We start from the raw sequence: 57,315 nt of genomic DNA, 5'->3' as shown, positions 1-57,315 counted from the left end.
GCGCACCGGCACCGCTTCGCGGTCGAGGTCCGCGACCGCGAGGAACTGATCCGGGCGCTCGAGCGGTACGCCGCCGGGGCGGTGCCCGAGGGCGCGGAGACCGGAACCGCCCGGCGCGACGCCCCGGCCCTGCGCGGTGACGAGGATCCCGCGCTGCTGCGCAAGGCCTGGTGCGAGGGAGCCGAGGTTCCCTGGCACCACCGGTGGCCGTCGGTCCCGGGCCGCGTCCCGCTGCCCACGGCCCCCTTCGCCCGTACCCGCCACTGGTTCCGCGCCCCGGACGTCCGCGAGGAGACCACCACCGCCGCGACCGCCGGGCCCACCGCGACCACCGGACCTGCGTCCGCCGTGAACGCCGGGTCCCCCGCGACCCCCGGGACCGCCAGGCCCACCGGCACCCCCGTGACCGCCGTGTCCACCGCGACCACCGCCCCCACCGCGCCCGCCCGGCCGGCTGCCGCGCCGGACACCGCCCGCCCTGCGGCGACCGCCGCGACGGCCCCAGCCGTCCCGACCGCCCCGACCGTCCCGGCCGCCGATGCCGGCGCCCGCGTCGTGCGGGACCGGTCGTCCGCCGGGGCCGGACCGGCCGTACGCGGCGCAACCCCGCGCGGCGCGACCGGCGCCGCGGCCGAGGCGGGCGTCGGCGCGTCGGCCGCGACCTTGCGCCCGGCCTCGGCCGTGCGCCCACCGGCCGCTCCGGCCGCTCCCGCGACCCCCGCGGCCGGCCGGCCGGGCCGTTCCGCTTCCCCTTCCGGCTCCGACAAGGAGGCCTTCATGACAGCCCGCAGCGAGCCGCGTCCCACCCGTGGCGGACCGAGGATCCGGCTGATGGCGCCGGTCAGCGTCCGGCCGGGCACGGCCGCCGGGACCATCGCGGCGTCCGTTCCCCCGCCGCCCGCTCCGGTGCGGGCGACGCCCCCTTCGGCACCGGCGGCCTCGCCTGCCCCGGTCCCGGCCGACGAAGCGGCCCCGCCGGCCGGCGCGTCCGACGCCGCCGTCATCGCTCTGCTGCGCGGTGAGCTGTCCCAGATCCTGGGGATGCCGCCCGAGGACATCGAGGACGACGCCCCCTTCGGCGAGCTGGGGCTCGACTCCATCTACCGCATGGATCTCGTCCGCACCCTGAACGAGACGTTCGGTCTGGAGCTGAAGGCCGCCGAACTCTACAACTACGACACGGTCAGCAAGCTCACCGAGTTCGTCTCCCCCCTGGTGGGCGCCCCCGCTCCGGACGCCCCGGAGCCCGCGGCCGACGAGCCCGACCCCGCCGGGACGGCGCAGGAATCCCCCGGGCGGCTGGAGGACGTCCTCGTCGCTCTCGTCGAGGGGGAGCTCGGCCGCACCGTCGACCCCGCGCTGACCTTCACCGACAACGGCTTCAGCTCCTTCGACATGCTGCGGGTGATCGCGGCGCTGGAGCGCGGCTTCGGCGCGCTGCGCAAGACCCTGCTCTTCGACCACCCCACGGTCGGCGCGCTCGCCGCCCATCTCGCCGAGACGCACGGCCCGCAGGCGGCCCGCCGTCTGACCGCCGCGCCGCAGGAGCGTCCCGGCCGGCGGCCCGTGACCGTGCGGGAGCCGTCGTCGGACGGCGCACTGGTCGTGGAGAAGACGGCGCTCCCGCAGCAGCCGGAGATCGCCGCGACGGTGGCGGACCTTGAGGCCGCCCACGGCCGCGAAGGGGGTCTGCCGGGCCGCGACATCGCCCCGCTGATCTTCCTGGGCGCCGCGCGCACCTCGTACTTCAACTTCTCGGTCCGTGACGACGCGATGCTCACCTGGAGCTACGTCGGCCCGAGCGACGACATGCCCGCCCTGGCCGCGGAGTTCGTCCGCTACGGCCAGGAGCACGGTCTGGCCCCGAACATCGTCTCGCTGATCCGCCTGGAGGAGGTGGACGGGGTCCGGTTCACGGCGACGCCCTTCGGGGCGCTGCAACGCCTGGAGGGCATCGCGGACTTCAGCCTGGAGGGCGGCCCGATGCAGCGGCTGCGCTACATGGTCCGCAAGTTCGAGAAGGCGGGCGCGTGCCGGACCACGGAGTACACCGTCGGCTCCGACCACCGGACCGACCAGGAGATCACCACCCTGATCGACCGGTGGGCCGCGGCCAAGGAGATGGTGAACCCGTATGTGTCCACGGTCCGGGACGAGATATCGCGCGGCATTCTCGCCGAGCGTCACCGGATGTTCCTGACCTATCTGGACGAGCGGATGGTCAGCGCGGTCATCGTCACCAAGATCCCCTCCGAGGAGGGGTACCTGCTCGACCTCGAGTTCTATCCGGAGGACGCCCCGCTGGGGAGCCTCGACTACACCGTGGTGAAGATCATCGAGCAGACGGCGGCGGAGGGGTGCACCGTCTTCAGTTTCGGCGGCAGCTTCGGTGCCAAGGTCTGCGAGTCGCCCAACGCCGCGCCGGAGGCCGAGGCGGCGCTCACCGATCTGCGCTCGCGCGGCATCTTCACGGGTGACGGCAATCTGCGGTTCAAGAACAAGTTCCGTACGACGAACCTGCCGCTGTATCTGTGCCAGCCCGCGGACGCGGAGCGTACCGACGTCTCGCGTCTGATCCTGATGATCGCCAATCCGGAGGTGGCCGGCGACCGCGCGCCCCGCGACGTCCCGGCGGCACCGGCACAACCGGCCCCGGCCGCGGCCGCCCCGGCACAACCGTCACCGGCCGCGGCCGCCCAGGCGGCACCGTCACCGGCCCCGGCTCCGCTGCCTTCTTCCGCCGCCCCGGCCCCCCAGCCGGCCCTTGGCGCCCCGGCATCCCGGCCGCCCCTGACGACCACGGCCACCCCGGCGTCCCCGACCGCCCCGGCATCCCCGGCGTCCCCGGCCGCCCCGCCCGTCGGGGCCGGCGCCCGGGATCGTGAGCGGCAGCTGTCCGCGAACGGCTGGAACCCGCTCCACCTGCCCTCCGCAGCGGTCGAGTTCGACCTGATCACCGACTCCTGGGCAGAGCTGGACCACCCGTTCGTGCGAGCCCGGACGGCCGAGCTGCACGCCCGGACCGCCGGCCTGTCCGTGGGCCACACCCTCGAGGACCTGGACCTGCTGCCGTTCTCCTGTGTGCTCGCCACCGGCTCGGGACGGGCCGCCGAGGCCGCGCTGTGCCGGGCCTGGCCCCGCCAGGGCGTCGTGGTGCACAACTCCCTCTTCCCCACCTGGTACTTCAGCCACCTCGACCACGGGTTCACGCCCGTTCAGGCCCGGCGGGCGGCCGGCGCGGACGACGGCGTCTTCCGCGGCGACCTGGACCTGGACCACCTGGACGGCCTGCTCACCGAGCACGCGGGGCAGCTCGCGTTCCTCTGCGTGGAGGTCGCCAACAACGCCCAGGGAGGGGCGGCGCTCAGCCTGGACAACCTCGGCGGCATCCGCCGCGTCGCCGACGCCCACGGCGTGCCGCTCGTGCTGGACGCCACCCGGGTCCTGGACAACGCGGCGCTGATCGCCGCGCACGAGAGCGGCCAGCGGGGACGCGACGCGCTGGACGTGGCGCGCGAGATGCTCTCCCTCGCCGACAGCGTCACCATCAGCCTCTCGAAGAACTTCGGCGTGGACGGCGGTGGCGTCGTCGCCACCGACGACCCGGCCGTCGCCCACCATCTGCGCGAGCGTCTGGCTCTGCGCGGCCCCGAGACCGGCCGCGCCACCCGCGCCCTGGCGGCCACCGCCCTGAGCGACCTGGCCTGGGCGGCGGCGGCGACCGGTGAACGGGTGCGGCAGGTGGCCGCGTTGCGGCAGGCCCTGGCCGCGGCCGGCGCCCCCGTCGTCGACGGCGCGAGCACGCACTGCGTGCTGCTCGACACCGCCCGCGTGTCCGCGCTGCGGGGCCACGAGCACCCGGTGCCCGCGTTCCTGGCCTGGCTGTACCTGCACACCGGCATCCGCGCCGCCGCCCACCTGGACGGTGGTTCCGGCACCTCGGCGCTGGTGCGTCTGGCGCTGCCCGTCGGACTCGGCCGCCAGGAGGCCGACGAGATCACCGCGCGGCTCACCTCGCTGTTCGCCGCACCCGGGGCGATCCCCGAGCTGCTGCGCGCCCCCGGTGACGGGCCCGCCGCCCTGGCGTCGTACCACCCGGTGGACCAGGTGCCCGACGACATCCGGGAGGCGATGGCCGAGGGCCACACCGCCGAGAACGACAACTGGGCCGTGCTGCGCGAGCACCACCCGCAGGTGGAACGGCTGGTGCTGCGGATGCCCCAGGGCGAGGGCGGCGGCGACGTGGAGGTCTTCACCACCGGTGAGGGGCCCGTGCTGCTGATGATGCTGCCGTTCAACATCGGTGCCGGACTGTTCGGGCCGCAGTTCGCGGCGCTCGGTGACCGCTACCGGGTGATCGTGGTGCACCACCCCGGCGTCGGCGCCACCACCGCCTGCGAGGACCTCACCTACGAGGGCATCGCCGACCTGAACCTGCGGGTGCTGCGCCGGCTCGGCGTCGACGGCCCGGTGCATGTGGCGGGCGCGTCCTTCGGCGGCATCACCGCCCAGACGTTCGCGCTGCGCCACCCGCAGTCCACCACCTCGCTGACCCTGATCGGCAGCTCGTACAAGCTCGGCAACCGGGCCGGTGAGGTCAACCGGCTGGCGCTGGTGGCCGGTGAGGACTTCGACCGGGTCCAGGCGCACAGCGGTTCGCAGCGGCTGGACCGTGAACGCGACGGCTACGAGCGGCTGCTGCTGCGCTGCGAGTCCATGGACCCGCAGACCGGCCTGCGCTATCTGGACGTGTTCGCCGCGGCACCCGATCTGCTGGGCAGGCTCGGCGACATCGCGGTCCCGACGCTGATCGTCCAGGGCCGTCACGACACGGTCATCCCGCAGAAGACCGCCCACCTGCTGCACGGAGCCATCCCCGACGCCCGCTACCACGAGGTGGCCGACGCCGGCCACTTCCCGAGCCTGTCGAGCGCCGAGGAGTTCAACACCGTTCTGTCCGCCTTCCTCGAGGAGTTCCCGGCATGACCCTCACCTCGCCCCTCGGCGTCGGACCCGAGATCACCCGGACGGTCACGGTACGGCCCGGCATGTGCGGCCCCGGGTCCCTGTTCGTCGGCCAGCTCGGCGACTGGACCTGGGAGACCGTCAGCGCTCTGTGCGACACGGACGTGTTCTCGGCGCGCGACGCCTCCGGCAACCCCACCTATCTGGCCTTCTACTACTTCCGGGTGCGCGGCGGGCGCTCGCTGCACCCGGGCGCCCTCACCTTCGGCGACCGTCTCACGGTGACCTCGGGCTGCTACGACCACGGCACCGAGTCGGTCCTCACCCTGCACCGGATCGACCGCGCCGGCGCTCCTGACGCCGAACGCCCGCTGGACCTGGGCGAGTTCTACGAGCGGCCGCGTGAGGGGTCGCTGTACGTGGAGAACTTCAACCGCTGGGTGACCCGTTCCGCGCCGGGCAGCAACGAGGGGCTGGTGAAGTCCTCACCGCCGGGCTTCCGCAACGACCGGCTGCCCCGGCTGCCCGCCGCCCACTCGCCGCGCGCGGTGTACAAGGCGGCTCGCGAGAAGCACACGTTCCGCGACCCGGCCGACCCCGCTTTCCGCGCGCTGCCCGACACGGTCGAGGTCGAGCACCCGGTGGACATCATCCGCGACGTCAACGGCGTGGGACTGCTCTACTTCGCCTCGTACTTCTCCATGGTCGACAAGGCCGCCCTGGCGCTGTGGCGCGGGCAGGGCCGCTCCGACCGGTCCTTCCTGCGCCGCACGGTCGTCGACCAGCAGATGTGTTACCTCGGCAACGCCGACCTCGACTCGGTCCTGGTCCTCGGCGCCCGGACCCGCGTCAGCACCACAGCCCCCGGCGAGGAACTCGTCGACGTCGTCATCCGCGACCGCGACAGCGGCCGCGTCATCGCCGTCAGCACCCTGCACGTCCTGCACGACGCGCACGATTCGGAGGAAGCAGCATGACCCAGGCACCGACGGACATCCGGCAGGAGACGGCCCGTCTCGTCCGCGAGGTCGTCACCGAGATCCTGCCCGGAGTGGACCCCGCCCTCATCGGCGGCCACCGGCATCTGAAGGACCTGGGCGCGGACTCGGTGGACCGGGTGGAGATCATCGCCGCGCTGATGGACCGCACCGGAGTGGACGCCCCGATGTCCGCGTTCAGCGACCTGCCCGACATCGACAGCCTCATCGACTTCCTGAGCGGAGCGCAGCGATGAGCGCGGACACGGCGGCCTACGGCATCGAGGCGCTGAACGTGTGGTGCGGTCTGGCCCGGCTGACCGCCGCCGACCTCTTCGCGGGCCGCGGACTCGACATGGACCGGCTCGACAACCTGATGATGTCGGAGCGTTCCATCGGCCTGCCGATCGAGGACCCCGTCACCAACGCCGTGAACGCGGCCCGGCCCCTCGTCGAGGCCCTGCCGCAGGAGGAGCGCGACCGGATCGAACTGGTGGTGACGTCCACGGAGTCGGGGGTCGACTACAGCAAGTCCCTGACGTCGTACGTCCACAAGTACCTGGGCCTGAACCGGCACTGCCGGCTCATCGAGGTCAAGCAGGCCTGCTTCGGCGCGACCGCGGCGGTGCAGACGGCCCTGGGCTATCTCGCCTCCGGGGTCTCGCCCGGGGCGAAGGCGCTGGTCATCGCAACGGACGTGGCGGTCGTCGACGAGAAGGCCGAGTACTCCGAGCCCGCTGCCGGACACGGCGCGGCGGCGATGCTGCTGAGCGACAGGCCCCGGGTGATGACCGTCGACCTCGGCGCGTTCGGCAACTACAGCTACGAGACGCTGGACTCGGCCCGGCCCTCGCCGCGCTTCGACATCGCGGACGTCGACCGCTCGCTGTTCGCCTACCTCGACTGCCTGAAGAACGCGTACGCCGACTACACCTCCCGGGTGTCCGGCGTCGACTTCACGCGTGACTTCGACCATCTCGTCATGCACACCCCGTTCGCGGGCCTGGTGCGGGCCGGGCACCGCAAGATGATGCGCGAACAGGGCGTGGCCGGCGCCCTGATCGACGAGGACTTCGCGCGCCGCGTCGCGCCGTCGCTGATCTATCCGGGCGCGGTGGGCAATCTGTGCTCGGGGTCGGTGTACCTGGCGCTGGCCAGCCTGCTGGACTCGGGCGTGGTCACCTCGCCGCGCCGGGTGGGGCTGTTCTCGTACGGCTCCGGCTGCTCGTCGGAGTTCTTCAGCGGCGTCGTCGACGAGCGGTCGGCCGCGGCCGTCGCCGAGCTCGGCATCGGCAAGCATCTCGAGGCGCGGGTCCGCCTCACCTTCGAGGAGTACCTGTCGGTCCTCGAGCACAACCTGGAGTGTCTGGTGCCGGTGGAGAACCGGACCGTGGACCCGGCCCCCTGGGAGGACCTGCTCGCCCGGGTGGGCGACCGCCCGCAGATCCTCACCTTCACCGGCGTCAAGGACTACCACCGGCAGTACGCGTGGCGCTGACCGGTGTCCCGGCCGCCGACGGCCGGCACGGCAGCGACCCGCACCAGCGACAAGGAGACGACGTGTCCCGCTCTTGGACGGATGTACGGCCCGGCGGCGGGGAGGCGGCGGGCCTGCGCCTGTTCTGCTTCGCCCACGCGGGCGGCGGCAGTGCCTTCTTCCACCCGTGGCGCAAAGCGCTGGGGCCCGGTGTCGACGTGCACCCGGTCGTCCTGCCCGGGCGTGAGCGCCGGGCCGGTGAGGCCGCGCACACCCGCATGGGCCCCCTCGTCGACCAGCTCGCCGGCGAGCTGTCCGGCCGGCTCGACCTTCCCTACGCGCTGTTCGGCCACAGCCTCGGCTCGATCGTCGCCTATGAAACCGCTCGAGCCCTGCTCGAGCGTGGCTTGCCCGCGCCGCGCGCGCTGCTGGTGTCCGGGCGGCGCGGGCCGTTCGTCCCGAGCAGCCGGCGGCCGGTGCATCTGCTGCCGGAGGAGGAGTTCCTCGCCGAGATGTCCCAGCTGGGCGGTACCCCGCCCGAGGTGCTGCGCCAGCGTGAGCTGCTGCGGCACTTCCTTCCGCCGCTGCGCGCGGACCACGAGGTCAACGAGACGTACCTGCCGCCCCGGCTGCCCGGACCGGCCCTGACCTGCCCGGTGTTCGCGTTCACCGGCGACGCCGACCCGCTCGCCGATCCGCACGCGGTGGCCGGCTGGCGCGAGGTGACCAGCGGGGACTTCCGGCTGCGGGTCTTCGCCGGTGACCACTTCTACCTCAAGGGCGCGCCCGAGGAGGTGATGGCGGCGCTGCGGTCCGCGCTGGGCGGTCTGGACACGGGCTCGAGTGACCCTCGAAGGCACCTTCGTACAGTCGGTGCGTGACGGGCGTGTGCCGATGGACGGGGAGGCCGGATGAATCCGCTGGGTGTCACCGTATCGACCGGATTCGACGCCCGCTTGCGGGACTTCCTGCGCGACCAGTGCGCGCACACGACGACCGTGGTCGTCGGGCGCAACCAGAGCGCGTACAGCTGCGGCGGGCAGGACCGCAACGTGTACTTCCTGGAGAGCGGGCAGATCAAGACCGTCATGTTCTCCCGGTCCGGCAAGGAATGCCTGCTGCGCATCCACACGCCGGGCGACATCTTCGGTGAGCTGTGCTCGCTCGGCGGTGTGCGCAGGGAGTCGGCGATCGCGATGCGCGACAGCGTCGTGCACCGCATGTCGTACGAGCGTTTCCTGTCCGCGATCACCGCGGCCGGGTTCGTCGACGACTTCATCACCCACCTCACGCGCCGTCTCGCCGAGCAGCAGCAGTCCATCACCCATCTGGTGACCGTCGACAGCGAGCAGCGGCTCGGCGAGATCCTGCTGGATCTGGCCCGCAAGCTCGGCCGGGGCGACGAGCGGCGGCCGTGCATCACGGAGCGGCTCACCCACGAGGAGCTGGCCGGCATGGTCGGCACCACCCGCTCCCGCGTGGGGCACTTCCTCAAGGGTTTCCGCGACCGGGGGCTGATCGAGGTCACCTCCGCGTCGCGCCTGGTCGTCGACCAGGAACGGCTCGCCGCCTATCTGGAGAGCCGCTGCGTGTGACCGTGCTCCGACACAACTGTGCGAGGTGACCCCCATGTGGGACGAGAAGTTCGAGAAGCTGCTGCGGGACCGGCTGCCGGGCCTTGACGCCGCCGCCCCGCTCACCGAGGACCTGCCGCTGGCGGCCTTCGGGCTGGACTCCATGGCGACCGTGGGCCTGATCATGGCTCTCGAGGAGGACTACGGCCTGTCCCTGCCCGACGAGGCGGTGGTCCCGGCCAACTTCACCACTCCGGGCACGGTGTGGAAGCTGGTCGGCTCGCTCACCCCGAGCGGGAGCGAGACGCCCGGCGCCGCGGGCCTCGGCCGATGAGCGACGTCAAGCTGCTGCACCACTGGTTCCTCGACGGGCTCGCCCGCAACCCGGACGGGACCGCGCTGCGCATCGGCGAGCGGAGCTGGAGCTATGCCGAGGCGGACCGGGTCGCACGGTCCTGGGCGGCGGCGCTGCACGGCGGGGCACGCGCGCCGCGCCGGGTGGGGGTGCTCGCCACCAAGAGCGAGGAGAGCCTGCTGGGGTTCCTCGCCGCGCTGTACGCGGGATGCACGGCCGTACCGCTGAACCCGGAGTACCCGGTGGAGCGCAACCGGGAGATCGCCGCGGCGGCCGGGCTGGACGCGCTGATCGTCGACCCGGCGGGCGCGGCCCAGCTCGACACGGTGGCCGCGGCCGCGCCGCCCCTCGTCGTCCTGGCGCCGCGCCGTGCGGCGTGGACCGGGCCGGTGCCGGCCACCGCGGTGCGGGTGCCCGACCCGGCCGGTGACCGGCCGCCCGCGCGGGGCGCCGACTCGCTGGCGTACATCCTGTTCACGTCGGGCTCCACGGGGCGCCCGAAGGGCGTGCCGATCCGGCACGGGAACGTCTCGGCGTTCCTCGACGCCACCCTGCCGCGCTACGACTTCGGGCCCGGGGACGTCTTCGGCCAGGTCTACGAACTCACCTTCGATCTGTCCATGTTCGAGGTGTGGTGCGCGTGGGCGAGCGGTGCCTGCCTGACCGTACTGAACCGGCTCCAGGCGCTGAATCCGGCCCGCTACCTGCCCGCCCACGGCATCACCGTGTGGACGTCGACGCCGAGCCTGGTGGCGGCGCTGCGCACCCGTGGGCTGCTGGGCGCCGGCAGCCTGCCCGGTCTGCGCCACACCGTGTTCTGCGGTGAGCCGCTGCCGCAGGAGAGTGCCGCGTACTGGAGCGCGGCGGCGCCCGGCTCGGTCATCGACAACCTGTACGGCCCCACCGAGCTGACCATCGCCTGCACCGCGTACCGCTGGGCCCCGGGTCAGCTGTCCGGCACGGTGCCCATCGGCGAGCTGAACGCGGGGCTGCGCTGTGTCCTGGTCGACGACGGCCGGGTGGGCACGGACGTCGGTGAACTGTGCGTCAGCGGGCCGCAGATGTTCGACGGCTACCTCGACCCGCTCAACGACGAGGGCCGCTTCCTCACCGTGGACGGGGTGCGCTGGTACCGGACCGGGGACCGGGTGCGCCGTACGCCGCAGGACGGCTTCGTCCACCTCGGACGCGACGACGGACAGGTCAAGATCCACGGCTACCGGGTGGAGCTGCACGAGGTGGAGGAGGCACTGCGTGCCTGTGCGCCGGGCAGCGAGGCCGTGGTCCTCGCGGTGCCCGGCGCGACGGGCCCGGTGCTGGCCGCGTTCGTCGTCGGCGACGACGCCTCCGCCCGGCTGACGGACACGGCCAGGGACCTGGCCCGGCGCCTGCCCGCCTACATGCTCCCCGCCCACCTGTGGGCCCTGACGGACCCCCCGCTGAATCCCAACGGCAAAACCGACCGCCTCCGCCTGCGCGAGGAGGCCCGACACCGGCTGTCCGGCACCCTTTCCACGACGTCGTGACGCCGGCCCGCGCTCGGCGGCGACGACACGGCCGAGAACGGCAGCGCCCCGCACCCCGACCAGGGTGCGGGGCACGTCTTTCGCAACCGGCCGCTTTCCGCAGCCGGTTGGCCCCCTGACCTGGTCACCCTCCGCCGACCCCACCACGCGGCGGTACCGCCGGGCTGCACGCCCCCATCGGCTGCGATGTCCCGGACGGATCAGCCGAGATAGGGCCGCTCACGGTGTTCCAGGAAGTGGCGAATCCGGAGCCGCTGCGTGTGGTGCATCGGCAGTCGGCCGATCTCCTCCGGCTGGACGAACCGCAGCTCCGTGGACTCGTCCGAGATCGGTCATCCGCACGATAGATCGAGTTGTAGAGCGTGGTGGCATGGGTGCGCACCTCGATGCCCGGTACGCACGCCCTCATCCTGCATGCGAAGGAGTACGCCGTCCTATGCGAAGACCGGGCCACCCCTCGGGCTGGACAGCGTTCCGGGTGGTCGTGTCCCCCGAGCGAGGTAACCAGCCTGCGGCGAGGAAGAGTTGTTCGTCCGAGAAGCCCACCTGACCCGTCAGCTGTTGTCGGCCGGGGCCGTTCGGCGGGACAGTTCGGCGGTGAGGGACGGGACCGCGTCGACCAGGGCCCTGGTCCAGGGGTGGCGGGGTGTGCTGAGGACCTCGGTGGTCGGGCCCTGTTCTCGTACGGCGCCCTGGTCGAGGACGAGGACGCGGTCGGCCATGCGGGCGATGACTCCCAGGTCGTGGCTGATGAGCAGCAGCGACAGGTCCAGGCGCGTGCGCAGGGTGTCGAGCAGGTCGAGGATCTCGGCCTGGACGCACACGTCGAGGCTGGAGGTGACCTCGTCGCACAGGAGCAGCCGCGGCTTCGCCGCCAGTGCGCGTGCGATCGCCACCCGCTGGCGCTGGCCGCCGGACAGGGTGCGCGGCAGCCGGTCGGCCCACTCGGGGTCGAGGCCCACGAGCGACAGCAGCCGCCCGGTCTCGGCGGCCGCGGCGCGGCGGTCGAAGCCGCGCAGCACCTGGAGCGGGCGGGCCACGGCCGCCCCGACCGTGCGCCGCGGGTTGAGCGATCCGCCCGCGTCCTGCGCGATCAGCTGCACCAGCCGGCGCTGGTCGAGCGTGCGGCTGCGCAGCGGCCCGGGCACGCTCGCCCCGGCCAGTTCGATGACCCCCGCGTCGGGGCGGTGGTGCCCGGTGACGCAGCGGGCCAGTGTCGTCTTGCCGGAACCCGAACCGCCGAGCAGTGCCACGCACTCCCCCGGCTGGACGGTGAAGGACACGTCATGGGCCGTCGTCACCCGCCCGCTGCCCCGGCCGTGTCCGGCGCGCAGCCCGGTCACCCGCAGCACGGGCGCGGCGCCCGGCACGGCGGTGTTCCGCGGCGTACCGGTGGTTCCGGCGGTGGGGGCGGCTCGCATCTGACCGATGTCGGGAACCGCGCGCAGCAGCGCACGGGTGTACGGCTGCCGGGGCCGGCCGAGGACGGCGGTCACCGGGCCCTCCTCCACCACCCGTCCCGCCCGCAGGACCGCGAGCCGGTCGGTGAGGCGGGCCGCGGCGGGCAGATCGTGGGTGATGAACAGCAGGGTCAGGTCGCGTTCGGCGGCCAGCCGGGCCACCTCGTCGAGCACCAGCCGCTGGGTGAGCACGTCGAGCCCGGTCGTCGGCTCGTCCAGGACGAGGGCTGCGGGTTCGGCCGCGAGCACCCGGCCGAGGGCGAGCCGCTGCTGCTGCCCGCCGGACAGCTCGTGCGGGAAGCGGCGCAGGAAGTCCCTGTCGTCGGGCAGGCCCACGCTCCGCAGGACGGCGGCGCTCTGCTCGGGGCCGCGCCGTGCGGCCAGTTCGGAGACCAGTGCGCCGACCCGCAGGGTGGGGGTGAGTGCCCCGGCCGGGTCCTGCGGCAGATACGCCAGGGTGTGCCGCCGCAGCCGGCGCAGGTCCCGGCCGCCCAGGGCGAGGGGGTCCTGGCCGGCCACCCGGATCCGGCCGCCGCGTGCCTGCAGTCCGGGACGCAGGGCGCCGAGCAGGGCGAGGGCCAGGGTGGTCTTGCCGGACCCGGACTCCCCTACGACGCCGACGCGTTCACCCCGGCGTACGGTCAGGGAGAGGTCGTCCAGCACGGGCCGCCCGTGCGGGTCGGTCACGGTCAGACCGGTGACGCAGATCAGCTCCGGGCCCACCGGCGGTACGGTTCCGGCCGGTTGGCGCTGGGTGTCGTGGGCGGTGCTCATGGCGCGAACCTCGTGATCGCCCGGTCCAGGGCCAGGTTGACGGAGACGGTGAGCACGGCGAGACCGAGGGCCGGTGCCGCCACCCCCCAGGGCGCCAGGGTGACGCCCTCCATGTTCTCGCTGATCATGGCGCCCCAGTTGGGGCTGTCGGGGCCGAAGCCGAGGAAGCCGGCGGACGCGGTGAGCGTGATGGCGATGGCGAGCCGGGTGCCGGCGTCGGCGAGGACGGGGCGCATGATGTTGGGCAGGATCTCGCGGGCCATCACCGCCACGGGCCCGTCGCCGAGGGCGACGGCCTGGTCGACGTATCCGGCGTGCGCCACCTGTGCGGTCGCGGCGCGGGCGACCCGGGAGACGAAGGGCACCCCGGTGACGGCGACGGCGGTGACGAGGGTGAGCGTGCCGTAGCCCCAGCCGTGCAGCAGCACCAGCAGGACGAGGACCGGGGGCAGGGCGAGCAGCAGGGTGTCGAGGCGGGAGACCAGCGCGTCCAGGCGGCCACCGAGATAACCGGCGAGCACTCCGGTCACGGTGCCGAGCACGGTGGTGACGAGGGTGGCGAGCAGCGGCAGCAGTACCAGCGGGCGGCCTCCGGCCAGGAACCGGGACCACACGTCGCGGCCCTCGGTGTCCGAGCCGAGCGGCAGACCGCCGGCGGCCGGGGCGTAGGGGGCGGCGTTGATGAGGGCCGGGTCGTGCGGGGCGAGGTGGGGGCCGGCCAGGGCCAGCACCACGACGGCGGCCACGGGCAGCAGCCACAGCAGCGCGCCCCGGCGCCGGGGCGGTGCGTCCGCGCGGGTCGCGGCCGCGGGCGGTGTCGCGGTGGTCATGTCACCGTCCTTGTGCGGGGTGGACGTACGGGGCCCGTTCAACGCGGCGTCCTCAGGCGCGGTGGATGCAGGAGGCCCGCTCATCGCGCCGTCCTCGGGCCGGGTGGACGCAGGAGGCCCGCTCATCGTGCCGTCCTCAGGCGGGGGTCGAGGGCCATGGCGAGCAGGTCGGCCAGGAGCAGGCCGCCGGCGACGGCCGCCGCCATCAGCAGTCCGATGCCCTCCAGGACGGCCGCGTCGTGGTGGTGCACCGCGCCGACCAGTTCGTGGGACAGGCCGGGGTAGTTGAAGACCTGTTCGACGACGGCCGTGCCGCCGACGAGGGCTCCGGTCAGCCAGCCGAAGACCTGGGCGCAGGGGGCGGCCGCGCTCGGCAGCAGGTGCCGCAGTACGACGCGCGCCGGGGAGAGCCCTGCGAGACGGGCCGCCTCCACATGGGGCGCGGCCGCGGCGTCGACCACGGCGGCGCGCACCATCCGGCTGGCCCAGGACGCGGAGAACAGCGTCAGGGCGGTCACCGGAAGGACCAGCACCTCGGGGTGGGCGAGCAGCGGTTCACCGAACGGCACCAGGGACACGGCCGGCAGCCAACCGAGCCAGGCCGCGAAGACCAGGCTCAGCAGGCCGGCCGTGACGAACTGGGGCACCGACACGAGTGCCACGGCCGTACCGGAGAGCAGTTTGTCGAGGAGGCCGCCGGGGCGCAGCCCGGCCGCGAGGCCGACCGTCAGCGCCAGGACGACCGTCAGGACGGCGCACACCGCGGTGAGCAGCAGGGTGTCGGCGAGCGGCCCGGAGATGATCGCGGTGACGGGGCGGCGGTCGATGACGCTGTGTCCCAGGTCGCCGCTGAGGGCCCCGCCGACCCAGGCGGCGTAGCGCACCACCAGCGGGCGGTCGAGGCCGAGTTCCGCGTGCAGCCGGGCGATGTCGGCGGGGGTCGCCGCGCCGCCGAGCGCCGCCTCGGCGGCGTCCCCGGGCAGCACCTCGGCGGCGGCGAACAGCACGAAGGAGGCGGCCAGGAGGGTGGCCAGGGCGCCGCAGAGCCGGCGCAGCGCCAGGGCCGTGAGCCGGGCGGCCGTTCTCACGCGACCCTGGCCCGGGTGAATACCGGGATGGACTGGCTGGACCACACCCCCGTCAGCCCGGTCACGGAGGCGTCCAGCTGCTCCCGGAAGCCCCACAGCAGGTCGCCGCCGTTGTCGAACAGGTCGCGCTGGACGGCGGCGAACGCGGCCTGGCGGGCGCCGTCGTCGACGACGGCCTGCGCCTGTGCGAGGCGCTTCCAGTGCGGCTCGCCGAGTCCGGTGACGTTGAAGAAGGCGCCCTTGACGGTCGTGGCGGACAGGTGCACGGCCGCGGGGCGGTTGGTGTAGTAGAACGTCTGGAAGGGGATACGGCCGAGGCTCTTGAGGTCGGCGTAGTAGGTGTCCGCGGGCACCTGCTCCACCTTCAGTTCCACGCCGGCCTCCTTCAGCTGCTGGCCCAGGAGGCGGGCGGCCGCGACGAAGCCGGGGACGGTGTCGGCCGCGTGCAGCGTCAGCGAGTCCACGCCGGCGCGGGCGAACAGCCGCCTGGCCTCGGCGGTGTCGCGGCGGCGGCCCGCGGCGGCGACCGCGTAGCCGGGCAGCCCCTTGCCGACCACGTCGTCGCCCCGGCTGCCGAGGCCGAGCAGCACCCGGTTCACGAGCGCGTCGCGGTCGGCGGCGAGGCGTACCGCGCGCCGCACGTCGGGGTTGTCGAAGGGGGCGAGGTTCTGGTTCATCGCGAAGGACAGCGCGTTGGAGTTGGCGGTGCCGCCGCGTCTGACGCGGATCGCGTGGTTGCCGCGCTCGGCGGTGGCGCCCGTCGCGGAGATGCCGAAGGCGTAGTCGATCTGGCCGCTCTTGAGGGCATTGAGCCGGGCGGCGGGGTCGGCGATGAGGACCAGCTCGATGCGTTCGAAGCCGGCGGCGCCGCCCCAGTAGGACGTGTTGCGGGTGAGGCGGAGGTTCTTGCCGTCGTTGCCCTCGAGGCGGTAGGGGCCGGAGCCGATGCCGCGGGCGAAGTCCTTGTCGCCGGTGCCTTCGGGGAACACGGGCGAGAACACCGCGAGGACGGACTCCCGGAAGTCGCCGCGGGGCCGGCGCAGTCCCACTTCAAGGGTGTGGGCGTCGACCACCTTGAGCCGGTCGGGGTCCAGGTCGGCGAAGTTGGTGGCGCGGGTAGACGACGGGCCGGCGAGGGTACGCAGCGAGTAGGCGACGTCGGCGGCCCGGACCGGGGAGCCGTCGTGGAAGACGGCACGGTCGTGGATGCGCACGGTCCATTCGGTCGCGTCGGCGTTGGGCTGCACCGACTGGGCGAGTCCCAGCTCGTAGCCGCCGTCCTTGAGGTACATCAGCTGGTCGTACAGGTGGTACAGCGCGATGTAGCTGGCGCCGAAGCCGGTGTGGCGCGGGTCGAGGGTGGTGCTGCCCGTGGCGTCCGACGCGCCGACCCGCAGCAGCCGGCCCGCGGCGGCGGACGTTCCCGGACCATCGTTGGTCTCGGGGCCGCAGCCGGACAGGGCCGTGGCGCCCGCGGTCGCCGTCGCCGCGGCGGCGCCCCACTGCAAAAAGCGGCGCCGGTCGACGCCGTTGACCCGTGACATGGCAGAAGGCTCCTCACCGTTCGTGGATACCGACACGGCACCGCGCCGCCGGGGCGACGCGGTGGCTCTTCGGCAGACTGCGCCCCGCCGCGACCGGTGTCCGCTCAAACTTGCGCGCCCGGGCCGGGCGGAGGCGCCGCGGCGGCGGTCAGGCCCACCAGTCGCGGGTGCCGCCCTCGTCGGCTCCGCACTGACGCCAGATCAGGCCGTCGCGCAGGACGTACACACCGAAGGTGACGACGGTCTCGCCGCGGACCTTCATCGTGCCGCGCATCATGACGGTGTCGTCGGTCTGGATGAACTCGTTCATCTCCACGTGCTCCAGGTCCAGCTCCCAGTACCGGCGCAGCAGTTCACGGATCTGGTCGTGGCCGCGCACGGGGCCGGTGAAGCGGATCCACTCGGCGTCGGGGTGGTACAGGGCGACGAGCCCGTCGAGGTCGCGTTCGGTGGTGCAGCGGATCATCTCGGCGAACAGCGGGTGGATGGGCGGTGCGGTCTCCGTGCTCATGACGGGGCTCCTGTGGCATCGAGGTGGGCGGGGGCGGGCGCGGTCTCCGCCGTCGTGAACCAGGTCCTGACGACGCGTTTGACGACCTTGCCCAGGTCGTTGCGCGGCAGCTCGTCGACCACCAGGTACCGCTGGGGAATCTCGTGGGTGTCGAGCTCGCCCCGGGCGTGGGCGACGAGCGCGTCGCGCAGCGCGCCGGGGTCCCGGGAAGCACCCGCGACCGGCACCACCGCCGCGGCCGGCCCGTCGTCGGTCGCCACGACGGCGGCGTCGGTGATCGATGCGTGGCCGAGCAGGACCGTCTCCACGCGCAGCGAGGACACGAGACCGTGCGGTGTGGTGACGGCGTCGGACTCGCGGTCGAAGAGGTACAGCTCGCCCTCCTCGTCGACGTGCCCCAGGTCGCCGGTGTCGCACCAGCCGCCCTCGGGCGCACCGGCCGCCTCCGGGCCCCGGTCGACCCGGTTGCGCGGTGGCGCGCCCTCGGCGCGCAGCCAGATCCGGCCGACCTGCCCGGTCGGCAGTGCCGTGCCGTGCTCGTCGGTGATCAGCACGTGGGTGCCGGGTGCGGGCCGGCCGACCGACATCGGGCGCGCCGGGTCCAGCGTGCCGATGGTCACGGCGGGTTTGGCCTGGCTGGCCGAGTAGGCGCCGAGGACCCGCGCCCGGGGCATCGCCTTCAGCAGGGCGGTGGCGAGCGGCGGGTGCAGGAACGACGACGCGGTGGCGATCGTGGTGACGGAGCTGAGGTCGTGACGGTGCAGAGCGCCGTCGCGGATCATCTGCACGGCGAGGTGCGGGGTCATCATGACGGTGCTGGCCGCGTGCTGTTCGATGAGCGCGCACAGCCGGTCCGCGTCCCCGGGCGGGGCGAGGACCAGGGTCGTCGGGGTGGCGTTGAGCACCATGGAGACGGTGGTGGCGCTGGCGGTGATGCCGAGTTTCACGGACGCCACCATGGGGGTGGGTTCGTCGTGCGCCATCACCGAGGGCGGGCCGCCCGCCGTGGCGAGGTTCTGGTGCGGTACGACGACGCCGCGGGCCGGCCCCGTGGTGCCGGAGGAGTACACGATCTCGGCGTCGTCGTCGGGGCGGTGGACGAGGTCCACGCGTCCCTGCCCGGGGGCGGACAGGTCGTCCAGGGGGCGGCTCCAGCCGACGGCCGGGACGTCGGGCGGGGCGGTGCGCCCGTGGACGATGCCGGCGAGGCCGCACTGCAGCGCGCGGCGCTGGAGCTCCTCGGCCGGGATGAGCACGGGCAGGTGCAGGGCGGTGGCGCCGGCTTTCAGCACGCCGAGGTAGGCGACGGCGTAGTCGGCCCAGTCCATGTCGCCGAAGAAGATGCCGATGCGGGTGCCGCGGCGGGTACCGGCGGCGAGCAGCCCGCGCGCGAGGTCCTCCGAGCGCCGGTCCCACTCTCCGTACAGGAGGTCGGGCCGGCCGTCGATGACGAGCGCGGTGCGGTCCGGGTGCAGCTCGGCGTGGGAGCGGAGCTGGTCGGTGAGGTAGGAGAACGTCCGCTGTGTCATGGCCGGTTCAGCCCAAGACCTGGAAGGCGACGCCGTCCCGGCCGCCGAACCGCGGGGCGGTGGCGGCGAGCAGGTGGCCGAGGATGAACCGGGCGCGTTCGGCGGGCGGTTCGTCGCTCAGTGAGCGCAGATAGCGGTCGTGGGCGGCCAGGGAGCGCACGGCCCGCTCGCGGGCGTCGTCGTCGACGGCCACGGCGTGCGTGGGGTGCGGGGACCCGGCGACCGCCACGCGGGCCGCCCGCCACGGCTCGAGACCTTCTTCGAGCAGCTCGGGGAAGATCCAGCGGTTGGCGGCGTCGGCGACGGCGTCCAGGACCGCCCGGCCCACGGCCCGGTGGTCGGGGGTGTTCCACGCGCCGGACGCCCAGGTGTCGTGGTGGTTGAAGGTGACGACGAGGTCGGGGCGGTGGCGGCGGATGGAGCGTGCCAGGTCGCGGCGCAGGGCGGGCCCGTAGGTGATCGTCCCGTCGGTGTGCCCGTCGAGGAAGTCGACCTCGTGGACGCCGAGTTCGGCCGCGGCCTTGCGCTGCTCGCTCTCGCGCACCGGGCCGCACTCGGCCGGGTCCAGGTCGGATATGCCCGCCTCGCCACGGGTGACCAGCGCGTAGGCCACCTCGCGCCCCTGGGCGGTCCACTGGGCCACGGCGGGGCCGGCGCCGAACTCGATGTCGTCGGGGTGGGCGACGATCGCGAGCACGCGGCGGAAGTCGTCGGGCAGGTCGGGCAGAGTGTCGGCCATGGGGTTACCTTCCCGGTGGGCGAAGGGGATGGGTCAGGCGGCGTCGGCCTGCTGGGGAATCCGGATGACCAGGGCGGCGACCAGCATCGCGGCGACGGCCACGCCCGCGCTGGAGAGGAAGGCGACGGTGTAGCCGTGCGTGCCGGTGAGGCCGCCGGCGGCCTGGGTGACCGTGGTCAGGACGGCGAGCCCGAGGGAACCGCCCACCAGGATCGCGGTGTTGAACAGCCCGGACACCGCGCCCGCGTCGGCGGGGTCGACGCCCGTGGTGGCCACCGTGCCCGCCGGCATCATCGTCAGTCCGAGTCCGACGCCGGAGATGACCGTCGGACCGAGGACGGTGCCGAGGAAGGTGCCCGAGGAGGCGGCGAAACCGAGCCAGCCCATGCCGAGCGCCAGGCAGAACAGGCCGGCCAGCAGCATCCGGGTCAGTCCCACGCGGCCGACCGTCTTCATGCAGATCTGCGCGAAGACCAGCAGCACGCCGATCAGCGGCAGGTAGGCGAGGCCGGTCTGCAGCGCCGAGAAGCCGAGGATTTCCTGCAGGTACAGGGTGACGAAGAAGAAGTAGCTCATCTGGGTGGCGCCGAACATCATCATGATGGCGAGCGCGGCACTGGTGTTGCGCAGGCGGAAGACCCGCAGCGGCAGGAACGGGTGCTTCTGGCGGCGTTCGACGGCGAGGAAGACGCCGAAGAGCACGGCCGCTGCCACCAGGAGCCCGCCGCGCAGCGGGGAGGCCCAGGAACGCTGGGTGTCGAGGAAGGCGTAGACGGTCATCAGCAGGGCGGCGGTGATCGTCACCGCGCCCGCCACGTCGATCGCGGGCCGCTCCTCGGCGCGGCTCTCCTTGATCGTGGTGGCGGCGAGCCCCACGACCAGGGCGCCGATCGGGACGGCGGCGAAGAAGCTGAACTCCCAGCCGGGGCCGGACGTCAGCAGGCCGCCGACGAGCAGCCCGAACAGGGCGCCGGCCGCCTGGGCGCTGCCCCACAGGGCGAACGCCCGCTGCCGCGCGGGACCTTCGTCGAAACAGGTGATGATCAGCGACAGGACCACGGGTGCCGTGAGGGCGCCGCCCACGCCCTGCACCGCCCGGGCGACGACCATGACCGCCGGGTCGGTGCTGAAGCCGCAGACGACCGACGCCAGCGTGAAGACGGTGACGCCGGTGATCAGTACCCGGCGCCTGCCGAACAGGTCGCCGATCCGGCCGCCGAGGGGCAGCAGCCCTCCGTAGAGCAGGCCGTAGGCGTTGACGACCCAGGGCAGCCCGGACTGTGAGAAGCCCAGGTCGCGCTGGATGAAGGGCAGGGCGACGTTGACGATCGTCTGGTCCACCTGGATGAGCAGCTCGGCCATCAGCAGGGTGACGAGGATCAGCCGGGCGACCAGTGAAGGGGTGCTCGCCTCGGGGGTCTTACCGGCGGCTGACTGGCCGTCGGCGGTACTGACGGTCATGGCTCTCCTGATCATCGATGCCACACCCGCCCCTGGGGCAGGCTCGGTCGGGGTCACGGTAGGAAGGGGCGGGGCACGGTGGATGCTCAATACAGCGCATCCACCGGACGGCGGCCGAAAACCCCCTGTCACCACTCGATGTGCATGACCTTCGGAGCGCGGATGATCATGTGCGACTTCCAGGTGACCTCGCCGCGGATGCGCAGCTTCGGCATGCCCAGGACGAGCGCCTTGAGCGCCTCCTGCAGCTCCACCCGCGCCAGGTGGGCGCCAAGACAGTGGTGCGCGCCGTGGCCGAACACCATGTGCCGGTTGTCGGCGCGGTCGAGGACGACCTCGTGGGCGTCGTCGAAGACCTCCCGGTCGCGGTTGACGGCGCTGGTGTCGACGATGACCGGCTCGCCGGCCCGCACCGCGACACCGCCGACGGTGAGGTCCTCGGTGGCGTAGCGCGGGGAGATCCCGTTCGCCGCGAACGGCACGAAGCGCAGCAGTTCCTCGACGGCCGCGGGGATCGACTCCGGGTTCTCGCACAGCCGCGTCCACAGCTCGGGCCGCTGCTGCAGGACGTAGACGAAGTTGGAGATCTCGCTGGCCGTGGTCTCGAAACCGCCGATGAGGGTGGCGACGCACAGCCCGAGCAGTTCCGGCTCGGCCAGCCGGTCATGGGCGTCGCGCGCCTCGATCAGGGCGCTGGTCAGGTCGTCGCGGGGTTCGGCCCGGCGCTGCGCGATCAGGTCCTCGAAGTACTTCTGCAGGGCGATGAAGCTCTGCACGCACTCCTCGTCGGTCAGCTCGTTCGTGGACAGGGCCGCGTCGCACCACGCCCGCAGTCGGGGCCGGTCCTCGTCCGGCACACCGAGCAGCTCGCAGATCACCGTGACCGGGATGGCCAGCGCGTAGGAGCCGACCAGTTCGGCGCTGGCCCCCTGCGCCTTCATGTCCTCGACGAGCCCGGCGGCAAGTTCGCCGATCCACTCCCGCTTGGACTCGATGCGTCGCGGGGTGAACGCCTTGGACACCAGGGTGCGCACCCGCGTGTGGTCGGGCGCGTCCATGGTCAGGATGCTCTCCGGCACGGGGCGCGGGGTCATGCGCGGCTCGTCCCGCTCGACCGCCATGTGGCGGGAGAACCTGCGGTCGGTCAGCACGAAACGCGCGTCGGCGTACCGGGTGACCAGCCACGCGGGCTCACCGAACGGCAGCCGCACACGGATCGGGGTGCCGTCCTCGAAGAGCTTCGCGTACTCCTGCGACAGCCCGAGTCCCTCTCCCCCGGCGAACGGGTACGGACATGCTGTCGGCTTCTCGGTGTGCACTTCGGTGCTCAATGTCGCCTGCCTCCTCGGAAATGCCGGCGCGTCCCGTCAGGCCCCGAAGCCTTCGCGGAGCCGCGTGGGCGGCGCTGCGCGCGGCTGACGCCGGGTCACGGTAGCGGCGGCGGCGGCCGCGGCCTGCTCAATCGGGAGCATCGAGCGGTGCGGACCGGACGCGATACTCCGCGCATGACTCAGATGCGGATTCAGGCCGTCTTCACCGTGGATGTCTGGGACGGCACCGACGACGAACCCGTCGACGACGGTCCGGTGACCGGCCGGGTCGAACTGACCAAGACCTACACCGAGGGTGACGTGAAGGGCTCGGCCACGGGTCACATGGTCACCACGCAGGGCCCCGGCGGCGCCGCGTACGTCGCGCAGGAGCGCGTCGTCGGCACCCTGGGCGGCCGTAAGGGCACGTTCGTGCTGGAGCACCGGGCGACGCAGGTACCGGACAGCGATCCGGTGACGTGGGCGGGCATCGTGCCCGGCTCCGGCACCGGCGAACTGGCCGGGATCCGGGGCGAGGGCACGCTCGGACACGGCACGCTCGACCTTCAGGTGGAGTTCCCCGACCCGGCCGGGCCCGCCGCCTGAGACCGGGTCAGCTCTCGGCCACGGCCAGGATCTTCTGCGTCGTGTGGAAGAACCGGGCCGTGGCCGTGACACCGAACGTCTTCTCGATCACGGGGGCCGGGTTGACGGTACGGCCGCCGCGCAGCCGCCACCGCACGGACGCCGTGCCCCCGCAGACGTCCAGGACCTCCCAGTCGCCGCGCGGGGAGCGCGGCGGCAGCGTGCCGTGGGCCAGCGGGCCGGAGGCGAAGACCAGCGAGAAACGCTCGTCGGGGGCCGGCCGCAGGTCCGTGAAGGGCGACGCGGCCAGTTCGGCGCGCAGTTCCGGCACGGTCCGCACGATGGCGGGGATGTCGAAGCCGAACGTCTTCGCCAGCGCCGCCTCGATGCTCGCGGTGAGCCGGACGCGGTCGGTCTCGGCGGTGGTGAAGAAGGCGTTGCCGCTGGCGATGTAGGTGCGCACGGCGCCCAGTCCGAGGCCGGACAGGGTCTCGCGCAGCCGGGCCATCTCGACCTTGCGTGCGCCGACGTTGACGGCCCGCAGGAAGGCGATGTGGGTCTGCTCGGTCGTCATGCGGGCGTGGTCCCTCCCCCTGGCTGTGCCGTCGGCTCGCCATGATGTCATGCGGCGCCGCTCAGAACGTCCGCTCGGCTGCCGGGAACCGGTTGTGCGCGGCCTGCGCGCGGGTCAGGTCCTCGACGAACGTCTCCAGCAGGGCCTGGTCGTCCGGCAGCCAGTGGTAGTGGCCGCCGGACACGCGGCGCAGGCGGAAGGAGCGGCGGGTGTAGCCGCGCCAGGCCCCGAGCTGCGCCGCGCTCACGGTGGGGTCGTCGCGGCCCGCCAGCGCCGTGACGGGGGCGTGCACCGTGTTGTCGAGACCCGCCCGGTAGGACCGGGCCAGCGCCAGGTCGGCGCGCAGCAGGGGCAGTCGGAGCCGCGCCAGCCGGGCGTCGGCGAACGCGCCGGGGTGGATGTGGGGCCGGCGGCGGGCCCGCGCCAGGAACGCGTCGTCCGCCAGGTGTTCGGCGGGCTCGTCGTACCGGGCGAGATGGGGTGCCGCGGCCCCGGAGACGTACAGACGCTCGGCGACCAGTTCGTGGTCCCACTCCAGCCTGGCCGCCACCTCGAAGGCGAGGAGCGCGCCGAAGCCGTGGCCGAACAGCGCGAACGGCCGGTCGCACAGGCGTGCCGCGGCACCGACCAGGTCCTGCAGCAGGGGTTCCAGGCCACGGCAGGGCTTCTCCCGCATCCGTGCGCCGCGGCCCGGCAGTTCGAGGGGGGTGACGGCGATGTGCGGCTGGAGGCGGTCCGCCCAGGGCAGGTGGACGCCCGCCGGGGCACCGGTGCAGGGCAGACAGAACAGGCGCACCGACATGCCGTTCATGGGCGTACCGCCGAGGTGCGGGCCGGGACGTGCGCCGGACTGGTCCGCGGGCGCGTGCGGGCGGTGGCGCGAGGGTGCGGGGCGGGGCGGTGCGGACGCCGTTCGTGAGGCACGGTGCTGTCCCCTCGTGTGTCCCGGGGCCGTTTCGGCAGGCCCCTCATGGCGCCGGACCCTACGGACGCGCCGGGCCGGCCGCCGATTTCTGTAGGGACTTGGCCCCGCGGTCTGCAGCGGCTCTCGAGCGGTTCTCCGGGGGCGCTCCCTAGCGTGCGTGCGGGGACGACCGGTTTCTGCTGGAGGAGGACCGATGAGTGGTGACACCCTGCCCGGCGCACCCCGGCGGCGGCCACGCCTGATGGCCGTGCACGCCCACCCGGACGACGAATCCAGCAAGGGCGCGGCCACCATGGCGAAGTACGCCGCGGAAGGCGCCGACGTGCTGGTGGTCACCTGCACCGGGGGCGAGCGCGGATCCCTTCTCAACCCGCGCTTTCCGCGTCCGCGCGGGCGGGTGGACATGGGCGCGCTGCGCGCGGCGGAGATGGAGCGGGCCCGGCGCATCCTCGGGGTGCGGCAGTGCTGGCTCGGCTACCGGGACTCGGGACTGCCCGGGGAGGGCGAACCGCTGCCCGCGGACTGCTTCGCGCGGGCCGACCCGGCAGCGGCGACGGCCCGGCTGGTGGCGCTGATGCGGTGGTTCAGGCCGCACGTCGTCACGACGTACGACGAGGACGGCGGCTACCCGCACCCCGATCACGTGATGGCGCACCGGGTCACGGTGGCGGCCTTCGCGTCGGCCGCCGACGGCTCGGCGCATCCGCTCGCGGGGCCGCCGTGGCAGCCGCTCAAGCTGTACTACAACCACGGCTCGCACCCCGCGCGCAGCGCGGCACTGCACCGGGCGCTGAGGGAGCGCGGCAGCGACGCGCCGTACGCGCCGCTGCCCAACGAGCCGGTGCGGCAGCCGGAGATCACCACGCGCGTGCCGTGCGCCGGCTACTTCCCGGTGCGCGACCGGGCGTTGCTCGCCCATGCCTCTCAAGTGGACCCGGACGGTGTCTGGTTCGCCGTGCCGACCGCGCTCCAGCAGGAGGTGTGGCCCACCGAGGACTACACGCTGGCGCGTTCCCTGGTGCCGGTCCGCCTGCCGGAGAGCGATCTGTTCGCCGGGATCGAGGTGGCGGCCCGGGCCGCGCACCCGGAGCCGTCCCGGCCGGTGCCCGCCCCGCTCGCGGGCTGATCGCCGAGCGGGGCAGGGTCATGGGCCGGGCCGTGGTCGGGCCGTCCCTCACGTCGTCGTGGGCCGGGCTGTGGCCGTGCGGTCGGGGAGGGCGAGGTGGTCGCCGTCCCAGCGGGCGCGCAGGCGCCGGTCGTGGGAGACCAGGACAAGGGTGCCGGAGTAGTCGGACAGGGCCTGTTCCAGCTCCTCGTTCAGGGCGGGCGAGAGGTGGTTGGTGGGCTCGTCGAGCAGCAGGGCGTCGCTGGGCCGGCTGAGCAGACGGGCCAGGGCCAGGCGCTGGCGCTGGCCGGTCGACAGCTCCGTGACGCGGGCGGTGAGCCGCTCGGCGGTGAACAGGCCGAGCGCCGAGAGCCGTTCGGCGTGTTCCTCGGGGGTGCCGGGCATGCCGCGCGCGTACGCCTGAAGCACGGTCTCGCCCGGGCGTCCGGGGCCGGGTTCCTGCGGGAGGTGCCCGATGCGTCCCCGCCGGGTGACCTGCCCCTCGTCGGGGCTGAGGCGGCCGGCCAGGACGCGCAGCAGCGTGCTCTTGCCGGTGCCGTTGCCCCCGGTGATCAGCAGCCGGTCGCCGGCCTTGACGGTGAGGTCGGTGCGGGGCAGTCGGCCGGTGACGGCGACGCCCTCGGCGTCCAGGACGGTGCCCGTGAGCCGGCCGGACCCCAGGACGGGAGTGAAACGCAGCGGCTCGGGCGGCGCCGGCACGGGGTCGGCGAGCAGCCGCCGCAGGCGTTCCTCGGCGTTGCGGACACGGCTGGCGAGGGACTGCTGGACGCGTCCGGCGGCCCGGTCGTAGGCCATCTTGTTGCCGTCGGTCATGGCGCGGCCGGGAGCGACCCGGCGGGCGGTGGTCGTGGCCGCCTCGCGCAGGGCGGCCACCTCGTCCTCGAAACGCGCGTGGCGCTGAGCCCAGCGGGTGCGTTCCGCGGCCTTCTCGGCGAGATAGCCGTCGTATCCGTTGCCGTACCGGGTCAGGGTGCGGCGGTCGGCGTCGACCTCGAGCAGGGTGGTGGCGACGCGGTCGAGGAAGGTGCGGTCGTGGGAGACCACGACGGTGGTGCCGCGCCGTGTGCGCAGATGGTCCTCGAGCCAGGTCAGCGCGTTGTCGTCGAGGTGGTTGGTGGGCTCGTCGAGCAGCAGCACCTCGTAGGAGGCGGCGAGCAGGGCGGCGAGGCGCAGCCGGACCTGTTCTCCGCCGGAGAGGTCGCCGACGGCGCGGTCGCGGGGCAGGTGGGCCAGGCCGAGACCGTGCAGGGCCCGTTCGACGCGGGCGTCGGCCTCGTAGCCGCCGCGCAGTTCGAACGCGGTCATCACCTCGCCGTACTCGGTGAGGACCGCTTCGTCGCCCTCGCCCATGGCGGCCTCGAGCAGGCGCATGCGGCTCTCCAGGGCCCGCAGGTCGCTCAGGGCGCGGTCGATGGCCTGCTGGACGGTGTGGTGCGGGGGCATCTGCCCGTCCTGGGGCAGGTAGCCGATGCCACCGTCGGCCTGAACGACGATCTCGCCGCTGTCGGGCTGCTCGGCCCGGGCGAGCAGGCGCAGCAGGGTGGTCTTGCCCGATCCGTTCTCTCCGATGATGCCGGTGCGTTCACCCGCGGCGAGGGCGCAGGTGACGGAGTCGAGGACGAGCCTGCCGTGGTACGCCTTCGTGACGGCGCGGACGCTGATCTGCGTGGGCATGGGGGTGCTCCGGGGCGTTGGGGGTCGGGGCGGCCTCGGTGGGCCGCGGGATCGGGTGAGCGCCCCGGATGAGCATGTCCGCCTCCACTACTGCGACAACTGTTGCATTAAGATGCTGTCATGGCGGTGCTGGTGGGAGCAAGCGGGAATTCCGGCGTGGCGCCCGGGTCCTCCGGTCCGGACGCGGACGGGGGGCGGGCGGGGGCGCCGGTGCGCCGGCCCGGGGGCCGCAGCGCGCGGATCCGCGCGCAGGTGCTCGCGGCGGTGCGCGAACAGCTGGTGGAGCGGGGGTACGACGAGCTGACGGTGGACGCGGTCGCGGCGCGAGCGGGCGTGCACCGCACGACGGTGTACCGGCGGTGGCGGGACGTGGGCGGGCTGCTCGCCGATGTGCTGGACGCGGCGGGCGACGAGGAGTGGCGCCCGGCGGACACCGGCACCCTCGAAGGCGACCTCGCGGCCGTCAACGCCGAGGTCGAGACGGCCCTGGCCGCGGATCCCCCGGTCACCGCCGCGCTGATCGCGGCGTCCTTCCGCTCGGAGGAGGCCGCGCGGGCGCTGCGGCGGTTCTGGGAGGAGCGGTACGCGCGCGCCGCGGTCGTCGTGGAGCGGGCGGTACGACGCGGGGAGTGCCCGCGGGACACCTGTGCCCGCCGGGTCCTGCTCGCGGCCTCGGGCCCGCTGTACCACCAGATGGTTTTGGTGCGCGGCGCGAGCGACCCCGGCCTGGGCCGCCAGACCGCACGGGCCGTGGCCCTCGCGGCGCAGCACGGCGTCTTCGCGACCGGGGAGCCCTCCGGGGAGCCCGGTTCGAACGGCCCGGGCCCCGCGGGGACGGACCTCGGTAGCGGCGCCGGCACGGGAACCGGCACGGGCCTCTGAACCGGGTGCCGAGGCGGATGGTGCGGCGCCGAGAGGAGACGGGGACACCGCCGGGGCGAGCAGGGCGGCGCCGAGGGGAGGCAGGAAGACGGGCGGGGTGAACGTCACGCCGTCGTCGGCGGCGGCCGCGAACACCGCAGGGGCGGACGTCACGCCGTCGGCGGCGGCGGCCGGGAACACCGCCGCGGCGGACGCCACGCCGTCATCGACGGCAGCCGCGAACACCGCCGCGGCGGACGCCACGCCGTCGGCGGGAGGCGGGAAGACGGGCCGGGCCGGAGCCGGGTGCGGCGGGGGTGCCGAAGCGGTGGGCCTGGACGCCGCCGCGTCGAAGGTCGGGGTGGTCGGTGCGGTCGGCCCGGTCGGGGTGGTCGGGGCGATCAGCTCGGTCGGCAAGGTCGACACGTTCGGCGCGATCGGCACGGTCGGGGGTACGGCGTGGGACACGGGGCGGAGGGGTGTGGGGAGGCGTCAGTGCAGGGCGGGCACGGTGGCGCGCACGCCGTCCGGGGACCGGCACGGGTCGACGGCCCCGCAGTCCGCGGCCAGGTGCGCGGCGCGGCGCAGGAGGGCGGCGGCACCGGGGTCGTCGAGCAGGCTCAGCGCCCGGCCCAGATCGGCGTACGCGCGGGCCAGTTCGACGCGGTCCCCCGAGGCCCGCAGGAGAGCAACCGCCTGCCCGAGCGTCGCCGGCCGATGTGCCGGGAGCTGCGTCTCGGCGTACAGCCGCAAGGCCGCACCGTGGACGCGGGGGGCGATCGGGCCGGGCTCGGCGAGCAGCTCGGCGAGCAGTTCACCGGCCCGCTTCGGGCGGCCGAGCCCCAGCAGGGCCTCGGCGGCGCCGGTGCGCCAGCCGTGGGCGCTCGGCCCCGCGGGGGCGTGACGGCGGGCGATCCCGCCCAGCCGCTCGAACGCGGCGAGGGCGTCCTGGTGGCGGTGTCCGGCCAGGTGGTGCCGGCCCTGGGCACGCAGATACGCGAGGACCGGCGCCAGGTGGCGGGCGGGAGAGGGGTCCGCCGGATCACCGTCCGGGGCGTCCTGGGCGAGGTGGTGGGCGGCTTCGGCGAGACGACCCTGTGCGGTCAGTGCCTCCGCGAGGACGGCGGCGGGCCGCACACGCCGGGGGGACCCGAGCGGGCCGGCCGCCCGCAGCGCGGCGGCGGCCTGGTGTTCGCACGCGGTGAGGTCGCCCAGGCTCAGCAGGGCTTCGGCGCGCAGCGCGCCGAACTCCGCCGTCCAGCCGGGGCACCCCTGCCGGGCGGCGCGCCGCAGCAGCGCCGCGCTGCGGGCGGCTGCCCGGTGCGGGTGCCCGGCGTGCAGGAGGCCTTCGAGCGTGTGGAGTTCGGACCGGAACGGCGCCGGACGCCGGGAGGAATGCGCGGGGCGGACCATGGCCGCCAGTGAACCGGACGTGCCGGGTGGCAACCACGGTGCTCGACCGGAACTCGAGCCGGCGTGTACCGCGCCCCGAGCACGCGGCTCGGGCGAGCCGCCGGGGGGCGCGGGCCGCACGGGCTCGCGTTTCCCGACGCGGGCGGGACACCGTCCGTCCCCGCACGGCGGAGCGCTGCCGCCCCCGCGCGCCCGCGATCCGGAATCCCGCACGGGCGGCGCACCGCGTCGGAGCGGCGACCGCACGACAACGCCCCTCCCGGACACGGGCGGCCGGGCCGTGTCGGGCCGCTCCGCGCCGGGGTGAGCCACGCCGGGCCAGACCGGGCCGAGCCGGGCCAGGGCCGGGGCCGGGCCGAGCCACGCCGGGCCGAGCCGCACCGCGCCGAGCCGCGCCAGGCCGAGGCGCGCCGCCCCGGCCGCCGACCAGAGGTGCCCGGTCGGCGGCCGTGGGCACCGCCCCACTCCGCCACCGGGCCGTCTCAGGGGCACCGGCCCTCCGGCCGCGCAGTTCGCCACCCGACGGACACGAGCGGGCGGGCCGTGCGCGGGCGGCAGGCCGGGCGGGACAGCTCCCGGCACCGGCCGCGCAGTTGCCTGACCCGCCGGACGGAAGCGGACGGGCAGACGGCGGAGGGCAGACAGGGACGACCGGCAGGCGGGCGGCAGACGGCAGGCCGCTACCGGTGCCCTGTCCGGCGGAGCGGGACAGCGGACGGCTACCTGTGCGTCGAGGGGTGGACCGTCGTCCACGCGCCGAGGTCGTCGGAGCGCAGCAGGGCCGTGCCGACGAGGAGGCCTCGGTAGCCGGCGGACAGCAGGCGCCCGGCCGCCCCGGGGCTGTCGATTCCGCTCGCGCTGACCGGGCAGGGCGTGCCGGCGGCGCGCAGGGCGGGCAGCAGGGCGATGCTGCGCTCCAGGTCGGCGGGGCCGCGTTCGCGTGTCCTGATGTCCTTGTTGTTGACGGCGATCACGCAGTCCCCGGGGCGCGGCACGCGTTCCAGTTCCGCCTCGCCGGTGATCTCCACGAACGGGGTGAGCCCCTCGCGCAGAGCGGCGTCGACCAGGGTGCGCAGCGCGGAGGCGGGCAGCAGACCGGCCGTCAGCAGCACGGCGGAGGCCCCGAGTTCGCGTGCGGCGGTGAGCTGGTCGCGCCGGGTGATGAAGTCCTTCTGCAGCAGCGGCACCGACGCGTGCCGGGCGACCTCCCGCAGCAGCCCCGGTGTGCCGCCGAACCAGCGGCCGGTCACGACGGACAGGCAGGGCGCGCCCGCCGCCTCGTACACGGCGACGAGTTCGGCGGGGTCGCGCCCGGCGAGGAGGTCCGTGCCGTGGGCGTCGCGCGGCTTGATCTCCATCACCAGCGGGCGGGGCGCGGCCAGCAGGGCCTCGATGAAGGGGGAGTCCATGACGGCCGTTGTACGGCGCGGGCTTGGTGTGCCGCTGGAGCGTGGGGCGCACCGGCCCGCGCGGCGCCGTGCACGGGCATCGCTCCCCGCCGCCCGAGCCGGACTCCAGCGGAACCTGACACCTTCCTTTTCGACGACCCCCCACCGAGACCCAGGAGAGTGAGATCTTCGTGTCCACCCCCGTACTGGGACGGCCCCCGGCACAACCGGAGCAGCGTCAGGAACGACGGGCCCGGGGCGGCGGTCCCCGCGCCCGGCGCAAGGAGTTCCGGTTCGGCGCCCGGGGACGGAAACTGACCCTTGCCGTGCACATCACCTCGTCGGTCGGCTGGATGGGCCTGTCCCTGTCGATGGCGACCCTCGCCCTGATCGGCTACACGACCTCGGACCCCGGTGTCGCCGAGGGCGCCTACTACGCCATGTACGTCTTCGACGAGACAACGGTGTCGCTCGTCGGCCTCACCAGTGGCGTCTCCGGCGTCCTGCTCGGCTGCGGCACGCCCTGGGGGCTGCTGCGCCACTGGTGGGTGCTGGTGAAGTGGGTGCTCGCCCTGGTGGTCCTGGTGTTCGCCTGGGCGTACACGCACCCCCTGGTGCTGGCCGCCGCGCGGCGGGCCGGTGAGGCAGGCCAGGACGCCTACCGGCCCGGTTCCGAGGCCACGCTGCTGGTGTGGACCGTACCGCCGCTGTTCGTGGTGCTGGTCTTCCTGTCCGTGGTGTCCGTCTACAAGCCCTGGGGGCGCACCGCGCGCGGCCGGCGGTACGCCGCGGCGGCCCGGGCCCCGAAGGCCCCGGCCGCCGGATCCGGCCAGGACGTCCCGGTCGTGGTCGCCGCCGTGGAACGCCTCGCCGACGGCGTGGTGGGGCTGCGGCTCGAGCCCGTCGCGGACGAGTCCGTGGCGCCGTGGACGGCCGGCGCGCACATCGACCTGGTGCTGCCCTCGGGCCGGGTGCGCCAGTACTCCCTGTACGGCGATCCGCAGGACCGCTCCTGCTACCGGGTGGCGGTGCTGTGCGAGCCCGCGGGCCGCGGGGGTTCGGTGGAGGTGCACGGGCTGAAGGCCGGTGACCGCGTCGCCGTGCGCGGTCCGCGCAACCACTTCCCGCTGGCCGACGCTCAGCGGTACCTGTTCGTGGCGGGAGGCATCGGCGTGGTGCCGTTCCTGCCGATGATCGAGGAGGCCGAACGGCGCGGCGCGGACTGGCAGTTGGTGTACGTGGGGCGTGGCCGGGCCTCGATGGCGTTCCTGCCCCGGCTGGAGCGCTACGGCTCCGAGCGGGTGCGGGTGTGCCCGCGCGACGAGGCGGGCCGCCCGGATCTGGCGGCGCTGCTGGCCGGCTTGCCGGCGGGCACGGCCGTCCACTGCTGCGGCCCGGACCGGATGATGCGCGCCGTGGAAGAGCTGATGGGCACCGCCTGTCCGCAGGGCACCCTGCACCTGGAGCGCTTCACGCCCAGCGTCAGGCAGGCCGCCCCCGGCGGCGACCGGCCCGTCGAGGTCGAGCTGCGCGGCACGGGCGCGGTGGTCTCGGTGCCCGCCGGGCGCTCGGTGCTGGAGGCGTTGCGCGAGGTCGCGCCGGGGCTGTCGGCGTCCTGCGAGGACGGGCTGTGCGGCAGTTGCGAGCTGCGGGTGCTGGAGGGGGTGCCGGACCATCGCGACGACGTGCTGTCACCGGGTGAGCGGGAGCGTACGGATGTGATGTATCCGTGCGTCTCGCGGGCCCGCACCGACCGGCTGGTCGTCGATCTGTAGCAGCACCGCTTCCGCTCGCCGGCCCACGCCGTGGCACTCCCTCTCCGGGGGGAGGTGCCACGGCGTTCCCGTGCGTGCAGCGGCGCCGCGCGCGGCGCGTGGGCGCGGAGGTCAGGCGGGGGCGGCGGTCCAGGTCTCGCGGATGGCGCGGGCGCGCGGCGCGCTCAGCAGGCCGTCGCTTCCGCGGGCCGCCGAGTCCACGTCGACGCCGAGGAAGCGCGGGTGGGCGACCAGACGCGCGTAGGCGGCGCGGTTGCGGGCGTGCAGGCCGCCCGCCAGGAGGAAGGGGCGGGTGAGGCGGTCGGCGACGGCGGTGGCCGACGCGGCGTCGAGCGGCTCGCCGGTGCTGCCCAGGGCACCGCCGGCGGTGGCGGTGTCCAGCAGGAAGACGTCGGTGCCGGTGCGCGCGTAGGCGCCCAGCAGGGGTGCTTCCAGGCAGCGCCCGCCGCGCAGATGCAGGGCCTTGACGACCGTGAGGTCCTCCCCCGCGTGCCGTTTGAGGGCCCGCACCAGGGCGGGCGGCTGGAATCCGTGCAGCTGCACCCAAGGGGTACGGGCCGCCCGCAGCGCCGCGGTGAGGGTCTCGCCGTCCGCGCACAGGGTGACCAGGACGGGCGTGAGGCCCGCGGCACGCGCCGTGTCGGCCAGCTCCGTGAGCCGGTGCCGCGACAGGTCGGCGTGCCCGCCGGGGACACCGTGCCACAGGCCGACGAGGTCGGCGCCGGCGGCGGCCATGTCCTGGACCTCGCGTCCGGTGACGGCACCGCAGAACTTGACCAGCGTCATGCCGCGCTCGCCCCGCCGGCGTCGGCGGTCAGCGACCCGGCGGCGAACGCGGTGGCGCCGGACCGGAACAGGCCGGGGTGCGCGGCGCGCAGGTCGGCGAGGACGGCGTCGTAGGGCAGGTCGTCGAACTCGCCGTGGTGGCGGACGAACTCCATCTGGCGGCGGCCCTCGGCGTCGAAGGGGTGGTGGACGCTGTCGGCGGTGCCGTCGAACTCCAGCGGCGCCATCCGGTACAGCCGGCACAGGGTCTTGTTGAACACCGGTGTCGCCTTCACCCAGCGGCCCTCCAGAAACACCGAGGTGAGGCAGTGCTGGTGGAAGACGTCGCCGCCGAGCAGCCGCACGAGCCGCGGCGAGGCCAGGTGGTTGCGCACGTCGGTGAGGACGAGCCGGGCGGGGATGCCCAGGTGGCGCAGTGCGGCCGCGTAGACGACGGACTTGTGCAGGCACATGCCGGAGCCGGCGCGCAGCACACTGCTGGCGCGCAGGCCCCGGTGGCTGAGGTCGGCGCCGTAGACCTCGTAGCGCAGGCCGTCGCGCACGGCGTAGTAGAGGGCGACGGCCTGCTCGGTCGGTGTGGCTCGGGCGGCGGTGTCCGCGAGTGCGGTGCGCACGAACGCGGCGACTTCGGGGGTGTCGTGGTCGAGGAAGGCGGTGGGACGCAGGGCTGCGTCGGTCATGGGCGGTTGTCCTTTGCTGGGTCGTTCGCCCCCGGGTGGGGCGGCGGTGTCCGGTCCGGGGCCGCCTCGAAGCGCGGGCCGGTACGGCGCGCTCCCGTGTCACAGGCCGAGCATGGCGGCGACGCGGTTGCGCTGGATCTCGGAGCTGCCCGAGTAGATGGTCCCGGCGACCGCGTTGCGCAGTTCCTTCTCGATGCCGTACTCCGTCATGTAGCCGTTGCCGCCGAAGATCTGCACGGCGGCCAGGGCGGAGGCGACGTTGGCCTCGCTGGTGACGAGTTTGGTGATGGCGATGTCCTCGGTGACGTTCTCACCGGCCGCGAACTTCTCGGCGGTGCCGAACAGCCAGCGGCGGGCCGTCTCCACACCGATGCGCATGTCGACGATGCGGTGGGAGACGGCCTGGAAGGAACCGATCTTCGCGCCGAACTGGGTGCGGGTGCGGGCCTGTTCGACGCAGCGGGCGAGTCGGTGGCTCATCTCCCCCGCGGTGACGGCGAAGGAGCACAGGATCTCCCACTTCATCACGTGATCCAGGACCAGGAAGCCGCCGCCCGGGCGGCCGAGGACCCGGTCGGCGGGCACCCGGCAGTCGTCGAGGAACAGCTCCGCGAGCGGGGAGGTGCGCAGGCCCATCTTGGACACGGGCCGGCCGACGCTCAGGCCGGGGGTGTCGCGGTCCACGAGGAACGCGGTGATGCCGAGCGGGCCGCCACGCGGGTGGGTGCGGGCGTACACGACGAACACGTCGGCCACCGGACCGTTGCTGACGAAGGCCTTGGTGCCGTTGAGGACGTAGGTGTCGCCGTCGCGGTCGGCGCGGGTGCGCATCGCGAGGGCGTCCGAACCGCTGTCGGGCTCGCTGATGGCGTGCGCGCCGATCAGTTCGCCGGTGCAGACTCCCGGCAGGTAACGCTCCTTCAGCGCGGCGGAACCGAAGCGGGTCAGGGGTACGCCGGTGCTGACCATGTGCGTGCACACCGAGAAGCTCAGCCCGGCGTCGCGGCAGCCCTCCCCCAGGCCCTCGAGGACGTACATCGTGGTCGGCAGGGACTGGCCGAGGCCGCCGTAGCGCTCCTCGAAGGGCAGGCCGAGGATGCCGGTGGCCCGCACCATGTCCCACTTGTCGCGGCGGAAGGCGCCCTCGGCGTCCTGCTCGACGTGCCCCTCGCTGAGTCGCTCCAGCCAGGGGTCGAGGCCCGCGCGCAGTGCCTTGTCGTCGTCGCTGAAACGCATCTCACCGCTCCCCTGTACGGGCCGGGCGGGGGGCGGGCGCGGTGGCGGCGGTCATGTGCGGGACTCCTTCGGGCGGGGCGGCGGGGCGGCGCAACCCCTCGACGAAACGGGCCAGTTCGCCGACCGGGTCGCGGCCGGCCGCGCGGGCGCGCTCGATGTGGGCGACGGCGGCGCTGCCGATCACGGCGGCGTCCGCGCCGAGCCGGCCGAGCGCGGCGACGTCGGCGGCGTCACGCACGCCGAAGCCGACGGCGACGGGCACCCGCGCGGCGTCGCGCAGGGCACCGATCGCGGCGGCCAGCGCGTCCTCGTCGAGCGGCCGGGTCGTCCCGCTGCGTCCGTAGTGGGCGACCAGGTACACATAGGCGGAGGCGTCGGCGGCGGCGCGGGCGACGGCGTCGGGACGTGAGACGGCGTAGCAGCTGGCCACGACGGGCAGCGCGGCCGCGTCGGCGGCCTCGAGGTAGGGCTCGCGCATCCGGGGCGGCAGGCCGTGCAGCAGCAGCCCGTCGCAGCCGGCGGCGGCCGCCCGGGCGGTGAAGGGCCCGAGGCCGGGTCCCTTGACGGTGTGTCCGTAGTCGGCCAGCAGGGCGATGCGCAGCCTGCGCAGCGAGGGCCGCAGCGCGGCGACGGTGTCGAGGACGGCCTGGGCCGTGACGCCCGCCTCCAGCGCGCGGCGGGCGGAACGGCGCACGACGGGCCCGTCGGTGACGGAGTCGGGGAAGGGCACGGCGAGTTCGAGGCACTCCACACCGCTGTCGTCGAGCATGGCGGCGAGGTCGGGCAGCAGCGCGAGCGGCGGGTCGCCGGCGTTGAGGAAGACGGCGAGGCCGGTGCCCGCGTCCTCGCGGGGCGGGAAGAATCCCCGCTCGGTGGGCTCGACGGGCGCCATGGCGGCTCTCCTTGACGGGCGGCTCACCCGGTGTGCCGGGCGAGGTGGGTACGGGCGACGCGTTCGCGGTCGACCTTTCCGGTGCTGGTCCTGGGCAGCGGCTCCTCGGTGATCCGCACCGACGTCGGGATCGCCGCCCGCGGCAGCCCGCGGGCCAGATGGCCGCGCAAGACCAGGCTGTTGAGGTGGTGCGCGGCGCTGTCGCGGCGCACCACCGCGTGCAGCAGCCGGCCGGCCACCGGATCGGGCAGGGCGAGGACGGCGGCCTCACGGACCTCGGGGTGGGCGAGCAGGACCGCCTCCACCTCCTGCGGGTTGACGCGCACGCCGCGGACCTTGACCTGGAAGTCGGTACGGCCCTGGAGGGTGTAGGTGCCGTCCTCGGCGCGGTGCACCAGGTCGCCGCTGCGGAAGTAGCGCCGGCCGGCCAGCCCCTGGGGGTGGGGTGCGAACGCCGCCGGTGACGCGGCGGCCCCGAGGTAGCCGTCGGCCTGGAACGGGGTCGACACGTACAGTTCGCCGCGGCCCGGGCCGTGCACGACGCTGCCGTCGTCGGCGACGACGAGCGCGTCCACGCCGGGCAGCGGGCGCCCGATCGGCAGGGAGCCGGACGCCGCGTCGCGGGCGGGGTCGATCTCGTGCAGGAAGCTGTCGTTGGTCTCGGTGCAGTCATAGAGGTTGTGCAGCCGGGCCCGGGGCAGCAGCGCGGGCAGTTCGGCCAGCAGGGGTGCGGGCAGGGCGTCGCCGGTGGTCACGGCGTGGCGGACGCGGGGCAGGGCGCGTCCCTCGGCGGCGTCGGCGAGCAGCCGGTAGAACATCGGCACGGCCTGGACGACCTCCACGCGGTGCCGCTCGGCGAGGCGGAAGAGGTGGCCCCCGCGGGTGGCCCGTTCGGGGTCCGCGAGGACGACGCGGCCGCCGCGGGCGAGTGTCGTCCATACGTCCAGCAGGCACAGGTCGAAGTTGAGGGGGGCGTGGTTGAGGACGGGCGTGTCCTCGCCGATGCCGAACGCGGGGCCCGCCCACGCGATGAACCGGTCGACGGCAGCCGCGCTGATCGCCACGGCTTTGGGCACACCCGTGGAGCCGGAGGTGGTGAGCACGAAGGCGGTGGCTTCCGGGCGCGGCGAAGCCGGCGGGCGGGGCTCGTCGGCCGTGTCCTCGTCGGTGGCGGACACCACGTGCCGCACGCCGGCCGACTCGTACAGCCGGGTGCGGACGTCGGCGCCGAGCGTCGGTGACGGCAGCAGTACCGGCCGCCGCTCCAGCAGGCAGGCGAGCACCAGGGCGAGGGTGGCGGGGGTCTTGACGGCGATGACGGCGACGGGCTCCCCGGCAGGCAGGCCGAGGCCGGCGAGGCGGGCACGCTGTGCGGTCGCCCGGCGCAGCAGCGCGCCGTAGGAGACGTCCTCGTGATCGCCGGTCAGCGCCACGGCGTCCGGTCTGCGCCGGGCCTGCGCGAGGAAGCCGTCCACCAGCGTGACGTCCATGCGTGCGTCCCCCTTCGGGCGTTGTCGCCCCGATGATCGGCCGCCCGACTGGAGCCACGTTCGAGCCCCGCTGTACGGCGCCCACCACCGCGGCACCGCCCGCGCGACCCGGTGCCGTCACCGCAGCGCGGCCCCGTCCCCGCGACGCGGCCCCGTCCCCGCGACGCGGCCCCGCCCGCGCGACGCGGCCCCGTCGACGCGGTCCCGGCCGCGTTGGCGCGACGCCGCCCGCGCAGCGCGGTACCGTCCCCACGACGCGGCCCCGCCCGTACGACGCGGCCCCGCCCGCGCGATGCGGTGCCGCCCACGCGACACGGCCCCGTCGACGCGGCCCCGGCCGCGTTGGCGCGGTCCCGCCCGCGCAGCGCAGTCCCGTCCCCACGACGCGGTCCCGGCCGGGTTGGCGCGGTGCCGCTCGCGCGGCACGGTCCCGTCGACGCAGCGCAGTCCCGTCCCCGCGACGCGGCCCCGCCCGCGCGAGGCGATGCCGCCCGCGCGACGCGGTCCCGTCGGACGCGGTCCCGGCCGCGTCGTGTCGGCCGCGCAGCGCGGTGGCCCGCCGCGCGGTGCCTGCCGCGCGGCGCGGTGGGTTCCCCGGTGTCCGGCGGTGGTCGCCGGACGTGGTGGTGCCGTGGACACGGAGGGGGCGTGTCCACGGCACCTGGAGGGGTGGCTCTTCTTTTGTCGGGTGAGGCGGTGGGGGTGTCAGCTGCGCGGGGTGCGGAAACGGCGTACGGACAGCGGGAAGAACACCGCGAACAGGAGGGCCGGCCACAGCACCGCCATGAGGGTGGCGTGCTGCGCGATCCAGGACTCGCCGCCCCAGCCGGGGTTGCCGAAGAGGTGGCGGGTGGCGGCGACCGTGGAGGACAGCGGGTTCCACTCGGCGAGGGTGCCGAGCCAGCCGGGCATCGTGGCGGGGGCGACGAAAGCGCTGGTGAGGAAGCCCACGGGGAACTCCAGGGTCTGCACCAGGGTGATGCCCTCGGGTCCCTTCATCAGCAGCCCGACGTAGATGCCCACCCAGGTCAGGGCGAAGCGCAGCAGCAGGAGCAGGCCGGCCGCCGACAGGGTCTCGGCGGCGGTGCCGTGGGCCTCCCAGCCGACGGCGAGTCCGACACCGAACAGGACGGCGAGCGCGAGGGCCGAGTTCAGCAGATCGGTGACGCAGCGGCCGACGAGGACGGCGGACGGCGCCATCGGCATGGTGCGGAAGCGGGAGGTGACGCCGCGGTTGTGGTCCGCGGCGACGGCCGTGACGGTCTCCCCCATCCCGAACACCATGGTCATGACGAACATGCCGGGCAGGAGGAACTCGCGGTAGCTGCCGCCGCCCGGCACCTGCATGGCGCCGCCGAAGAAGTAGCCGAACATCAGGACCATCAGCACCGGGAACATCAGCGAACCGATGAGCGTCGACGGCTGGCGCGCCCAGTGCTGCAGCCCGCGCAGGGTCAGGGTCCAGCCGTCGGCCAGCGCCCAGCGCAGGCGGGCGAGGGGGCCGCGGGGAAGGTCCGGGATCGCGATGCTCATACCGGCATGCCCTCCATGGTCGTCGGGTGCGGGGTCGGGGTGTCCGCGTGGGTGCCGGGAGCGGACCCGGTCAGGTGCAGGAAGACCTCGTCCAGGGTGGGGCGGCGCAGCGCGATGTCCTCCGCGGTGATGCCGGCGGCGTCCAGGGCGCGGACGACCTCGGTCAGTGCGCCGGCGCGGTCCCGCACGGGCACGCTGATCCGTCGGGTGTCCTCCTCGGTCACCGGTTCGGCCGCGCCGGCGCGGGCCAGTGCCGCCGTGGCGGCGGGCAGGTCCGCGGCCCGGCGCACCACGACCTCGACGCGGTCGCCGCCGGTGCGGCGCTTGAGCGCGTCCGGTGAGCCCTCGGCGATGACCCGGCCGGAGTCGATCACGAAGATGCTGTCGGCGAGCTGGTCGGCCTCCTCCAGGTACTGCGTGGTGAGCAGCACGGTGGTACCGCCGTCGACGAGGGAACGCACGGCGTCCCAGACCTCGTTGCGGCTGCGCGGGTCGAGGCCGGTGGTCGGCTCGTCGAGGAAGAGCACCGGCGGGGAGAGCACCATGCCGGCCGCCAGGTCGAGGCGGCGTCGCATGCCTCCCGAGTAGTCCTTGACGGGTTTGCCGCCGGCGTCGGCGAGCCGGAACCGCTCCAGCAACTCGTCCGCCCGGCGCCGGGCGGCGGCCGGGGAGAGATGGTGGAGGCGGCCGAACATCACCAGGTTCTGCCGCCCGCTGAGGACTTCGTCCACCGCCGCGTACTGGCCCACCAGCCCGATGCGGTAGCGCACCTGGGCCGCCTGGCGGGCCACGTCGAAGCCCGCCACCTCGGCGCGGCCGCCGTCGGCGGACAGCAGGGTGGACAGGATGCCGACGGTGGTGGTCTTGCCGGCTCCGTTGGGACCGAGCAGACCGCACACCGACCCCTGGGGCACGACGAGGTCGAGGCCGTCGAGCACGGTGGCCTTGCCGTAGCGTTTGCGGAGCCCTTCGGCGACCACGGCCGGCTTGCTCGATTGCACGGGGATGTCCTTTCGTCGCGATCGCCTGGGAGGCAAGGTTCGCGGGTGCGGGTCGGGCGCGGGTGGAGCCGGCCCGGAGCGGGCGGCCCGGCCCCGTCGGCCCAGGGGCGTGTGCGCCGGGTCAGGCCACGCGTTCGTAGTGCACCGTGTAGATGCCGGGCTCGCCCGTGCTCAGGGCGCGCAGTGCGGCCCGGTGTGCGGCGAAGTCCGGGTGGCGTACGGCCTGTTCGAAACTGTCGCGGTCCTGCCACTCGGCCACGTTGACGTACGTCGCCGGGTCGTCCGCGTGCTTGAGCAGGCGGTGGCGGACGAAGCCGGGCCGGGTGCCGAAGAACGCCGACGTCCGCTCGAAGGCCCGCTCGAACTCCTCGGGCGGCCCGGTCACGGTGAAGCGGTTGATGAAGGTGATCACAGCAGTTTCCTTCGGGAGACGGGTCAGTCGCCGCGTCCCGGCCGCGGGCGGACGGACAGGGTGTGCCGGAAGACGCCGCGGGGGTCGTAGGCGGCCTTGACGCGCTGGAGCCGGGGGTAGGCGTCCTTGTAGTAGAGGCGCTGCCAGGGGACGCCGGAGGTGTTCCAGCGCGGGTCGGCCATGTCGATGTCCGGGTAGTTGATGTAGCAGCCGTCGCTGTCGCGTCCGGGCACGGGCACACCGCCGGTGGAGGCGTACACGTCGCGGTACAGGCGGCGCAGCCAGTCCACGGCGTCGGTGTCGGCGTCGGGGTCCTGCCAGGTGTTCATGAACAGGGCCTTGAGGACCGAGTCGCGGTGGGTGGAGGCGGTCGCGCCGGGGGCCACGGTGTTGATCCGGCCGCCGAAGGACTGGAGGGACACCGAGGCGGTGTCGTGCCGGTGGCCGGTGCTGTTGAGGTAGGTGTACAGCACGTCGGCCTGGTCGTCGCGGTAACCGCGGCGCAGGTAGGCCGACTTGATCTTCTGCCGGCCGACCTCGGCGTCCTGGTTGGCGGCCAGTCCCTCGGTCGCGGTGAGCCAGGGCTGCTCGGTGATGTCGAAGAACTGCGGTGAGCCGCCGACGCCGTCGGCGACGGCCTCGCCGTAGGCGCGCAGCAGCCGCTCGGCGTCCGGGCGGGTGCCTGCCATGTGCGCGAAGCTGATGGCGGCCGGGCCCGGGTCGGCGGACGCGGAGGCGGGACGGCCGAACAGCACCAGGCCGCCGAAGAGGCCGGCGTAGGGGGAGTCGGCGCCGCTGTGGCGCTCGTGCCACTGCCCGTGGTTGCGCACCAGGCGGCGGAAGGAGGCCCGGTCCATGCCCTCGCGCGGGAAGTACACGGTGCCGGCCAGGACGGTGCCCGGCGGGCGCGGCAGCAGCCGGGAGGGGTCGTCGCAGCCGGCGGGCGCCTGCGGGGAGCGGAACCAGTAGCGGGTGACGACGCCGAAGTTGCCGCCGCCACCGCCGGTGTGGGCCCACCACAGGTCGCGGTGCGGGTCGTCGTGGTCCCGGGTCGCGACGAGCGCGCGGGCCCGGCCGGCGGCGTCTACGGTGACCACCTCGACGGCGTGAAGATGGTCGGCGGCCAGGCCGAACGCGCGGGAGAGCGCACCGTAGCCGCCGCCGGTGATGTGCCCGCCGAGCCCGACGGTGGCGCTGGCGCCTCCGGGCAGGGTGACGCCCCAGCCGTAGAAGAGCTTCTTGTACACGTCCATCAGGCGGGCCCCGGCCTCCACCATGAACGCGCGCCGCCGCGGGTCGTAGGTGACGGCGTCCATGGCGGCGAGGTCGATGACGATGCGCACGGCCGGGTCGCCCACGACGTTCTCGAAGCAGTGGCCGCCGCTGCGCACGGCGATGCGCTTGCCGTCGCGTACGGCGTCACCGACCGCGGCGACCACCTCGGCGGTGGTGGTGGGCAGCCGGAACGCCTCCGGGTGCGCGGTGAAGCGCTTGTTGCTGCCCCGGGTGGCCAGGGCGGCGTAGCGCGGGTCGGTGGGGGTGACGGTGGTGCCGGTGGTGTCGGCCGGGGTGCCCTGCGCGGCGCCGGCGGCCGTGAGGCCGGCCGCGCTGAGGCCCGCGGCGGCCCCCGCGGTGAGCGTGCCGGCAACGAACCGGCGTCGGCTGGGACGGGTCATCGTGCGCCTTTCTCGAAGGGCGGGACAGCGGCCCGGACCGGTGGTGCGCGCCGGGGGCGGCGCCGGGCGGTGCGGGCCGGTGGGAGCAGTGGGACGGGCGGGACGGGTCGCGGGTCAGCCGGCGCTGAGGATCGCGGCGGAGTTGAAGCCGCCGCGGCCGCGGGAGAGGACCAGGGCGTGCCGGACCCGCGTCTCGCGGGGCGTGGTGACGAGGTCGATCGGGCAGTCGGCGGCCGGGCGGGTGGTGCCGGTGGTCGGCGGGATCACCTGGTCGCGCAGGGTGAGCAGGGCGGCGGCTACGTCGAGGGAGGCGCCGCCCGCGAGGAGGCGGCCGGTCATCGACTTGGGCGCGGTGACCGGGACGGCGCGGGCGCCGAACAGGCCGGCGAGCGCCTGCGCCTCGGCACGGTCGGCGGCGCGTTCGCCCGCCGCGTCCGCGAAGACCACGTCGATGTCACCGGGCTCGAGTCCGGCGTCGGCGAGGGCGAGCCGGGCGGCGTCGCCCAGGCGGGGGGTGCCGGGGCCGTCGAAGGTGGCCGCGTACCCGGTGAACACCCCGTACACGCGCGCCTCGCGGGCCCGCGCGTCGGCGGCGCTCTCCAGCACGAACAGGGCACCGCCCTCACCGACGACGTGGCCGCGCGCCGCGGCGTCGAAGGGGAGGTAGGCGCGGGCGGGGTCGGCCACCGGGCTGAGGTCGCCGGCCGCGAGATGTGCGGCCCATCCCCACGGGCACAGCCCCGAGTCGACGCCGCCGGTGACCATCATCCGGGCGCCCTTGCGGATCTGGCGCCGGGCGTGGGCGAGGGCGTCGAGACCGCCGGCCTGTTCGGCGACGACGACACCGCTGGAGCCGCGCAGCCCGTGCCGGATGGAGATCTGACCGGTGTTGACGGCGTAGAACCAGGCGAAGGACTGGTAGGCGCTGACGTGCTGGCCGCCCTTGCTCCACAGCGCCTCCAGCTCGCGCTGCCCGAACTCGAAGCCGCCGGCGGACGACGCGGTCACCACTCCGGCCCCGTAGGCGGGCAGCGCGGCCGGATCGGTCCCGCAGTCGTCCAGGGCCTCCTTGGCGGCGGCCAGCGACAGCCGGGTGACCCGGTCGGTCTGCGGCAGCAGCCGGCTGGGCAGGTGGTCCTCGTCGACGAAACCCGGGACCTCACCGGCGATGCGCACCGGATAGCGCGAGGCGTCGAAGCGGGTCAGGGGGCGGATACCGCTCTCCCCGCGCAGGGTGGCCGCCCACCAGGCCTCGGTGCCCAGGCCGTTGGGGGCGGTGACGCCGATGCCGGTGACGACGGACCCGGTGGTCGAAGGGGTCTGCCGCGCCGCGGCGGGACGGTCGAGGGTGGCCGTGGTCATGCCGCCTCCTGAAGTCGCGGCCGGGTCAGGACGATGGCGCTCTGGAAGCCGCCGAAGCCGCTGCCGACGCTGAGCACGGTGTCGGTGCGCTGCTCGCGCGCGGTGAGCGGGGTGTAGTCGAGGTCGCAGGCCGGGTCGGACTCGTGCAGGTTCGCGGTGGGAGGCACCGTGTTGTGCTCGATGGCCAGGGCGCTGGCGGCCACCTCCAGTGAGCCGATCGCGCCGAGCGAGTGCCCGATCATCGACTTGATGGAGCTGACCGGCACCCGGTAGGCGTGGTCGCCGAGGCTGCGCTTGAACGCGGCGGTCTCGTGGCGGTCGTTCTGCTTGGTGCCGGAGCCGTGGGCGTTGATGTAGTCGACGGCGGTGGCGTCGAGGTGTGCCTCGTCGAGGGCGGCGCGGATGGCCTCGGCCATCTCCGCGCCGTCGGACTTCAGCCCGGTCATGTGGTAGGCGTTGCTGCGCCCGGCGAACCCGGCGATCTCCGCGTACACATGGGCGCCGCGCCGGCGGGCGTGTTCCAGTTCCTCCAGGACCAGCACGGCCGCGCCCTCGCCGAGCACGAAGCCGTTGCGGGAGCGGTCGAAGGGCCGCGAGGCGGTCTCCGGCTCGTCGTTGCGGGGGCTGGTCGCCTTGATGGCGTCGAAGCAGGCCACGGTGATCGGGGAGATCGGTGCCTCGGTGGCGCCGGTGACCATGACGTCGGCGCTGCCCTCGCGGATCAGGTCGACGGCGTGGCCGACGGAGTCCAGTCCCGAGGTGCAGCCCGTGGACACCAGGGAGACGGGGCCCTGGGCGCCCACGGCGCGGGCCACTTCGGCGGCCATGGAGCTGGGCACGAAGTAGTCGAAGAGATGGGCGACGGCCCGGGTGTGGTCGACCTCCCAGGTACTGCCGTTGTCGCTGACGACGCCGTACTCGTTGTCGAGGCCGGTGGTGCAGCCGACGGCGCTGCCCAGGGTGACGCCGGTGCGGACCGGGTCGAGCGCACCGTTCAGCCCGCTGTCCTCGACGGCCTCGCGGGCGCTGACGAGGGCGAACTGGGCGGCGCGGTCCAGTCGGGCGGCCTCGGCCGCCGTGAATCCGTGAGCCGCCGGGTCGAAGTCCGCTTCGGCGGCGATGCGCGAGCGGAACGAGGACGCGTCGAACAGCGTGATGCCGCGCGTGGCGGTGCGGCCCGCGGTCAGCGTGTCCCAGAACGCGCGGGTGCCCACGCCACCGGGTGCCACGACCCCGATGCCGGTGATGACGACCCGTCTCATCGGTTGTCCCTCACTGTTGTCCTCCAGGTATGAGCTCGGTGCGCCGCACGATGCGGCAGGCGCGGCCGACGAGGCGGGGTATGTGCGGTCCGCGGACGAAGAAGTGGTCGCCGGGCACGGTGCGCCGCACGAGGCGGCCGGTGGTCCAGCGCGCCCAGCCGTCCAGCGACGCGGCGCCGACGACCGGGTCGTCCCGCCCGCCGACGGCGAGGACGGGCACGTTCAGCGGACCGCGGCCCTCGTCGTCGAGGGCGGCGGTCCGCAGGGCGGCGGCCAGCCGCAGGTCGTCCCGCAGGACGGGCAGCACGCTGCGGTGCCATACGCTGCCGGGCGCGGCGAGTGCCCCGCCGGGCGCCGCTCCGATGTCGGCGACGAACCGCAGCAACCGGGCGTCGGTGATCTCCTCGGCGTGGCGCACCGGCCCCAGGTGCGGGGCGGGGCTGGCACCGACCGCGAGGAACGCGGGCGCGGGCAGCTGCTGGTCCACAAGCGCGCGGGCGAGGGTATGGGCGACCAGGCCGCCCAGACTGTGCCCGTACAGGGCGTAGGGGCGTCCGTCGGCTACCTCGTCGGCGAGCGGGCGAAGGAGCGCGTCGAGCAGTGCGGCGCGTCCGGTCGGCCGGGCCTCACGGCGCCGTGCCTCACGGCCGGGCAGCAGGACCGGAACGGTCCGCACGCCGGGGCCGGTGCGTGCGCGCCAGTGGACGAAGCTGCTCACCCCCGCGCCGGCGTGCGCGAAGCAGTACAGCGTGACCGGTGAGCCGTCCCCCATGGTGTCGCACCTCCTCGGCCGCCTCGGTGGCGCGGGCCTTCACTGGCTTCGAGACTGGCCGACGTGCCTGGAGCACGACTCGAATCAGCCACGTGCCACCGGGTGGCCGGAGGTGATCAGTAGCGGTAGTGGTCGGCCTTGTACGGGCCGTCCACGTCCACGCCGATGTACGCCGCCTGCTCCGGGCGCAGCTTCGTCAGCTTCACGCCGAGGGCGTCCAGGTGGAGGCGGGCGACCTTCTCGTCGAGGTGCTTGGGCAGCACGTACACACCGGTCGGGTACTCGGACTGCTTGGTGAACAGCTCGATCTGCGCGATCGTCTGGTTCGCGAAGGAGTTGGACATCACGAACGAGGGATGACCGGTGGCGTTGCCCAGGTTCAGCAGACGGCCCTCGGACAGCACGATGATCTTCTTGCCGTCGGGGAAGGTCCACGTGTGGACCTGCGGCTTCACCTCGTCCTTGACGATCCCGGGAATCTTCGCCAGACCGGCCATGTCGATCTCGTTGTCGAAGTGACCGATGTTCCCGACGATCGCCTGGTGCTTCATCCGGGCCATGTCGGAGGCCATGATGATGTCCTTGTTGCCGGTCGTCGTGACGAAGATGTCGGCCGTCTCCACCACCTCGTCCAGCGTGGTGACCTGGTAGCCGTCCATCGCCGCCTGCAGCGCGCAGATCGGGTCGATCTCCGTCACGATCACCCGGGCACCCTGACCGCGCAGCGACTCCGCACAGCCCTTGCCCACATCGCCGTACCCGAACACCACCGCGGTCTTGCCACCGATCAGCACGTCCGTGGCACGGTTGATGCCGTCGATCAGCGAGTGACGGCAGCCGTACTTGTTGTCGAACTTCGACTTCGTCACCGAGTCGTTCACGTTGATCGCGGGGAACAGCAGCGTCCCCTCGCGCATCATCTCGTACAGACGGTGGACACCCGTCGTGGTCTCCTCCGTGACACCGCGGATGCCGGCGGCGACGGCCGTCCAGTCCAGGGTGCTCCTCTCGAGGAGGGCGCGGACGACGGCGAGTTCCTCGTTGTCGGCGGCGGGCAGGGTGCCGCTCTTGCGGTGTTCGACACCTTGGTGGACGAGGAGGGTGGCGTCACCGCCGTCGTCGAGGATCATGTTCGGGCCGCCGGTGTCGGTGCCGGGCCAGGTCAGCGCCTGCTCGGTGCACCACCAGTACTCCTCGAGCGTCTCGCCCTTCCAGGCGAAGACGGGGATGCCGGCGGCGGCGATGGCCGCGGCGGCGTGGTCCTGCGTGGAGAAGATGTTGCAGGAGGCCCAGCGGACCTTGGCGCCGAGCGCGACCAGGGTCTCGATCAGCACGGCCGTCTGCACCGTCATGTGCAGCGAACCCGTGATGCGGGCGCCCGCCAGGGGCTGCGCCTCGGCGTACTCCTTGCGGATCGCCATCAGGCCCGGCATCTCGTGCTCGGCGAGGGTGATCTCCTTGCGGCCGAACTCGGCCAGGGACAGGTCGGCGACCTTGAAATCCGTGAACTCAGCTGACACGGGAGCTCCTTGCGCTCATGACGTTACGGTGGATGTCCAGGGCCGCGGTGGACCTGTTCAGGGTGATGTAGTGCAGGCCGGGCGCGCCCTCGGCGAGCAGCCGCTCGGCCATGGCGGTGGCGTACTCGACGCCGATCCGGTGGCCCGCCGCAGCGTCGTCCCGGGCCGCTTCCAGGCGGTGGGCGAGGTCCTCGGGGAAGGCCGCGTCGCTCAGTTCGGCGAACCGGCGGATCTGCCGGACGTCGGTGGCCGGCATGATCTCCGGGATGATCGGGATGTCGCAGCCCGCGGCCGCCACCCGGTCCCGCAGCCGCAGGTAGTCCTCGACGTCGAAGAACATCTGGGTGATGGCGTAGTCGGCGCCCGCCCGGCATTTGGCGACGAAGTGCCGGATGTCGGAGTCCCAGTCGGGCGAGCGCGGATGCCGCTCCGGGAAGGCCGCCACACCGATGGTGAAGTCACCCAGCGAGCGCACCAGCTCGACCAGTTGGCGGGCGTGCCGGAAGCCGTCCGGGTGCGGCACCCACGGCCCCTTGGGGTCGCCGGGCGGATCTCCGCGCAGCACCAGGACGTCCCGGATGCCGGCGTCCGCGTACTGGCCGATGATGTGCCGCAGTTCGGCCACCGAGTGCCCGACGGCGGTGAGGTGGGCGACGGGACGCAACGTCGTCTCGGCCGCGATGCGCCGGGTGACCTCGATGGTGCGGTCCCGGGAGGAGCCTCCCGCTCCGTAGGTGACGGAGACGAAGTCCGGCCCCAGGGGCTCGACACGGCGTATCGCCTGCCACAGGGTGCGCTCCCCGGCCGCCGTCTTCGGCGGGAAGAACTCGAAGGAGAACGTGGGCCGGGATGTCATGCGCGGCCTCCGGCGTTGAAGTAGCTCGCCTGGGGGTGGTGGAGCACGATGGCGTCCGTGGACTGCTCGGGGTGGAGCTGGAACTCCTCGGACAGGTGCACGCCGATGCGCTCCGGCCGGAGCAGGTCGGCGATCTTGGCGCGGTCCTCCAGGTCGGGACAGGCCGGATAGCCGAGCGAGTAGCGGCAGCCCTGGTACTCGGTACGGAACATGCCGTCGAGGGCCGCCGGGTCCCGGCCCGCGATCCCGAGTTCGGCGCGTACGCGTGCGTGCCAGTACTCGGCGAGGGCCTCCGCCAACTGCACGGACAGGCCGTGCAGTTCGAGGTAGTCGCGGTAGGCGTCGGCCTCGAAGAGACGGGCGGTCTCCTCGCCGATGCGCGAGCCCACGGTGACGACCTGGAAGCCGACGACGTCCGTCTCCCCGGACTCCTCCGGGCGGAAGAAGTCGGCCAGGCACAGCCGGCGGCCGCGGCTCTGACGCGGGAAGGTGAACCGGGTCCGCTCGTTGCCGGCCTCGTCCAGGACGATCAGGTCGTCGTTCTTCGACACGCACGGGAAGTAGCCGTGCACGACGGCCGCCTCCAGCAGGTTCTCGGTGCGGAGCCGGTCCAGCAGGCCGCGCAGCCTGGGCCGGCCCTCGGACTCGACCAGCTCCTTGGTCAGGCCCCACTGGCCCCGGAAGAGAGCCGTCTCGTCGAGCCAGGTGGCGTACTCCTTGAGCTGGATGCCCTTGATCACGCGGGTGCCCCAGAACGGCGGGGCGGGCACCGGGTTGTCGATGGCCACGTCGGAGCGCACATGCCCCTCCTGCGGCCGCTCCTCGACCTGGACGGTGGCCGCCTTGACCCGGCGCTGCTTCAGCTCCGGCAGCTTCGCCCCGGGCACCCCGCGCTTGATGCCGATCAGCGCGTCCATCAGACGCAGCCCCTCGAAGGCGTCCCGGGCGTAGCGGACCTCGCCCTGGTAGATCTCGTGCAGGTCCTGCTCGACATACGCCCGGGTCAGCGCGGCCCCGCCGAGGATGACCGGGTACTTGCCGGCCAGCTCACGCTGGTTGAGCTCCTCCAGGTTCTCCTTCATGATCACCGTGGACTTCACCAGCAGCCCGGACATGCCGATCACATCGGCCCGGTGCTCCTCGGCGGCCTCCAGGATCGCGGACACGGGCTGCTTGATGCCCAGGTTGACCACGTTGTAGCCGTTGTTGGACAGGATGATGTCGACGAGGTTCTTGCCGATGTCGTGCACGTCCCCGCGCACGGTGGCCAGCACGATCGTGCCCTTGCCCGCCTCGTCCGTCTTCTCCATGTGCGGCTCCAGATGGGCCACCGCGGTCTTCATCACCTCGGCCGACTGGAGCACGAACGGCAGCTGCATCTGGCCGGAACCGAACAGCTCACCGACCACCTTCATACCGTCCAGCAGCGTCTCGTTGACGATGTCGAGGGCCGGCCGCTTTCGGAGTGCCTCGTCCAGATCCTGTTCCAGGCCGTTGCGTTCGCCGTCGATGATGCGCCGCTTGAGACGCTCCTCCAGCGGCAGCGCGGCCAGCTCCTGCGCCTTGGACGCCTTCAGCGACTTCGCCGTCGCACCCTCGAACAGCTGCATCAGCTTCTGCAGCGGGTCATACCCCTCGGCACGCCGGTCATGGATCAGATCCAGCGCCGTGCGCACCTGCTCCTCGTCGAACCGGGCGATCGGCAGGATCTTCGAGGCGTGCACGATCGCCGAGTCCAGCCCCGCCTTCACACACTCGTCCAGGAACACACTGTTCAGCAGGATCCGCGCGGCCGGGTTCAGACCGAAGGAGATGTTGGACAGACCGAGAGTGGTCTGCACGTTGGGGTGGCGGCGCTTGAGCTCGCGGATGCCCTCGATGGTGGCGATGCCGTCCTTGCGTGACTCCTCCTGACCGGTACAGATCGTGAACGTCAGGCAGTCGATGAGGATGTCCTCCTCACGGATGCCCCAGTTCCCCGTCAGGTCGGCGATCAGCCGCTCGGCGATCTCCACCTTCTTCTCCGCCGTGCGCGCCTGGCCCTCCTCGTCGATGGTCAGCGCGATCAGCGCCGCACCATGCTCCTTCGCCAGAGCCGTGACCTTCGCGAAGCGCGACTCGGGACCGTCACCGTCCTCGTAGTTCACCGAGTTGATCACCGCACGGCCGCCCAGCTTCTCCAGCCCGGCCCGGATCACCGGCACCTCCGTGGAGTCCAGCACGACCGGCAGCGTCGAAGCCGTCGCGAACCGCCCCGCCAGCTCCTCCATGTCCGCCACGCCGTCCCGGCCGACATAGTCCACGCACAGGTCGAGCATGTGCGCGCCCTCACGGATCTGCTCGCGCGCCATCTCCACACAGTCGTCCCAGCGGCCCTCCAGCATCGCCTCACGGAACTTCTTCGACCCGTTGGCGTTCGTGCGCTCACCGATCGCGAGGTAGGCGGTGTCCTGCCGGAACGGCACCGTCTGGTAGAGGGAGGCCGCGCCCGGCTCCGGACGCGGATCACGCTCACCCGGCGCCAGCCCCCGCACCCGCTCCACGACCTGCCGCAGATGCTCCGGAGTCGTACCGCAGCAGCCACCCACCAGGGACAGCCCGTAGTCCCGGACGAAGTTCTCCTGCGCGTCCGCGAGTTCCGGCGCACTCAGCGGATAGTGCGCACCGTCCTTGCCCAGCACCGGCAGCCCCGCGTTCGGCATGCAGAGCAGCGGGATACGGGCGTGGCGGGCCAGGTAGCGCAGGTGCTCGCTCATCTCGGCGGGGCCGGTGGCGCAGTTCAGACCGATCATGTCGATGCCGAGCGGCTCCAGCGCGGTCAGCGCCGCACCGATCTCCGAACCGAGCAGCATCGTGCCCGTCGTCTCCACCGTGACCGACACGATCAGCGGCAGGTCGGCCCCGGCGGCCTCCAGCGCCCGGCGCGCCCCGACGACGGCGGCCTTGGTCTGCAGCAGGTCCTGCGTGGTCTCCACCAGCAGCGCGTCCGCACCACCGGCGATCACCCCCTCCGCGTTCTGCTGGTACGCGTCGCGCAGCGTGCCGTAAGGGGCGTGTCCCAGCGTCGGCAGCTTCGTGCCCGGCCCCATCGAGCCCAGGACCCACCGCTGCCGCCCGGTCGACCCGGTGAACGCGTCGGCCACGTCACGGGCGATGCGCGCACCGGCCTCGGACAGCTCGAAGACCCGCTCCGGGATGTCGTACTCGCCCAGCGCGGCGAAGTTCGCGCCGAAGGTGTTCGTCTCCACGCAGTCCACGCCGGCCGCGAAGTACTCCTCGTGGACCGAGCGCACGATGTCCGGGCGGGTGACGTTCAGGATCTCGTTGCAGCCCTCCAGCTGCCGGAAGTCGTCCAGGGTGGGGTCCTGCGCCTGGAGCATGGTGCCCATCGCACCGTCGGCGACCACCACACGGGTGGCAAGCGCCTCGCGCAGGGCGGTCGCTCGGTCGGCCGCGTTCATCGGATGCCTTCCAGGTGAGGGGCGAGCTGATCCGCCATGGCACTTCCGTAGCCCCGGGCCACGGTGGCGAGGAGTGCGGGGGAAGCCGGGTCGTAGGTCTGGGAGCCGACGGCCGACAGGGACTGCGCGGCCAGCGCGCAGCCCAGCCGGGCGGCGCAGTCCACCGGCAGTCCCCAGCCGGTGGCGGCCAGGAACCCGGCGCGGAAGGCGTCACCGACACCGGTCGGGTCCACCACGGGCACGTCGGCGACGGCGGGGACGGTGAGGTCGAGGCCGTCCGCCGCGCGGCGGATGCGGACACCGCGCTCGCCGAGCGTGGTGATCCAGGTGCCGACGCGCTCCAGTACGTCGCGGGTGCGCCAGCCGGTGTGCTCCCGCAGCAGCGCGGCCTCGTACTCGTTGGTGAACAGCCAGCGGGCGCCCTCGATGAGGTCACGGGCCTCGGCGCCGTCGAGGGTGGCCAGCTGCTGCGAGGGGTCGGCCGCGAAGGGGATGCCCAGCCGGCGGCACTGGTGGGTGTGACGCACCATCGCCACCGGGTCGTTGGCGGCGACGACGACCAGGCCGAGACGCTCCGGGCCGACGGGCAGGCGGGTCAGGTCGATCGTGCGGGCCTCGGTCATGGCGCCCGCGTAGAAGGCGGCGATCTGGTTGGCGTCGGCGTCGGTGGTGCACATGAAGCGGGCGGTGTGCCGCTCGGCGGACACGACGACACCGCCGGTGTCGACACCGTGTTCCTTGAGCCACACCTCGTGGTCGGCGAAGTCGGCGCCGACGGCACCGATCAGCAGGGGGTCGAGGCCGAGGCCGCCGAGCCCGAAGGCGATGTTGGCGGCGACCCCTCCCCTGCGCACCTCGAGCCGGTCCACCAGGAAGGACAGGGAGACGTGGGCCAGCTGATCGGGAAGCAGTTGCTCCGTGAACCGGCCGGGGAAGAACGTCAGATGATCGGTCGCGATGGATCCGGTGACCGCGATGCGCACGGGGGCACTTCCGTCGGGCTCGGGCGGCCGGCTCAGAGGCCGGCCGCGGCCTTCAGCCGGGTGGCGCGGTCGGTGCGCTCCCAGGTGAAGTCGGGCAGTTCACGGCCGAAGTGGCCGTAGGCGGCGGTCTGGGCGTAGATGGGGCGCAGCAGGTCCAGGTCGCGGATGATGGCGGCCGGGCGCAGGTCGAAGACCTCGTGGATGGCCTTCTCGATGCGGTCCTGGGCGACCTTGCCGGTGCCGAAGGTCTCCACGAACAGCCCCACCGGCTCCGCCTTGCCGATCGCGTACGCCACCTGCACCTCGCAGCGCTCGGCCAGACCGGCGGCGACGACGTTCTTGGCGACCCAGCGCATGGCGTAGGCGGCGGAGCGGTCGACCTTGGAGGGGTCCTTGCCGGAGAAGGCGCCGCCGCCGTGGCGGGCCATGCCGCCGTAGGTGTCGATGATGATCTTGCGGCCGGTCAGGCCCGCGTCGCCCATGGGACCGCCGATCTCGAAGCGGCCCGTGGGGTTGACGAGCAGGCGGTAGCCCTCCGACTCCAGCTTGATGCCGTCCTCGGCGAGGGCGGTCAGGACGTGCTCGACGACGTGTTCGCGGATGTCCGGTGTGAGCAGCGCCTCGAGGTCGATGTCGGCGGCGTGCTGCGAGGAGACCACCACGGTGTCCAGGCGGACCGGGCGGCTGCCGAGGTACTCGATGGTCACCTGCGTCTTGCCGTCCGGGCGCAGGTAGGGGAGGGTGCCGTTCTTGCGGACCTCGGTGAGCCGGCGGGACAGGCGGTGGGCCAGCTCGATGGGCAGCGGCATCAGGTTCGGCGTCTCGTCGGTCGCGTAGCCGAACATGATGCCCTGGTCGCCGGCCCCCTGGCGGTCCAGCTCGTCGTCACCGCCCTCGACCCGGGCCTCGTACGCCGCGTCGACGCCCTGGGCGATGTCCGGGGACTGGGCGCCGATGGACACCGACACCCCGCACGAGGCGCCGTCGAAGCCCTTGGCCGAGGAGTCGTAGCCGATCTCGAGGATCGTCTCCCGCACGAGCTGGGCGATCGGTGCGTACGCCTGGGTGGTGACCTCCCCGGCGATGTGGACCTGGCCGGTGGTGATCAGGGTCTCCACGGCAACGCGGGAGGAGGGGTCCTCGCGCAGCAGGGCGTCGAGGACGGTGTCGCTGACACGGTCGGCGATCTTGTCGGGGTGGCCCTCGGTGACGGACTCCGAGGTGAACAGGCGACGGGACATGGCTCTCCTGGGCGACGGGCTGGTGGTCGGATGGGATGGAGCGCGGGGCGCGTGCCGGTGTCAGGCCGCGGCGGCCCCGGTGTGCCGGCTCGCGGGCCGGGACAGGCCGAGCCGAGCCCGCAGCGTGGTGCCCGGGGCAGGGGCGGCGCCGGGGCGCAGGGCGAGGGCGACCCAGGTCAGGAACGGGTCGTCGGGGCCGGTGAGTTCGGCGACCAGGCCGTCGGCCCGGGTGTCGGCGAGCAGCCGGCGCGCGTCGCTGTCCGCGGGCAGCTCGCCCAGCACCTTCGCCGCCGGGGCGGCGGCGCGCACGGCGCGCACCGCGTCGGCCGCGTGGTCCGGGCCGAGCAGGACGAGGTCGGCGCCGGCCGCGAGCCCGGGATCGGTGACGGCGACGACGGGGTGTCCCTGGGGCGGCCGGGCGACGTTGAGCGGGCCGGCGACGTCGAAGTGCCGGCCCCGGTGGTCCAGCCGGTGGATGCCGTCGAGCCGCCAGTACTGGGCGTCGGCGCGGTCGTGCACGAAGGCGTCGTCGTCGAAGCTGTCCCACAGGCCCCGGGCCACCTCGATGAGTTCCGCGGTCCGGCCCTCGGCGTCGTCCGCGCCGGCCAGCCAGCCGATGCGGCCGTGCGCGAGGTGGTCGAGGGAGGCGACGATCCGCGCCACGTGGTACGGGGCCTGGTCGGCGGGGAGCGGGGAGAGGATCACCCCGATCCCGTCGGTGGCGGCGGCGACCGCGGCGGCGAGGGTGGTGGTCTCGAACAGGGCCTGTGCGCCGGGCGTCGCGGCCCCGTCGTCGAGGACGACCGCGTCGAGGCCGGCTGCCTCGGCGGCGTGCACGGTGCGCAGGACGTGGGCGAGGGAGGGCGCCTCGGCCGTGCCGTACGCGCGGATCCGGCCGATGAGGAGCGGGGAGGTGAGGGAGGACGTCATGCCGCGGCACCTGCCTTCCGGGTCGTGGCGGGCGTGTCGATGCCGAGGTTCTCGCGCAGGGTGGTGCCCTCGTAGGACGTGCGGTAGAGGCCGCGGCGCTGGAGCTCGGGGATCACGTGGTCGACGAAGTCGTCGGCCGAGCCCGGCAGGTAGGGGAAGTCGATGTTGAAGCCGTCGGCGCCGCGCCCGGTGAACCAGCTCTCCATGTGGTCGGCGAGCTGCTCCGGTGTGCCGGCGACGATGTCGCCCATCAGGCGCAGCGCGAGCCCGCGGATGCTGAGGTTCTCGCGCCGGGCGAGCGTGAGGAGCCGCTCGGTGGTCGACTGCGACTGGTTGGTGTACGGGATGTCGGGCACCGGTCCGTCGATCGGGTACGCGCTGAGGTCGACGTCGCCGAGGAAGTCCTGCAGGGTGCGCAGCGCCACGTGGTCGTGGGTCAGGTCCTGCAGCTCCTCCAGGCGCTGCTTGGCCTCGGTCTCGGTGGCGGCGACGATCGGCGCGAGCGTCGGCCACACCAGGACCTTCTCCGGGTCGCGGCCGTGCTGGGCGACGCGTGCCTTGAGGTCCGCGTAGAAGCCCTGGGCGTCACCGAGCGTGTTGTGCCGGGTGAAGATCACCTCGGCGTGGCGGGCGGCGAACTCGCGGCCGACCGGGGAGGACCCGGCCTGGATGATCACGGGGCGGCCCTGGGGCGGGCGGGCCAGGCCGAGCGGGCCGGGGACGTCGAAGTGCTCGCCGTGGTGGCCGATGGGCGCTCCGGCGCTGTCCCACAGCCGCTTGACGACGTCGATGAACTCCTCGGCCCGGGCGTAGCGCAGTCCGTGCTCCAGGTGCTCGGGGAAGCCGAAGTTGACGGACTCCCACGGGGCGGCGGAGGTGACCACGTTCCAGCCGGCCCGGCCGCCGCTGAGGTGGTCCAGGGAGGCGAACCGGCGGGCGATGTGGGCGGGTTCGTTGTACGTGGTGGTGGCGGTGGCGCACAGGCCGATGTGCTCGGTGGCCGCGGCGTAGGCGGCGAGCAGGGTGAGCGGCTCGAAGTGCTCGGTGCGGGAGGTACGGCACAGGGAGTCCAGGCGGGTCCCCCACACGGCGACGATGTCGGCGATGAACACCGCGTCGAACAGGCCGCGTTCGAGGGTCTGGGCGTTGCGGCGGTGGAAGGCGAAGTCGAGCTGGGCGTCCGCCTGGGTGGCCGGGTGGCGCCAGGCGGCCACATGGCCGCCCGGGCCGTCGATGATGCCGGCCAGGGTGATGCGCCGGGGCGGGCTGGTCATGGTCGGTGCTCTCCTCGGGTCAGTTCGTGAGCGCGGACGCCAGGATCCGGGCGAGCCGGCGGACGTTGTCGCCGGTCAGCATGGTGACGTGGTTGCCGGGGACGACCCGGATGGCGAGGTCCTCGACGTGGTCCTCCCAGCCGAGGCCGGGACGGCGGTGGAAGCGGTCGCTCTCGTCGTAGGCGGTGCCGCGGCCGAAGCCGGTGTCACCGGCGCGCAGCACCACGACGGGGCCCGCGTAGGGCCGCGGCCGGTAGCGCTGCACGGCCTCGACGCTGTCCCGCATGAGTGCGACGGGGTCACCGCCGCCGTCGCCGCGCATCCACTCGGCGATCTGGGCGAGTTCGGCGAGGTAGGCGTCGGCGCCCTCGGGTTCGGCGGTGGCACCGGCGGAGGGGCCGTCGCCGAGCGACGCGTCGCCCGCGCGGACCACACCGCTGCCGGGGGCGGCTACGGCGGCCTCGGCGCCGGCCGCGTCGGCGGGGCCCGTGCCGTCGGGGCCGAAGCCCGTACCGGTGTCGGCAGTGGCGGAGCCCGCGCCGACTTCGACGGAGGTCCCGGTGGCGGTCGCGTCGGCGGGGCCCGTACCGGCGTCGGCGGTACCCGGGCCGGCGTCGGCGGTACCCGGGCCGGCGTCGGCGGCAGCCACGGCACCGGCCGTGTCGGCGGCTGCGCCCGGGCCGGTCGCGTCGGCGGCGCCCGCCGGGCCCGCGGGGCTCGTCCGGTGCTGCTGCCCCCCGTCCGCTTCGGTGCCGGGCGCGGCGGAGGGTGCCGGGGACGGGGTGCGGCCCTCGGCCACCTCCCGGAGCCGTCGGGCGAACGAGCCGTCCGCTTCCGCGTCGGTGAGGTCGCCGTCGGGGGCGCCCGCGTCGACCATCACGACCAGCGGCGGGCGGCCGCCCTCGGCGACGACGCGCTGGGCGATCTCGTAGGCGACGACGCCGCCGCCGGAGAAGCCGCCGAGCACGATCCGCTCGCCACGCTCCAGCGCGGGGCGCAGCGCGTCGAGGTAGCGCTCGGCGAGATCCTCGGTGGACAGGTGCGCGGGCTCGGGGTCGTCGACCCGCGGGTCGCGGATCCCGACCAGGGCGTGGGGGCCCTGGTACTCGCGGGCGAGCTGCGCGTAGCAGGCGACCTGGCCGCCGGGCGGGTGGACCAGGTACACGGTGCCCGCGCCGGGACGACCGGCGGGCCGCAGCGGCACCAGCACGGCGTCGGCGGCGCTACTGCCGTCCGTTTCCTCCGGCCCGTCGGCCAGCAGCCGGGCGAGCTGCCCGGCCCGGGGGTGGGTGATCAGGTCGTCCAGCCGCAGGGTGCGGCCGGTGCGCTGCGCGATCTCCCGCAACAGCCGTACGGCCAGCAGGGAGTGGCCGCCCGCGTCGAAGAAGTGCGTGCCGGGGTCGACCTCGCCCCCGCCGAACACGGCGGTCCAGGCGTCCTTGACCAGCTCGGTCTCGGGCGCGTCGGGCCAGGAGACCTCCGTGATGTCCTCACCGGGCGCCGCGGG

The 57,315-nt window shown here is 73.9% G+C and carries 46 protein-coding genes and 1 pseudogene (2 of these 47 running past the window's edge); 12 read left to right on the top strand and 35 right to left on the bottom strand.

From position 1 onward, the window contains the following. The 8 genes from AB0E88_RS00840 to AB0E88_RS00805 all read left to right on the top strand — a co-directional run. Positions 1–4,986, top strand: the final stretch of a protein-coding gene (locus AB0E88_RS00840; protein ID WP_361621536.1) for an SDR family NAD(P)-dependent oxidoreductase. 18,351 nt of this gene lie to the left of the window's left edge; 4,986 of the gene's 23,337 nt are visible here — the last part of the coding sequence; the start codon falls outside the window, past its left edge; the stop codon is at positions 4,984–4,986. Further along, on the top strand, positions 4,983–5,942 hold the full coding sequence (locus AB0E88_RS00835; RefSeq protein WP_361621533.1) for an LnmK family bifunctional acyltransferase/decarboxylase: 960 nt from the start codon (positions 4,983–4,985) through the stop codon (positions 5,940–5,942). The genes AB0E88_RS00840 and AB0E88_RS00835 overlap by 4 nt, the downstream gene beginning before the upstream one ends. Next, positions 5,939–6,199 (top strand): acyl carrier protein, encoded by a 261-nt coding sequence (locus AB0E88_RS00830; protein ID WP_361621530.1) that lies wholly within the window; start codon positions 5,939–5,941, stop codon positions 6,197–6,199. The genes AB0E88_RS00835 and AB0E88_RS00830 overlap by 4 nt, the downstream gene beginning before the upstream one ends. Beyond that, positions 6,196–7,440: a hydroxymethylglutaryl-CoA synthase gene (locus AB0E88_RS00825; protein WP_361621527.1), complete on the top strand. Its 1,245-nt coding sequence runs from the start codon at positions 6,196–6,198 to the stop codon at positions 7,438–7,440. Before AB0E88_RS00830 ends, AB0E88_RS00825 begins: the two co-directional genes overlap by 4 nt. A 62-nt stretch (positions 7,441–7,502) precedes the next feature. Continuing rightward, the gene (locus tag AB0E88_RS00820) at positions 7,503–8,300 is read left to right on the top strand and encodes an alpha/beta fold hydrolase (RefSeq protein WP_361621524.1); all 798 of its coding nucleotides are present in this window, start codon (positions 7,503–7,505) and stop codon (positions 8,298–8,300) included. 30 nt (positions 8,301–8,330) lie between these two features. After that, entirely contained in the window at positions 8,331–9,014 is a 684-nt protein-coding gene (locus tag AB0E88_RS00815; RefSeq protein WP_361621521.1) for a Crp/Fnr family transcriptional regulator, read from the top strand. 34 nt (positions 9,015–9,048) lie between these two features. Then, positions 9,049–9,327 carry an acyl carrier protein gene (locus AB0E88_RS00810; protein ID WP_361621518.1) on the top strand — a complete coding sequence of 93 codons (279 nt, stop codon included), beginning with the start codon at positions 9,049–9,051 and terminating at the stop codon, positions 9,325–9,327. Further along, a complete protein-coding gene (locus AB0E88_RS00805; protein ID WP_361621515.1) occupies positions 9,324–10,874 on the top strand; it encodes a D-alanine--poly(phosphoribitol) ligase in 1,551 nt (516 codons plus the stop codon). The genes AB0E88_RS00810 and AB0E88_RS00805 overlap by 4 nt, the downstream gene beginning before the upstream one ends. Before the next feature lie 200 nt (positions 10,875–11,074). On the opposite strand, the pseudogene AB0E88_RS00800 reads toward AB0E88_RS00805, so the two are convergent. The 10 genes and pseudogenes from AB0E88_RS00800 to AB0E88_RS00755 all read right to left on the bottom strand — a co-directional run. Continuing rightward, a pseudogene (locus AB0E88_RS00800) lies at positions 11,075–11,203 on the bottom strand (DNA mismatch repair protein MutT); the annotation flags it as partial. Between the two features lie 225 nt (positions 11,204–11,428). Further along, entirely contained in the window at positions 11,429–13,108 is a 1,680-nt protein-coding gene (locus tag AB0E88_RS00795; RefSeq protein WP_361621512.1) for an ABC transporter ATP-binding protein, read from the bottom strand. Continuing rightward, on the bottom strand, positions 13,105–13,938 hold the full coding sequence (locus tag AB0E88_RS00790) for an ABC transporter permease (protein ID WP_361621509.1): 834 nt from the start codon (positions 13,936–13,938) through the stop codon (positions 13,105–13,107). The genes AB0E88_RS00795 and AB0E88_RS00790 overlap by 4 nt, the downstream gene beginning before the upstream one ends. A gap of 122 nt (positions 13,939–14,060) precedes the next feature. Beyond that, a complete protein-coding gene (locus AB0E88_RS00785) occupies positions 14,061–15,026 on the bottom strand; it encodes an ABC transporter permease (protein WP_361621506.1) in 966 nt (321 codons plus the stop codon). Beyond that, on the bottom strand, positions 15,023–16,570 hold the full coding sequence (locus tag AB0E88_RS00780) for an ABC transporter substrate-binding protein (protein ID WP_361621503.1): 1,548 nt from the start codon (positions 16,568–16,570) through the stop codon (positions 15,023–15,025). Before AB0E88_RS00780 ends, AB0E88_RS00785 begins: the two co-directional genes overlap by 4 nt. A 148-nt stretch (positions 16,571–16,718) precedes the next feature. Next, a complete protein-coding gene (locus AB0E88_RS00775) occupies positions 16,719–17,081 on the bottom strand; it encodes a nuclear transport factor 2 family protein (protein WP_361621500.1) in 363 nt (120 codons plus the stop codon). Continuing rightward, entirely contained in the window at positions 17,078–18,610 is a 1,533-nt protein-coding gene (locus AB0E88_RS00770) for a class I adenylate-forming enzyme family protein (protein WP_361621497.1), read from the bottom strand. The genes AB0E88_RS00775 and AB0E88_RS00770 overlap by 4 nt, the downstream gene beginning before the upstream one ends. A gap of 7 nt (positions 18,611–18,617) precedes the next feature. Continuing rightward, positions 18,618–19,349: a PIG-L deacetylase family protein gene (locus tag AB0E88_RS00765; RefSeq protein WP_361621494.1), complete on the bottom strand. Its 732-nt coding sequence runs from the start codon at positions 19,347–19,349 to the stop codon at positions 18,618–18,620. Positions 19,350–19,382: 33 nt separating this feature from the next. After that, positions 19,383–20,810, bottom strand: coding sequence for an MFS transporter (locus AB0E88_RS00760; protein WP_361621491.1), 1,428 nt, complete (start codon positions 20,808–20,810; stop codon positions 19,383–19,385). A 128-nt stretch (positions 20,811–20,938) separates the two neighbouring features. Then, positions 20,939–22,141, bottom strand: coding sequence for a cytochrome P450 (locus AB0E88_RS00755; RefSeq protein ID WP_361621488.1), 1,203 nt, complete (start codon positions 22,139–22,141; stop codon positions 20,939–20,941). Positions 22,142–22,315: 174 nt separating this feature from the next. Here AB0E88_RS00755 and AB0E88_RS00750 point away from each other — a divergent pair, with 174 nt between their 5' ends. Further along, a complete protein-coding gene (locus AB0E88_RS00750) occupies positions 22,316–22,726 on the top strand; it encodes a DUF3224 domain-containing protein (protein ID WP_361621485.1) in 411 nt (136 codons plus the stop codon). A gap of 7 nt (positions 22,727–22,733) precedes the next feature. On the opposite strand, the gene AB0E88_RS00745 is transcribed toward AB0E88_RS00750, so the two are convergent. Both AB0E88_RS00745 and AB0E88_RS00740 read right to left on the bottom strand, forming a co-directional pair. Continuing rightward, positions 22,734–23,279 carry a DUF1697 domain-containing protein gene (locus AB0E88_RS00745; protein WP_361621482.1) on the bottom strand — a complete coding sequence of 182 codons (546 nt, stop codon included), beginning with the start codon at positions 23,277–23,279 and terminating at the stop codon, positions 22,734–22,736. A gap of 61 nt (positions 23,280–23,340) precedes the next feature. Further along, a complete protein-coding gene (locus AB0E88_RS00740) occupies positions 23,341–24,090 on the bottom strand; it encodes a thioesterase domain-containing protein (protein ID WP_361621479.1) in 750 nt (249 codons plus the stop codon). Between the two features lie 307 nt (positions 24,091–24,397). Between AB0E88_RS00740 and mca the strand changes: the two genes are divergently transcribed. Then, complete coding sequence (gene mca, locus AB0E88_RS00735) at positions 24,398–25,330, top strand: mycothiol conjugate amidase Mca (protein ID WP_361621476.1); 933 nt, start codon at positions 24,398–24,400, stop codon at positions 25,328–25,330. A 48-nt stretch (positions 25,331–25,378) separates the two neighbouring features. Here mca and abc-f read toward each other — a convergent pair whose 3' ends face one another. Continuing rightward, positions 25,379–27,004 (bottom strand): ribosomal protection-like ABC-F family protein, encoded by a 1,626-nt coding sequence (abc-f, locus tag AB0E88_RS00730; RefSeq protein WP_361621473.1) that lies wholly within the window; start codon positions 27,002–27,004, stop codon positions 25,379–25,381. Between the two features lie 120 nt (positions 27,005–27,124). Here abc-f and AB0E88_RS00725 point away from each other — a divergent pair, with 120 nt between their 5' ends. Beyond that, positions 27,125–27,886, top strand: coding sequence for a TetR/AcrR family transcriptional regulator (locus AB0E88_RS00725; RefSeq protein ID WP_361621470.1), 762 nt, complete (start codon positions 27,125–27,127; stop codon positions 27,884–27,886). 471 nt (positions 27,887–28,357) lie between these two features. Here the strand turns inward: AB0E88_RS00725 and AB0E88_RS00720 are convergent, their stop codons facing one another. Beyond that, entirely contained in the window at positions 28,358–29,278 is a 921-nt protein-coding gene (locus AB0E88_RS00720; protein WP_361621467.1) for a hypothetical protein, read from the bottom strand. A gap of 719 nt (positions 29,279–29,997) precedes the next feature. Further along, positions 29,998–30,687, bottom strand: coding sequence for an indole-3-glycerol-phosphate synthase (locus AB0E88_RS00715; protein ID WP_361621464.1), 690 nt, complete (start codon positions 30,685–30,687; stop codon positions 29,998–30,000). Positions 30,688–30,857: 170 nt separating this feature from the next. Between AB0E88_RS00715 and AB0E88_RS00710 the strand changes: the two genes are divergently transcribed. Next, positions 30,858–32,441 (top strand): PDR/VanB family oxidoreductase, encoded by a 1,584-nt coding sequence (locus AB0E88_RS00710; protein ID WP_361621461.1) that lies wholly within the window; start codon positions 30,858–30,860, stop codon positions 32,439–32,441. 111 nt (positions 32,442–32,552) lie between these two features. On the opposite strand, the gene AB0E88_RS00705 is transcribed toward AB0E88_RS00710, so the two are convergent. From AB0E88_RS00705 to AB0E88_RS00610, 20 genes are all read right to left on the bottom strand, one after another. Further along, positions 32,553–33,227, bottom strand: coding sequence for an N-(5'-phosphoribosyl)anthranilate isomerase (locus AB0E88_RS00705; RefSeq protein WP_361621458.1), 675 nt, complete (start codon positions 33,225–33,227; stop codon positions 32,553–32,555). Then, positions 33,224–33,907, bottom strand: a complete 684-nt coding sequence (locus AB0E88_RS00700) for a transglutaminase domain-containing protein (protein ID WP_361621455.1) — start codon at positions 33,905–33,907, stop codon at positions 33,224–33,226. The genes AB0E88_RS00705 and AB0E88_RS00700 overlap by 4 nt, the downstream gene beginning before the upstream one ends. Before the next feature lie 99 nt (positions 33,908–34,006). After that, positions 34,007–35,143 carry an acyl-CoA dehydrogenase family protein gene (locus AB0E88_RS00695; protein ID WP_361621452.1) on the bottom strand — a complete coding sequence of 379 codons (1,137 nt, stop codon included), beginning with the start codon at positions 35,141–35,143 and terminating at the stop codon, positions 34,007–34,009. 1 nt (position 35,144) lies between these two features. Next, complete coding sequence (gene trpA / locus AB0E88_RS00690) at positions 35,145–36,035, bottom strand: tryptophan synthase subunit alpha (protein WP_361621449.1); 891 nt, start codon at positions 36,033–36,035, stop codon at positions 35,145–35,147. 23 nt (positions 36,036–36,058) lie between these two features. Further along, positions 36,059–37,525 (bottom strand): AMP-binding protein, encoded by a 1,467-nt coding sequence (locus AB0E88_RS00685; RefSeq protein ID WP_361621446.1) that lies wholly within the window; start codon positions 37,523–37,525, stop codon positions 36,059–36,061. A gap of 705 nt (positions 37,526–38,230) precedes the next feature. Beyond that, positions 38,231–39,058 carry an ABC transporter permease gene (locus AB0E88_RS00680; RefSeq protein ID WP_361621443.1) on the bottom strand — a complete coding sequence of 276 codons (828 nt, stop codon included), beginning with the start codon at positions 39,056–39,058 and terminating at the stop codon, positions 38,231–38,233. After that, positions 39,055–40,059, bottom strand: coding sequence for an ATP-binding cassette domain-containing protein (locus AB0E88_RS00675; RefSeq protein ID WP_361621440.1), 1,005 nt, complete (start codon positions 40,057–40,059; stop codon positions 39,055–39,057). The genes AB0E88_RS00680 and AB0E88_RS00675 overlap by 4 nt, the downstream gene beginning before the upstream one ends. A 121-nt stretch (positions 40,060–40,180) precedes the next feature. Continuing rightward, positions 40,181–40,471, bottom strand: coding sequence for an antibiotic biosynthesis monooxygenase family protein (locus tag AB0E88_RS00670; protein ID WP_361621437.1), 291 nt, complete (start codon positions 40,469–40,471; stop codon positions 40,181–40,183). 23 nt (positions 40,472–40,494) lie between these two features. After that, positions 40,495–42,147, bottom strand: coding sequence for an FAD-binding oxidoreductase (locus AB0E88_RS00665; protein ID WP_361621434.1), 1,653 nt, complete (start codon positions 42,145–42,147; stop codon positions 40,495–40,497). A 114-nt stretch (positions 42,148–42,261) separates the two neighbouring features. Beyond that, positions 42,262–43,509: a ketosynthase chain-length factor gene (locus AB0E88_RS00660; RefSeq protein ID WP_361621431.1), complete on the bottom strand. Its 1,248-nt coding sequence runs from the start codon at positions 43,507–43,509 to the stop codon at positions 42,262–42,264. Beyond that, a complete protein-coding gene (locus AB0E88_RS00655; protein WP_361621428.1) occupies positions 43,506–44,771 on the bottom strand; it encodes a beta-ketoacyl-[acyl-carrier-protein] synthase family protein in 1,266 nt (421 codons plus the stop codon). The genes AB0E88_RS00660 and AB0E88_RS00655 overlap by 4 nt, the downstream gene beginning before the upstream one ends. A 10-nt stretch (positions 44,772–44,781) precedes the next feature. Next, the gene (locus AB0E88_RS00650; protein ID WP_361621425.1) at positions 44,782–45,543 is read right to left on the bottom strand and encodes an alpha/beta fold hydrolase; all 762 of its coding nucleotides are present in this window, start codon (positions 45,541–45,543) and stop codon (positions 44,782–44,784) included. A gap of 116 nt (positions 45,544–45,659) precedes the next feature. Continuing rightward, on the bottom strand, positions 45,660–47,063 hold the full coding sequence (gene ahcY, locus AB0E88_RS00645) for an adenosylhomocysteinase (RefSeq protein WP_361621422.1): 1,404 nt from the start codon (positions 47,061–47,063) through the stop codon (positions 45,660–45,662). Beyond that, positions 47,053–47,919, bottom strand: a complete 867-nt coding sequence (metF, locus tag AB0E88_RS00640) for a methylenetetrahydrofolate reductase [NAD(P)H] (protein ID WP_361621419.1) — start codon at positions 47,917–47,919, stop codon at positions 47,053–47,055. Before metF ends, ahcY begins: the two co-directional genes overlap by 11 nt. Next, positions 47,916–51,380 (bottom strand): methionine synthase, encoded by a 3,465-nt coding sequence (gene metH / locus AB0E88_RS00635; protein ID WP_361621416.1) that lies wholly within the window; start codon positions 51,378–51,380, stop codon positions 47,916–47,918. The genes metF and metH overlap by 4 nt, the downstream gene beginning before the upstream one ends. Next, the gene (locus AB0E88_RS00630) at positions 51,377–52,363 is read right to left on the bottom strand and encodes a PfkB family carbohydrate kinase (RefSeq protein WP_361621413.1); all 987 of its coding nucleotides are present in this window, start codon (positions 52,361–52,363) and stop codon (positions 51,377–51,379) included. Before AB0E88_RS00630 ends, metH begins: the two co-directional genes overlap by 4 nt. Before the next feature lie 32 nt (positions 52,364–52,395). After that, positions 52,396–53,604, bottom strand: coding sequence for a methionine adenosyltransferase (gene metK / locus AB0E88_RS00625; protein ID WP_361621410.1), 1,209 nt, complete (start codon positions 53,602–53,604; stop codon positions 52,396–52,398). Positions 53,605–53,664: 60 nt separating this feature from the next. Further along, on the bottom strand, positions 53,665–54,534 hold the full coding sequence (locus AB0E88_RS00620) for an LLM class flavin-dependent oxidoreductase (protein WP_361621407.1): 870 nt from the start codon (positions 54,532–54,534) through the stop codon (positions 53,665–53,667). After that, positions 54,531–55,808, bottom strand: a complete 1,278-nt coding sequence (locus tag AB0E88_RS00615; protein ID WP_361621404.1) for an LLM class flavin-dependent oxidoreductase — start codon at positions 55,806–55,808, stop codon at positions 54,531–54,533. The genes AB0E88_RS00620 and AB0E88_RS00615 overlap by 4 nt, the downstream gene beginning before the upstream one ends. A gap of 19 nt (positions 55,809–55,827) precedes the next feature. Next, positions 55,828–57,315, bottom strand: partial view of an amino acid adenylation domain-containing protein gene (locus AB0E88_RS00610; protein WP_361621401.1) — the 3' portion only. Its footprint extends 6,228 nt past the window's final position; the window shows 1,488 of its 7,716 coding nt (coding positions 6,229–7,716); its start codon lies off the right edge, out of view; the stop codon is at positions 55,828–55,830.

This window comes from Streptomyces sp. NPDC028635 (genome assembly GCF_040637635.1).
Taxonomy (GTDB): domain Bacteria; phylum Actinomycetota; class Actinomycetes; order Streptomycetales; family Streptomycetaceae; genus Streptomyces.
The sequence above is the reverse complement of the archived record's forward strand: the minus strand, read 5'-3'. Positions and strand labels throughout refer to the sequence as shown.

Bases quoted from the DNA above. Each gene is read 5' to 3' on its own strand.
- AB0E88_RS00835 (WP_361621533.1), top strand. From the start codon at position 4,983: ATGACCCTCACCTCGCCCCTCGGCGTCGGACCCGAGATCACCCGGACG.
- AB0E88_RS00830 (WP_361621530.1), top strand. From the start codon at position 5,939: ATGACCCAGGCACCGACGGACATCCGGCAGGAGACGGCCCGTCTCGTC.
- AB0E88_RS00825 (WP_361621527.1), top strand. From the start codon at position 6,196: ATGAGCGCGGACACGGCGGCCTACGGCATCGAGGCGCTGAACGTGTGG.
- AB0E88_RS00815 (WP_361621521.1), top strand. From the start codon at position 8,331: ATGAATCCGCTGGGTGTCACCGTATCGACCGGATTCGACGCCCGCTTG.
- AB0E88_RS00810 (WP_361621518.1), top strand. From the start codon at position 9,049: ATGTGGGACGAGAAGTTCGAGAAGCTGCTGCGGGACCGGCTGCCGGGC.
- AB0E88_RS00805 (WP_361621515.1), top strand. From the start codon at position 9,324: ATGAGCGACGTCAAGCTGCTGCACCACTGGTTCCTCGACGGGCTCGCC.
- AB0E88_RS00795 (WP_361621512.1), bottom strand. From the start codon at position 13,108: ATGAGCACCGCCCACGACACCCAGCGCCAACCGGCCGGAACCGTACCG.
- AB0E88_RS00790 (WP_361621509.1), bottom strand. From the start codon at position 13,938: ATGACCACCGCGACACCGCCCGCGGCCGCGACCCGCGCGGACGCACCG.
- AB0E88_RS00780 (WP_361621503.1), bottom strand. From the start codon at position 16,570: ATGTCACGGGTCAACGGCGTCGACCGGCGCCGCTTTTTGCAGTGGGGC.
- AB0E88_RS00775 (WP_361621500.1), bottom strand. From the start codon at position 17,081: ATGAGCACGGAGACCGCACCGCCCATCCACCCGCTGTTCGCCGAGATG.
- AB0E88_RS00770 (WP_361621497.1), bottom strand. From the start codon at position 18,610: ATGACACAGCGGACGTTCTCCTACCTCACCGACCAGCTCCGCTCCCAC.
- AB0E88_RS00765 (WP_361621494.1), bottom strand. From the start codon at position 19,349: ATGGCCGACACTCTGCCCGACCTGCCCGACGACTTCCGCCGCGTGCTC.
- AB0E88_RS00760 (WP_361621491.1), bottom strand. From the start codon at position 20,810: ATGACCGTCAGTACCGCCGACGGCCAGTCAGCCGCCGGTAAGACCCCC.
- AB0E88_RS00750 (WP_361621485.1), top strand. From the start codon at position 22,316: ATGACTCAGATGCGGATTCAGGCCGTCTTCACCGTGGATGTCTGGGAC.
- AB0E88_RS00745 (WP_361621482.1), bottom strand. From the start codon at position 23,279: ATGACGACCGAGCAGACCCACATCGCCTTCCTGCGGGCCGTCAACGTC.
- AB0E88_RS00740 (WP_361621479.1), bottom strand. From the start codon at position 24,090: ATGAACGGCATGTCGGTGCGCCTGTTCTGTCTGCCCTGCACCGGTGCC.
- mca (WP_361621476.1), top strand. From the start codon at position 24,398: ATGAGTGGTGACACCCTGCCCGGCGCACCCCGGCGGCGGCCACGCCTG.
- abc-f (WP_361621473.1), bottom strand. From the start codon at position 27,004: ATGCCCACGCAGATCAGCGTCCGCGCCGTCACGAAGGCGTACCACGGC.
- AB0E88_RS00725 (WP_361621470.1), top strand. From the start codon at position 27,125: ATGGCGGTGCTGGTGGGAGCAAGCGGGAATTCCGGCGTGGCGCCCGGG.
- AB0E88_RS00720 (WP_361621467.1), bottom strand. From the start codon at position 29,278: ATGGTCCGCCCCGCGCATTCCTCCCGGCGTCCGGCGCCGTTCCGGTCC.
- AB0E88_RS00715 (WP_361621464.1), bottom strand. From the start codon at position 30,687: ATGGACTCCCCCTTCATCGAGGCCCTGCTGGCCGCGCCCCGCCCGCTG.
- AB0E88_RS00705 (WP_361621458.1), bottom strand. From the start codon at position 33,227: ATGACGCTGGTCAAGTTCTGCGGTGCCGTCACCGGACGCGAGGTCCAG.
- AB0E88_RS00700 (WP_361621455.1), bottom strand. From the start codon at position 33,907: ATGACCGACGCAGCCCTGCGTCCCACCGCCTTCCTCGACCACGACACC.
- AB0E88_RS00695 (WP_361621452.1), bottom strand. From the start codon at position 35,143: ATGCGTTTCAGCGACGACGACAAGGCACTGCGCGCGGGCCTCGACCCC.
- trpA (WP_361621449.1), bottom strand. From the start codon at position 36,035: ATGGCGCCCGTCGAGCCCACCGAGCGGGGATTCTTCCCGCCCCGCGAG.
- AB0E88_RS00685 (WP_361621446.1), bottom strand. From the start codon at position 37,525: ATGGACGTCACGCTGGTGGACGGCTTCCTCGCGCAGGCCCGGCGCAGA.
- AB0E88_RS00680 (WP_361621443.1), bottom strand. From the start codon at position 39,058: ATGAGCATCGCGATCCCGGACCTTCCCCGCGGCCCCCTCGCCCGCCTG.
- AB0E88_RS00665 (WP_361621434.1), bottom strand. From the start codon at position 42,147: ATGACCCGTCCCAGCCGACGCCGGTTCGTTGCCGGCACGCTCACCGCG.
- AB0E88_RS00660 (WP_361621431.1), bottom strand. From the start codon at position 43,509: ATGACCACGGCCACCCTCGACCGTCCCGCCGCGGCGCGGCAGACCCCT.
- AB0E88_RS00655 (WP_361621428.1), bottom strand. From the start codon at position 44,771: ATGAGACGGGTCGTCATCACCGGCATCGGGGTCGTGGCACCCGGTGGC.
- AB0E88_RS00650 (WP_361621425.1), bottom strand. From the start codon at position 45,543: ATGGGGGACGGCTCACCGGTCACGCTGTACTGCTTCGCGCACGCCGGC.
- metF (WP_361621419.1), bottom strand. From the start codon at position 47,919: ATGACATCCCGGCCCACGTTCTCCTTCGAGTTCTTCCCGCCGAAGACG.
- metH (WP_361621416.1), bottom strand. From the start codon at position 51,380: ATGAACGCGGCCGACCGAGCGACCGCCCTGCGCGAGGCGCTTGCCACC.
- metK (WP_361621410.1), bottom strand. From the start codon at position 53,604: ATGTCCCGTCGCCTGTTCACCTCGGAGTCCGTCACCGAGGGCCACCCC.
- AB0E88_RS00620 (WP_361621407.1), bottom strand. From the start codon at position 54,534: ATGACGTCCTCCCTCACCTCCCCGCTCCTCATCGGCCGGATCCGCGCG.
- AB0E88_RS00615 (WP_361621404.1), bottom strand. From the start codon at position 55,808: ATGACCAGCCCGCCCCGGCGCATCACCCTGGCCGGCATCATCGACGGC.